The organism is Gilliamella sp. Nev6-6 (assembly GCF_001690605.1).
GTDB classification, from domain to species: Bacteria; Pseudomonadota; Gammaproteobacteria; order Enterobacterales; family Orbaceae; genus Gilliamella; species Gilliamella apicola_C.
Genome location: NZ_LZHP01000016.1, coordinates 1 through 57,671, shown reverse-complemented (window position 1 = coordinate 57,671; position 57,671 = coordinate 1). Strand labels below are relative to the sequence as shown.

52 protein-coding genes and 1 rRNA gene are annotated in these 57,671 nt (G+C 36.6%); 38 read left to right on the top strand and 15 right to left on the bottom strand.

Annotation, left to right across the window (positions count from 1 at the left end):
• Nucleotides 1-163 precede the first annotated feature (163 nt).
• The gene (locus A9G42_RS02125) at nt 164-1,522 is read left to right on the top strand and encodes an MmgE/PrpD family protein (RefSeq protein ID WP_065652543.1); all 1,359 of its coding nucleotides are present in this window, start codon (nt 164-166) and stop codon (nt 1,520-1,522) included.
• Between the two features lie 86 nt (nt 1,523-1,608).
• Here A9G42_RS02125 and A9G42_RS02120 read toward each other — a convergent pair whose 3' ends face one another.
• The 7 genes from A9G42_RS02120 to syd all read right to left on the bottom strand — a co-directional run bounded on the left by A9G42_RS02120 (nt 1,609) and on the right by syd (nt 7,885).
• Nucleotides 1,609-2,361 carry an amino acid ABC transporter ATP-binding protein gene (locus A9G42_RS02120; RefSeq protein WP_065588976.1) on the bottom strand — a complete coding sequence of 251 codons (753 nt, stop codon included), beginning with the start codon at nt 2,359-2,361 and terminating at the stop codon, nt 1,609-1,611.
• 10 nt (nt 2,362-2,371) lie between these two features.
• Nucleotides 2,372-3,043: an amino acid ABC transporter permease gene (locus tag A9G42_RS02115; RefSeq protein WP_065567406.1), complete on the bottom strand. Its 672-nt coding sequence runs from the start codon at nt 3,041-3,043 to the stop codon at nt 2,372-2,374.
• Nucleotides 3,040-3,822 carry an amino acid ABC transporter substrate-binding protein gene (locus A9G42_RS02110; protein ID WP_065652498.1) on the bottom strand — a complete coding sequence of 261 codons (783 nt, stop codon included), beginning with the start codon at nt 3,820-3,822 and terminating at the stop codon, nt 3,040-3,042. The genes A9G42_RS02115 and A9G42_RS02110 overlap by 4 nt, the downstream gene beginning before the upstream one ends.
• On the bottom strand, nt 3,819-4,343 hold the full coding sequence (locus A9G42_RS02105; RefSeq protein WP_065583061.1) for a GNAT family N-acetyltransferase: 525 nt from the start codon (nt 4,341-4,343) through the stop codon (nt 3,819-3,821). Before A9G42_RS02105 ends, A9G42_RS02110 begins: the two co-directional genes overlap by 4 nt.
• Nucleotides 4,340-5,701, bottom strand: coding sequence for an adenylosuccinate lyase (gene purB, locus A9G42_RS02100; RefSeq protein ID WP_065652542.1), 1,362 nt, complete (start codon nt 5,699-5,701; stop codon nt 4,340-4,342). The genes A9G42_RS02105 and purB overlap by 4 nt, the downstream gene beginning before the upstream one ends.
• A gap of 345 nt (nt 5,702-6,046) precedes the next feature.
• Nucleotides 6,047-7,222 (bottom strand): amino acid aminotransferase, encoded by a 1,176-nt coding sequence (locus A9G42_RS02095; protein WP_065652497.1) that lies wholly within the window; start codon nt 7,220-7,222, stop codon nt 6,047-6,049.
• A gap of 129 nt (nt 7,223-7,351) precedes the next feature.
• Nucleotides 7,352-7,885 (bottom strand): SecY-interacting protein, encoded by a 534-nt coding sequence (gene syd, locus A9G42_RS02090; RefSeq protein ID WP_065583063.1) that lies wholly within the window; start codon nt 7,883-7,885, stop codon nt 7,352-7,354.
• A gap of 714 nt (nt 7,886-8,599) precedes the next feature.
• On the opposite strand from syd, the gene rne reads away from it, so the two are divergent.
• The 6 genes from rne (at nt 8,600) to metA (ending at nt 16,151) form a co-directional block, all read left to right on the top strand.
• Nucleotides 8,600-11,320, top strand: a complete 2,721-nt coding sequence (rne, locus tag A9G42_RS02085; protein WP_065652496.1) for a ribonuclease E — start codon at nt 8,600-8,602, stop codon at nt 11,318-11,320.
• Nucleotides 11,321-11,392: 72 nt separating this feature from the next.
• Nucleotides 11,393-12,328 (top strand): ABC transporter permease subunit, encoded by a 936-nt coding sequence (locus tag A9G42_RS02080; RefSeq protein WP_065652495.1) that lies wholly within the window; start codon nt 11,393-11,395, stop codon nt 12,326-12,328.
• Nucleotides 12,321-13,181 (top strand): ABC transporter permease subunit, encoded by an 861-nt coding sequence (locus tag A9G42_RS02075; protein WP_065567413.1) that lies wholly within the window; start codon nt 12,321-12,323, stop codon nt 13,179-13,181. Before A9G42_RS02080 ends, A9G42_RS02075 begins: the two co-directional genes overlap by 8 nt.
• A gap of 2 nt (nt 13,182-13,183) precedes the next feature.
• Nucleotides 13,184-14,179, top strand: coding sequence for a peptide ABC transporter ATP-binding protein (locus A9G42_RS02070; RefSeq protein ID WP_065652494.1), 996 nt, complete (start codon nt 13,184-13,186; stop codon nt 14,177-14,179).
• Nucleotides 14,180-14,194: 15 nt separating this feature from the next.
• Complete coding sequence (locus A9G42_RS02065) at nt 14,195-15,007, top strand: peptide ABC transporter ATP-binding protein (RefSeq protein WP_065652493.1); 813 nt, start codon at nt 14,195-14,197, stop codon at nt 15,005-15,007.
• Between the two features lie 211 nt (nt 15,008-15,218).
• Nucleotides 15,219-16,151 carry a homoserine O-acetyltransferase MetA gene (metA, locus tag A9G42_RS02060; RefSeq protein ID WP_065652492.1) on the top strand — a complete coding sequence of 311 codons (933 nt, stop codon included), beginning with the start codon at nt 15,219-15,221 and terminating at the stop codon, nt 16,149-16,151.
• A gap of 150 nt (nt 16,152-16,301) precedes the next feature.
• Here metA and dtd read toward each other — a convergent pair whose 3' ends face one another.
• From dtd to rpsT, 4 genes are all read right to left on the bottom strand, one after another.
• Nucleotides 16,302-16,736, bottom strand: a complete 435-nt coding sequence (dtd, locus tag A9G42_RS02055; RefSeq protein ID WP_065652491.1) for a D-aminoacyl-tRNA deacylase — start codon at nt 16,734-16,736, stop codon at nt 16,302-16,304.
• A gap of 7 nt (nt 16,737-16,743) precedes the next feature.
• On the bottom strand, nt 16,744-17,586 hold the full coding sequence (locus A9G42_RS02050) for a virulence factor BrkB family protein (protein ID WP_065588392.1): 843 nt from the start codon (nt 17,584-17,586) through the stop codon (nt 16,744-16,746).
• 9 nt (nt 17,587-17,595) lie between these two features.
• The gene (locus A9G42_RS02045) at nt 17,596-18,219 is read right to left on the bottom strand and encodes an SPOR domain-containing protein (protein WP_065652490.1); all 624 of its coding nucleotides are present in this window, start codon (nt 18,217-18,219) and stop codon (nt 17,596-17,598) included.
• Between the two features lie 121 nt (nt 18,220-18,340).
• On the bottom strand, nt 18,341-18,604 hold the full coding sequence (gene rpsT, locus A9G42_RS02040) for a 30S ribosomal protein S20 (protein WP_025316521.1): 264 nt from the start codon (nt 18,602-18,604) through the stop codon (nt 18,341-18,343).
• A gap of 226 nt (nt 18,605-18,830) precedes the next feature.
• Between rpsT and pgk the strand changes: the two genes are divergently transcribed.
• The 29 genes from pgk (at nt 18,831) to A9G42_RS01895 (ending at nt 52,351) form a co-directional block, all read left to right on the top strand.
• A complete protein-coding gene (gene pgk / locus A9G42_RS02035) occupies nt 18,831-19,994 on the top strand; it encodes a phosphoglycerate kinase (RefSeq protein WP_065567421.1) in 1,164 nt (387 codons plus the stop codon).
• A 74-nt stretch (nt 19,995-20,068) separates the two neighbouring features.
• On the top strand, nt 20,069-21,148 hold the full coding sequence (gene fbaA / locus A9G42_RS02030; RefSeq protein ID WP_065567422.1) for a class II fructose-bisphosphate aldolase: 1,080 nt from the start codon (nt 20,069-20,071) through the stop codon (nt 21,146-21,148).
• Nucleotides 21,149-21,343: 195 nt separating this feature from the next.
• Nucleotides 21,344-21,772 (top strand): 50S ribosomal protein L11, encoded by a 429-nt coding sequence (gene rplK, locus A9G42_RS02025; protein ID WP_065567423.1) that lies wholly within the window; start codon nt 21,344-21,346, stop codon nt 21,770-21,772.
• Between the two features lie 3 nt (nt 21,773-21,775).
• Nucleotides 21,776-22,477, top strand: a complete 702-nt coding sequence (gene rplA / locus A9G42_RS02020; RefSeq protein WP_065567424.1) for a 50S ribosomal protein L1 — start codon at nt 21,776-21,778, stop codon at nt 22,475-22,477.
• 230 nt (nt 22,478-22,707) lie between these two features.
• Nucleotides 22,708-23,205, top strand: a complete 498-nt coding sequence (gene rplJ / locus A9G42_RS02015; protein WP_065567425.1) for a 50S ribosomal protein L10 — start codon at nt 22,708-22,710, stop codon at nt 23,203-23,205.
• A 47-nt stretch (nt 23,206-23,252) separates the two neighbouring features.
• Nucleotides 23,253-23,621 carry a 50S ribosomal protein L7/L12 gene (rplL, locus tag A9G42_RS02010; protein ID WP_065567426.1) on the top strand — a complete coding sequence of 123 codons (369 nt, stop codon included), beginning with the start codon at nt 23,253-23,255 and terminating at the stop codon, nt 23,619-23,621.
• 246 nt (nt 23,622-23,867) lie between these two features.
• Entirely contained in the window at nt 23,868-27,896 is a 4,029-nt protein-coding gene (rpoB, locus tag A9G42_RS02005; RefSeq protein WP_065652489.1) for a DNA-directed RNA polymerase subunit beta, read from the top strand.
• A gap of 89 nt (nt 27,897-27,985) precedes the next feature.
• On the top strand, nt 27,986-32,203 hold the full coding sequence (gene rpoC, locus A9G42_RS02000; protein ID WP_065652488.1) for a DNA-directed RNA polymerase subunit beta': 4,218 nt from the start codon (nt 27,986-27,988) through the stop codon (nt 32,201-32,203).
• Between the two features lie 86 nt (nt 32,204-32,289).
• Nucleotides 32,290-32,601 carry an antibiotic biosynthesis monooxygenase family protein gene (locus A9G42_RS01995; RefSeq protein WP_065583077.1) on the top strand — a complete coding sequence of 104 codons (312 nt, stop codon included), beginning with the start codon at nt 32,290-32,292 and terminating at the stop codon, nt 32,599-32,601.
• A gap of 549 nt (nt 32,602-33,150) precedes the next feature.
• Complete coding sequence (locus A9G42_RS01990; protein WP_065579901.1) at nt 33,151-33,480, top strand: hypothetical protein; 330 nt, start codon at nt 33,151-33,153, stop codon at nt 33,478-33,480.
• Nucleotides 33,481-33,526: 46 nt separating this feature from the next.
• On the top strand, nt 33,527-33,895 hold the full coding sequence (locus tag A9G42_RS01985) for an SFCGS family glycine-rich protein (protein ID WP_065567431.1): 369 nt from the start codon (nt 33,527-33,529) through the stop codon (nt 33,893-33,895).
• A 13-nt stretch (nt 33,896-33,908) separates the two neighbouring features.
• Nucleotides 33,909-34,205: a DUF4312 family protein gene (locus A9G42_RS01980; protein WP_065589083.1), complete on the top strand. Its 297-nt coding sequence runs from the start codon at nt 33,909-33,911 to the stop codon at nt 34,203-34,205.
• Between the two features lie 20 nt (nt 34,206-34,225).
• Nucleotides 34,226-34,978, top strand: coding sequence for a DUF4311 domain-containing protein (locus tag A9G42_RS01975; RefSeq protein WP_065652487.1), 753 nt, complete (start codon nt 34,226-34,228; stop codon nt 34,976-34,978).
• Nucleotides 34,979-34,993: 15 nt separating this feature from the next.
• The gene (locus A9G42_RS01970) at nt 34,994-35,647 is read left to right on the top strand and encodes a DUF4310 family protein (protein ID WP_065652486.1); all 654 of its coding nucleotides are present in this window, start codon (nt 34,994-34,996) and stop codon (nt 35,645-35,647) included.
• A gap of 50 nt (nt 35,648-35,697) precedes the next feature.
• Nucleotides 35,698-36,852 carry an amidohydrolase/deacetylase family metallohydrolase gene (locus tag A9G42_RS01965; protein WP_065642019.1) on the top strand — a complete coding sequence of 385 codons (1,155 nt, stop codon included), beginning with the start codon at nt 35,698-35,700 and terminating at the stop codon, nt 36,850-36,852.
• Nucleotides 36,830-37,969: a DgaE family pyridoxal phosphate-dependent ammonia lyase gene (locus A9G42_RS01960; RefSeq protein WP_065652485.1), complete on the top strand. Its 1,140-nt coding sequence runs from the start codon at nt 36,830-36,832 to the stop codon at nt 37,967-37,969. Before A9G42_RS01965 ends, A9G42_RS01960 begins: the two co-directional genes overlap by 23 nt.
• On the top strand, nt 37,969-38,709 hold the full coding sequence (gene dagF / locus A9G42_RS01955) for a 2-dehydro-3-deoxy-phosphogluconate aldolase (RefSeq protein WP_065652484.1): 741 nt from the start codon (nt 37,969-37,971) through the stop codon (nt 38,707-38,709). The genes A9G42_RS01960 and dagF overlap by 1 nt, the downstream gene beginning before the upstream one ends.
• Nucleotides 38,710-38,712: 3 nt before the next feature.
• On the top strand, nt 38,713-40,632 hold the full coding sequence (locus A9G42_RS01950) for a BglG family transcription antiterminator (RefSeq protein WP_065652483.1): 1,920 nt from the start codon (nt 38,713-38,715) through the stop codon (nt 40,630-40,632).
• 236 nt (nt 40,633-40,868) lie between these two features.
• The gene (gene yceD / locus A9G42_RS01945; RefSeq protein WP_065567438.1) at nt 40,869-41,378 is read left to right on the top strand and encodes a 23S rRNA accumulation protein YceD; all 510 of its coding nucleotides are present in this window, start codon (nt 40,869-40,871) and stop codon (nt 41,376-41,378) included.
• 4 nt (nt 41,379-41,382) lie between these two features.
• Nucleotides 41,383-41,550 (top strand): 50S ribosomal protein L32, encoded by a 168-nt coding sequence (gene rpmF, locus A9G42_RS01940; RefSeq protein ID WP_025316508.1) that lies wholly within the window; start codon nt 41,383-41,385, stop codon nt 41,548-41,550.
• Nucleotides 41,551-41,587: 37 nt separating this feature from the next.
• A complete protein-coding gene (gene plsX, locus A9G42_RS01935; RefSeq protein WP_065652482.1) occupies nt 41,588-42,634 on the top strand; it encodes a phosphate acyltransferase PlsX in 1,047 nt (348 codons plus the stop codon).
• Between the two features lie 4 nt (nt 42,635-42,638).
• Nucleotides 42,639-43,592, top strand: coding sequence for a beta-ketoacyl-ACP synthase III (locus A9G42_RS01930; RefSeq protein WP_065567440.1), 954 nt, complete (start codon nt 42,639-42,641; stop codon nt 43,590-43,592).
• Between the two features lie 27 nt (nt 43,593-43,619).
• On the top strand, nt 43,620-44,555 hold the full coding sequence (gene fabD, locus A9G42_RS01925; RefSeq protein WP_065652481.1) for an ACP S-malonyltransferase: 936 nt from the start codon (nt 43,620-43,622) through the stop codon (nt 44,553-44,555).
• A gap of 14 nt (nt 44,556-44,569) precedes the next feature.
• Nucleotides 44,570-45,304: a 3-oxoacyl-ACP reductase FabG gene (gene fabG, locus A9G42_RS01920; RefSeq protein ID WP_065652480.1), complete on the top strand. Its 735-nt coding sequence runs from the start codon at nt 44,570-44,572 to the stop codon at nt 45,302-45,304.
• Nucleotides 45,305-45,454: 150 nt separating this feature from the next.
• Nucleotides 45,455-45,688 carry an acyl carrier protein gene (gene acpP, locus A9G42_RS01915; protein ID WP_034910452.1) on the top strand — a complete coding sequence of 78 codons (234 nt, stop codon included), beginning with the start codon at nt 45,455-45,457 and terminating at the stop codon, nt 45,686-45,688.
• Between the two features lie 159 nt (nt 45,689-45,847).
• A complete protein-coding gene (fabF, locus tag A9G42_RS01910) occupies nt 45,848-47,092 on the top strand; it encodes a beta-ketoacyl-ACP synthase II (RefSeq protein WP_065652479.1) in 1,245 nt (414 codons plus the stop codon).
• A gap of 191 nt (nt 47,093-47,283) precedes the next feature.
• On the top strand, nt 47,284-50,763 hold the full coding sequence (gene dnaE / locus A9G42_RS01905) for a DNA polymerase III subunit alpha (protein WP_065652478.1): 3,480 nt from the start codon (nt 47,284-47,286) through the stop codon (nt 50,761-50,763).
• 238 nt (nt 50,764-51,001) lie between these two features.
• Nucleotides 51,002-51,961, top strand: a complete 960-nt coding sequence (gene accA / locus A9G42_RS01900) for an acetyl-CoA carboxylase carboxyl transferase subunit alpha (protein WP_065579893.1) — start codon at nt 51,002-51,004, stop codon at nt 51,959-51,961.
• A 21-nt stretch (nt 51,962-51,982) separates the two neighbouring features.
• The gene (locus A9G42_RS01895; RefSeq protein WP_065567446.1) at nt 51,983-52,351 is read left to right on the top strand and encodes a diacylglycerol kinase; all 369 of its coding nucleotides are present in this window, start codon (nt 51,983-51,985) and stop codon (nt 52,349-52,351) included.
• A gap of 55 nt (nt 52,352-52,406) precedes the next feature.
• Here A9G42_RS01895 and A9G42_RS01890 read toward each other — a convergent pair whose 3' ends face one another.
• From A9G42_RS01890 to metK, 4 genes are read right to left on the bottom strand one after another with little or no spacing between them, the layout of a single operon-like run.
• A complete protein-coding gene (locus A9G42_RS01890) occupies nt 52,407-53,249 on the bottom strand; it encodes a 23S rRNA (adenine(2030)-N(6))-methyltransferase RlmJ (protein WP_065579892.1) in 843 nt (280 codons plus the stop codon).
• Nucleotides 53,249-53,863, bottom strand: a complete 615-nt coding sequence (locus A9G42_RS01885; RefSeq protein WP_065589070.1) for a hypothetical protein — start codon at nt 53,861-53,863, stop codon at nt 53,249-53,251. The genes A9G42_RS01890 and A9G42_RS01885 overlap by 1 nt, the downstream gene beginning before the upstream one ends.
• Before the next feature lie 14 nt (nt 53,864-53,877).
• Nucleotides 53,878-54,381 carry a SprT family zinc-dependent metalloprotease gene (locus A9G42_RS01880; protein WP_065589069.1) on the bottom strand — a complete coding sequence of 168 codons (504 nt, stop codon included), beginning with the start codon at nt 54,379-54,381 and terminating at the stop codon, nt 53,878-53,880.
• Entirely contained in the window at nt 54,365-55,516 is a 1,152-nt protein-coding gene (metK, locus tag A9G42_RS01875; protein ID WP_065567450.1) for a methionine adenosyltransferase, read from the bottom strand. Before metK ends, A9G42_RS01880 begins: the two co-directional genes overlap by 17 nt.
• Nucleotides 55,517-55,734: 218 nt before the next feature.
• Here metK and murI point away from each other — a divergent pair, with 218 nt between their 5' ends.
• Both murI and A9G42_RS01865 read left to right on the top strand, forming a co-directional pair.
• Nucleotides 55,735-56,559 carry a glutamate racemase gene (murI, locus tag A9G42_RS01870; RefSeq protein WP_065652477.1) on the top strand — a complete coding sequence of 275 codons (825 nt, stop codon included), beginning with the start codon at nt 55,735-55,737 and terminating at the stop codon, nt 56,557-56,559.
• 384 nt (nt 56,560-56,943) lie between these two features.
• Nucleotides 56,944-57,671: ribosomal RNA gene (locus tag A9G42_RS01865) — 16S ribosomal RNA — on the top strand; the annotation flags it as partial.

The window sequence follows — 57,671 nt, the reverse complement described above, 5'->3', positions numbered from 1 at the left end:
AGGCAAACATGATTATATAAATAGATTAATACTTATTGTTTCTGGCTTCGAGTTATTAAAATTTAATCATATTATCTTTAGCTTATTATTTATTGTTCACTATTTTACTTGTGGTAAAGTAAACCCAATTATCAAATCGCTATTGCATTTATTGAGAATGAAAATGAATTTAGGGCAACAATTAAGTTTTTTAATAAAAAACACACCAATAATTCGTGATCCCAAAGTTATTAATTGTGCGATTAATGGGGTAACAGATTATTTTGCTTGTAGTTTGCAAGCTTGCCATGAAGATGACGTTCAGAAATTGCTAGCGTGGGTAGCAGATGAGGGGGGAAATGCTAGAGCGTGGTTAATCGGCCAAAAGAAGTTAGTTACCGCAAGGCAAGCAGCACTTTTTAATGGCTTTCAAGCGCATTGTTTAGATTATGATGATGTACATTCAGATGTTCGAGGGCATCCTTCATCGGTCATTTTGTCGGCACTTATTGCCAGCGTTCGATTAGATAATGTTAAGCAAAAGATTGATGGGCGGCGTTTTTTGACTGCTTATGTTATTGGTGTTGAGGTGATGGCTCGCTTAGGTAAAAGCGTTAATCCTGAGCATTACGAAAAAGGTTGGCATGCAACCATTACTTTGGGGGGGATCGCGGCAACGGCTGCGATTTGTTACCTTTATGATGAACCGTTTTTATCGCAAGCTTTAGCTTTGTCAGCAACTCAAGCTTCGGGGATGCGTTTGTTAATGGGCACGCCAATTAAGTTTTTGCATGCAGGCTTAGCCGCTCAACATGCCATTCAGTCCGTTGAATGGTTAAGAGTTGGTATAGATGCCGATCATAATTTTTTAGACGATAAATTAGGTTTTTTGGCTATTTATGGGCAAGGTAATACACATTTTGATTTAAGTCATTGGGGGGATGTTTGGAAGATTGTTGAACCTGGTTTATGGTTTAAAAATTATTCTTATTGTTCAGCGGCGGCTTATGTTGCCGATGCGGGGCAATTATTATATAAAGATCCTGATTTTAATCTTGATAATGTTAGTGATATTACGATTTATTTTGTGCCATCAAATAGCGATGCAGCATTGATATATAAAACACCTTCATTAGCGCAACAAGGGCGTTTTTCGGCTGAATATATTTTGGCTTTAACCTTGTTAGGATTACCGCTAAGTTTCGAGCAGTTTTCTTCAAAACCTATTCCTTATGAAATCAAAAAGTTGATGCAAAAGATGACGCGCAGTTATCAAATACAGCTTGCGCCACATCCTGATGCTTATAATGGCCGTTATGTGATTATTGATATTGGTCTCAAAAACGGTAAAAAAATAAGCCAACGTGTTGATATTCCTAAAGGCTCACCTAAAAATCCATATAGCCAGAGTGAGATGTCGTTAAAGTTACTTTCCGCAGTTAAAGATAAATCGAAAACAGCACGGTTATTAACAGATATTCAGCAACTGGCAACAGGTTTGGATCTTCGCCAATTTTTATTATCTTATTCTTTTACGCTTTAATTTTCATATGTTAATCAGCAAGGCAATTTAATCACTAGTACAATTTAATCATCAATACAATGAGTTAAAGTCGTTGTGGCTATTGTTCAAATTTCGAAGTCAATTTCATCTGTTAGCTGGCGTAAAAAACGTTGTGTAATTTCATGTTGTGGGTTGTCTATGACTGATTTTGCTGGTCCTTCTTCCACAATCACGCCATCAGCCATAAAGATAACGCGGTCTGCAACGTACTTGGCAAATTCCATTTCGTGCGTCACGATAATCATAGAGGTTCGTTCTTTTGCCAGCTGTAGCATGACTTGTAAAACTTCGTGTACTCGTTCAGGATCGAGCGCAGAAGTGGGTTCATCAAATAATAGTACTTTGGGTTTGACTGCCAGTGCTCTTGCAATCGCGATGCGCTGTTGCTGGCCACCAGATAAGGTAATGGGATATTGTTTGGCATAAGGTAACATACCAACGCGCTTTAATAATGATAAGCCGAGTTTTTCCGCTTCTTTTTTATCTATCTTTTGCCCAACAATAAGCGGGTAGGTAATATTTTCTAACGCTGTTTTATTTTTAAATAAATTGTAGTGTTGAAAGACCATTGCTGATTGTTTGCGTAAATTGGCTTCTTCTTTATGACTATAATGTTTCGCATCAAGCCTTGCTGAGCCAATTTGAATTGTGCCATTATTCGGTTTTTCTAATAAATTTAAACAACGTAATAAGGTGGATTTGCCAGATCCTGAAGGACCAATAATCGCAACTACTTCACCTTGCTTGATATTTAAGTTGATTTCTTTTAAAACTTCATTATTAGCAAAACGTTTAGATAAATGCGATACTGTAATCATAACATTCTCCTTAACGATGATATGGCGCAGAAAGTTTTTGTTCTAACTGTTTTTGTATCCATGAATAAATAACAACAGTAAGCCAGTAAATAATGCCAACAGCTAAATAGGTTTCAAAGTAGAGAAAAGAATTAGCGGTTAACATTTTTCCTGCGGCTAATAGCTCTTGAACGCCAACAAAAAAGGCGACAGAGGAATCTTTAAGTAATGATATAAACATGTTTCCTGTGTTTGGTAAGGCATTAATCATGGCTTGCGGAAGAATAATGCCTCTGTAGACTTGCATTTTACTTAACCCAACCGTTAGCCCCGCTTCTTTCTGCCCGTGATCAACTGACTCTAAGCTTGCTCTAAAAATTTCGGCTAAATAGGATGAGTACTTTAAGCTGAAACAGATAATTGCAGCGGTAGTTGCGCCCATTTGTTTTAAAATAGGAAAAATTTGCGGTAGACCATAATAAATAATAAAGAGTAAAACAACAGATGGTATGCCACGAAACAGTGAAATAAATAGTGCAAAAATAGAATCGATAATGATTATTTTGTTGTTGCGTAATAGCGCAATGGCTAGCCCTAATATAATGGCAATCGTAATCGATACAATGGTAATAAAAAGTGTAACGGGCAGATAAGGTAAGATCTGCGGAAATACACTTAAGAAATAATTTACATTAAAATTCATGATGTAATATCTTCACCAAAATATTTAATTGAAAGATTTTTCAATGCACCATTGGCACGTAGCTTTTCGATGGCTTGATTGAATTTTTCACGCAGCGCTTGACCTTTTTCGTCTTTACTAAATGGGAAAGCAACCTGCTCAATAGTAATTGGCTCTCCAACTAATTTGAACGGTAGATTTTTACGTTTAATTTCAGCAAGTAAAATTGGTTTAGAATTGACATAGCCATCAACCCGTTGGTATTCCGTATCATACATTGCGCCATCACGGGTTTCGTAGGTTTTGATAGTTACGTTGTTATTAGGGAAAGCTTTTTTTAGGTTATTAATATGATTCGATCCTAGCACACCAGCAATAGTTTTATTTTTAAAATCAGATAGCTTATTAATATCTTTGTTATCTTTATGGGTTACAATCTGGCTACCGTAAAAGCTATAGGTGTTGGAAAAGTCATATTTATCTTGACGGGCTGGTGTTATGGCAACCGCATTTGCAACGGTATCTAAGCGCCCTGAATCAAATTGCCCCATTAAACCGCCAAATTCAGCAATCACCCATTCGACTTGATAACCTAGTTCTTGAGCAATGGCTTGAGTTACTTCAACATCAAATCCCACTAATTTGTCATCTTGTTTATAACCATTTGGATAGCTTTGTCCTGTAGAGCCAACTTTAATGATATTTTGCTTTGTTGCTTGGTCGTTGGATTTATTATCACAACCAATTAAGGCTAGACTGGTTAATAAAATAGCGGATAATAACGTACTTATTTTTTTCATGCTTTATTACTCCTTTGTTTCCATTGGGTATAGCTTTTATGGTTTAAGATTTTTTCAAAATAGAAGGTCGTATGATCGGGCGTTAAATCTGCTTGCCCTATTTTTTTATAACCTTTATTTATATAAGTTTGTACAAGCCATGGATGATTTGCTGCGGTACCTAAGGTCACCGCAGGTAATTTGAGTTGATTAATCAGGATTTGCTGTTCAACAAAGTTCCATAATGTATTTCCATACCCTTTACCTTTATATTGAGGATCGGTTGCAAACCAACCTAAATGCGGTAATCCATAAGGTCCAGGATTATTTCCCCATGGAAAGCGAATACTTAACGTGGATAGTAGCTGTCCCTCTTTCTCAAATAGATACACCGCATTAGATTCAATATGCTCAGCAATTTGTGATTGATTGGCGGTTGCAGCTGCAAAATGAATGCCTAATTTAGTCGTGGCATGATAAGCACGATGTAATAGTGTTTGATAAGCTGGAATGTCATTATGAGTCATTAAGCGAAAACTCATGCTAACACTCCACAATGCTCAGCATATTTAATCACTTGTTCTACTTTTTCAGGAGCAGAGCCGAGATAGTTAATAGGATCAAGCCAAGCATCAAGTTCAGATTCGGTAAACTCGTTGTTCAAGTTGGGATCTTCTAATAGGATGTCTTTAAATGGTCGATTTTGTTCAAATGCTTTCATTGCACTTTGGTAAACTAAATGGTGCGCAGTCTGTTTGCCTAATCGTTTACCTATTTCAAACATGACTTTTTCAGAAAGCAGTAAGCCATTTTGTAGTTGTAAATTAGTTATCATGCGATCAGCGTTAACTTTTAGATCTTTTAGTACAGTTAATGCGATTTGTAATTGGGCTGAAATATAAAGGTTTATTTCAGGTAGTGCTATCCACTCTGCTCGCCAGCTCATGGCATCACGCTCATGTTCAACTTTCATTGATTCATGAATTAGCGCAACACTTTTTAAAAGTGGCGCCGTTAGGCTGGCTAATCCTTCTAATGCTGCTGGATTGCGTTTATGTGGCATGGTTGTTGATCCAATTTTTCCTTCAGAAAAAGGCTCTTCGATTTCGTTAATTTCGGTACGCATTAAGTTGTAAAATTCATTTCCAATTTTTCCTAATGTGCCACTGATTAGTGCTATTACCGATGAGTATTCAGAAAAACGGTCTCGTGCCGCTTGCCAGCCAATGTTAGGGGTATTAAGTCCGAGTAAAGTTAAAGCGCGTGATTCAACTTGTGGTCCTAATTTGCCTATTGATGCATAAGTGCAAATTGCTCCACTAATATTGCCGACTAATACCCGTTGTTTGATTTCGGTTAAACGTTGTAAGTGTCGAATAAATTCATCTAGCCACACCGCAAGTTTAAATCCAAAAGTTGTAGGTAGTGCTTGCATGCCATGAGTTCGCCCAACCATAGGTAAATATTGGTACTGTTTGGCTAAACGTTTTAGCTCAAGTGCCACCAGTTTAGTGTCTCGCTCAATGACAGTAAAAGACTGTTTTAATTGTAAAACGGTTGCTGTGTCGACAATATCTTGTGTGGTTGCACCGTAATGGATATATTGGCCTGCCTCGCCAACTTGTTTTTGTAGTGCATTAATTGTCGACATTAATGAGTGTTTCGCTTTTGCTGCTTCTTCAGCAATTTGATCAATTGATAGTTTTGAAGCATCGGCATTAGCAATGATTGAGTTGGCCGCTTCAATTGGAATAACACCTAGCTCGCCTTCAGCTTTGGCTAAAGCAACTTCGACATCCACTTGCCTTTTCAAGCGATTTGTTTCCGACCAAATGGAACGCATTTCACTAGTGCCGAAGTTATTTCCCAAAATTAAAAAATCCAAAACATGTGACGCCACGACATTACCCTTAATCATTGTTATTACGTTATTAAGCAATTATTAGTAATTATTGAGTTATCGTCTAATAATCAGTTTGTATATAGATATAACTAAATAGAATAAATGCATGAAATAGTTTATAAGAAAGCGGTTTTTTGCGCTAAATAACGCTAGTTTATTAAGCTATGTTTTGTATAAAAAACAATCAAAAAACTTCAATAAAATCAATGGGTTTTCTGAATGATTTTTAAAGGTAGGATGATGTTGAATGTAAACGGATAAATAGAAACACTCACCATTGGAGTGCTTCTAGTGTTATGGTATAAAAAGTCGTGTTAATAATCTATTTGCTTATTAGCGGTATTAAAGCACTTCTACAATGGATTCACAAAGCCTAGACATGTTATCTAATGTCATTCCTGCTACATTAATCCGTCCTGAATTAACAATGTATATGCCATAATCGTCACGCAATTTAAGTACTTGTTCTTCATTTAAACCACTGAACGAGAACATACCATTTTGTTTAGCAATAAAACTAAAATCTTGATTTGCCCCTTTGTCTTGCAGTGTTTTGACAAATAATTGACGCATGCGGTGAATGCGTTGACGCATATTAGTTAGTTCGTCAACCCATTCTTCTTTTAATTCCTTATTATTTAAAATATAAGAAACAATTTTAGCGCCATGTGCCGGTGGGTTAGAATAATTGGCTCGAATAATGGTTTTGACTTGGCTAAAGGCGCGCTCGGCAATTTCAGTATTTGCGGCAATGAGCGTGAAGGCTCCAACGCGCTCGTTATATAAGCCGAAATTTTTAGAATATGAGCTAGCAATAAGGAGTTCAGGGTGATGATTAGCAAATAATCGTAGTCCATAGACGTCTTCTTCTATACCTTGCCCCAAGCCTTGATAAGCTAAGTCAAATAGGGGTAACCAACCATTTTTTATGGCTAAATCTGAGATAGCTTGCCACTGTTCTGGTGTTGGATCGATGCCTGTTGGGTTATGACAGCAACCGTGGAATAATACTGCTTCGCCAGCGGCAACTTGGTTTAAGCTATTTATCAGGGCATCAAAGTCAAGTGTGTGTGTTTGTGCATTGTAATAATGGTATTCGCGCACTTCAAGGCCAGCAGTTTGAAATACACTACGATGATTGGGCCAAGTCGGATTGCTGACCCAAACACGTTTTACTTTGGTTCGGCGAGCTAAAAAATCTGCCATTATACGTAAAGCGCCAGTACCGCCAGGTGCTTGTGCTGTTCTTGCTCGTTCGTTTTCAGATCCAAAAAGCAAAATTTGCGTTACAGTATTGAATGCTTTAATACCATCAATAGGTGAGTAGCTTTTGGTGGTTTCGTCATTTAATAAAAAATGTTCCGCTTTTTTTACACTTTCTAAAATAGGTGTTTGGGTTGTTTCGTCTTTATAAACACCGACACTTAAATTAATTTTATTGGTGCGTTCATCTCTATTATAAAGATCGGCCAGTCCTAAAATAGGATCTGCCGGCGCTGCTGTTAAATATTCAAACATAATTCACCTATCTGATCTAATGACATTTAACGCATTATATACACATTATTTTATAAGATACAATTTTGATAGCATTTACGATTGCTATTGATATAGACATATATTGCGCTATTGTTGAGCGGTATTAGCTTAACAAGTAACAATTAGTTTACTTAAAAAAGTGGTTAAATCATGAGCTAGAATGGTGAATTGACCTGTAATTAGATCTTCTTTTACCACTTCGCCAGTTAAATTATTTATTGCAATAATTTCGGTATTTTCATCTGTTGATGCGATAAAAGTCGTTGGTGTTCGTTTTAATTTTTTTTGTTGGGATAAATGGGCTATTAAATTTTGCTCTAAATTGGAAAAATCATCATCATTCCATGCTTGGATTAAGGTTAAGTGGATGTTATGCAATTTAGCCGTCATATTGGCTGCATATTGTGTACCATAGAATATATGTGCGTTAGGATGTAAAGTAATGCCAACAATTTGCTCAGCAATAGCAAGATCTCTTGGTGGCTTTAATAAAAAGGGTTGCCAAAATACGGTGAGATTTTCAGTTTTTAAAATACAAGGCGAAGGTATAGCATGCAGTTCTTCACTTTGCGGTGCGTAACTGAATTGGTTAACCCAGCGAGCGGTAAAATTAAGCAAGGCGATTTTATCGGTAGTGTTCATAAACAACCCTATTTGGTATTTAAATTATTATCTAATTATACTAATTAAGTTTTGTTATGCATAATTGCTTCAATGTTTTATTTTTTGTTAAATGTTTAATTAATTAATAAAACAAAAAAGTATAAAGAAGTTTTGGTGAACAATACGTTTCAGTATAAAAAGTTAAGGAAATCAAATTAATTATTTATAATGAGGTAACATAGTTAAAAATAAGCAAAAAATAAATCTTTAACTGTTTATAAAATAGCGAATTTAATTTTCTTGCTATCCTTGGCTGAAACGTTAATAATAGTGGCGGGTAGTTTTATCCTTGTAATGCAGCAATGGCGTTAGACATTACAGTTTGTCAAAATAAAATAGCGTAAGTAGAATCATTATAATGAGATAATATGTTTATTTTAAACAATTGCAGAAAGATTAAGTTTGTTTGCTAAAACCAGTGAAATATTCAGGTTTGCAAATTAACCATATTGATAGCGTCAATAAATTATATACTTAGCATTTTACAAAGCGTTGTGTCTGGTGCGCTATGTTGATGCTGTGTAAGCGGTATCGGGTTCACATAAAATAATAACAAAAATAACATAAATAAAATAATGAATGCCGTATACAAATATTTAGTTAAGTACCATTATTCATCATTGTTAAAATAATCACTTATCAATAATAAGATTCTACCTACAGTTAATTAAGATTAATGAAGAGTGTAGAATAATGAAAAGAATGCTAATCAACGCAACCCAGCAAGAAGAGTTGCGTGTTGCGCTTGTTGATGGCCAACGCTTGTATGATTTAGATATCGAAAGCCTTGGACATGAACAAAAAAAAGCGAATATTTATAAAGGTAAAATCACTAAAATTAACCCAAGTTTAGAAGCTGCGTTCGTTTCTTATGGTGGTGAGCGCGATGGGTTTTTACCTTTAAAAGAGATTGCTGAAAGTTATTTCCCATCTAATATTTCAGGTCGTCGTAGTATAAAACATCTGCAAGAAGGACAAGAAGTCCTTATCCAAATTGAAAAAGAGATTCGCGGTAAAAAAGGCGCCGCTTTAACAACTTATATTAGCTTAGCAGGTAGCTATTTAGTCTTGATGCCTAATGATCCTCGTGCTGGTGGTGTGTCGCGCCGTATTGAGGGTGAGGAACGAGCTGATTTAAAACGTATTATTGATGCCATCGAAAAACCTAGAGGTATGGGGGTAATAGCTCGAACTGCGGGTGTTGGAAAAAGCCAAGAAGAGCTACAACAAGATTTAGATGCATTAGTTAACTATTGGACGGCAATCCAGAATGAAGCTAAAAAGCATCAAGCACCCAGTTTAATTCACAAAGAAAGCGATATTATCACGCGAGCATTTCGTGATTATTTACGCGATGATGTGGGCGATATTTTAATTGATAATCCTAAAGTACTTGAAATTGCTAAAAAACGGTTAGTCGATTTAGGGCGAGTTGAGTACGTGAGCCGCTTAAAGCTTTATGAGGGAGATGTGCCACTATTTAATCATTTCCAAATTGAAGGTCAGATTGAGTCGGCATTCCAACGTGAAGTTCGCTTGCCTTCTGGTGGTTCAATTGTGATTGATGCGACAGAAGCGCTTACAGCTATCGATATTAACTCAGCTAAATCAATCCGTGGTAGTGATATTGAAGAAACTGCATTTAATACTAATCTTGAGGCGGCTGAAGAAATCGCTCGTCAGTTACGTTTACGTGACTTAGGTGGTTTGATTGTTATCGACTTTATTGATATGACACCTGTTCGTAATCAGCGTGAGGTGGAAAATCGCCTGAAAGAAGCAATGAAGACTGATCGTGCTCGTATCCAAACAACCCGCATTTCACGCTTTGGTTTGCTAGAAATGTCTCGTCAACGATTAAGTCCTTCATTACGCGAAGCAACTCATCATATTTGCCCACGTTGTCAAGGAACAGGCACAGTTCGTGATAGTAACTCATTGTCTTTATCTATCCTTCGGTTAATTCAAGAAGAGGCGATGAAAGATAATACTGTACAAATTGATGTTATTGTTCCAGTACCAATAGCCAGTTATTTACTCAACGAAAAACGTCGTGCTATTACTAATATTGAAAGAATGCACCCTGATGTCAAAATTGTGATTGCTGGTGATGAAGAGATGGAAACGCCTCTTTATAAAGTGATTCGCAAACGCGTGGGTGAAGAGACTGATGTGCTAAGCTATAATCTTCCAAAATTGATTCGTGAGCTTGAAGAAGAGGAAGATGAGCAACAAGCTGTTGAAGTTATTGTTGAGCAAGCTGTATTATCAGGTCCGAAAGTTGAGGCATGTGTCGCACCAAAAGAAAAGACTGAGTCAAAAGCTAAAAAATCAGGTAGCCTATTTAGTGGGTTATTTGGTAAATTGCGTAAACTGTTTGTCACAGAAAAAGTGGAAATTCAGCCAGAGGTTAAACCGAAAGCGGCTAAAAGACGAGATCAACGTTCAAACAATCGACGTCAACGTAATAACCGAAATAACAGCTTGGCTGGTAACACGAATACCGTTGCAGCAAGTTCTACTGAAGATGGCAAACCGTCGAGTAGAAATAATAATCGCAGAGCTAAACAAAATAGTAATGCAAATGCTAATCTTTCAAACTCAGCAAATCATTTTAAAGCTGATAAAACCTTGGATGAGGCGGTACCCCCCAAACAGCGTGAGGCTAGACCAAGGCGCCAACAACGCGCATTAACGAAAAGTGTTCGCGTAAAAAATGTTGATATAACCAGACCAATTGAACAAGAAAGAGTCGTTATTCCTTCTTTATTGTTGCCAATTATTGTTTCTGAATCAGCGCAATACAATAATATTGCATCGGAAGCTCAACCGAAGCGCCAGCGTCGTACTTCACGGCATTTACGCATGAATGGACAACGGAATAAGCGCCGAGCCCGTAATGTGGAGCTAAAGCAGTCACCAATGCCGCTTCCATTTGCAGCAGCATCATTAGAATTAGCATTAGGTCGAGTGGCAGTTGATTACAGCCAAGTTGATTACAGCCAAATAGTCAGTGATGCACCAAATACTGTGGTACCTGTTATCCCTTCGCTCTTACTTCCTGTTATTGTAAAAAATGAAGAGGAAGTAAATCGTGTTGCTAGTGTTGATAGCGTTATTGTCGATACGCAACCAAAAAGTTCTTTATTTGCAAAAACGCAAGATCACTTGAAAGATAGTCAGAAAAATAGTAATCATAATGATTTGGCAATTAATGATTCACCATCAACAGGCTATTCTTCTTCTGTGATGACTAAAGCACCTGCGCCACAATATGTGGCTTGTGATGTTGGAATAAAATCGCGTGAAGAATCAAATTATCATTTTGAGGGTAAAGGCCATGCTGGTGGTTTAAGCGCACAAAATCATGCTTATGCTGCAGCAAGTAAACCGGTGATACCGGATAATCAATAAGTAAATTAAAGCACGGTGAGCTATTTTTATGCCACCGTGTTTTATTTACTCAAATAGCAATAAAGATAAATAATGATTATCTATATTTTCAAAAAAATAGTAACCTGTTTATTTATTATCTGCGTATTGGCTCAGATTAGTTTTTGTTTAGTTTATTTTGCCCCCCATTCAATGTTTAATTTTAACAATCTAAGTTTTGTCGATAGTTATTGCGCTTTTTTTAAACAGTTAGTGCAAGGGCAATTTAGATTGTTAACGGGTGAAACTGTGCCGTTTTTTCACACCTTATTGGCTACATTTGAACTTTGTATTCTCGCTTTATTCGTGGCTTTATTTATTGGGTTACCTTTGGGGATCTTTCTTGGTCTTAGTCATATTAATTGGCTAAATAATATGATTCGTTTGGGATCTTTATTATTGTATTCTTGCCCTATCGTTATGTTGGTTGTTGTCATCATGTATTGGTTATCACCAACTTGGTCAGTATCGATGAATTTTGATGTGTCACCAGTAGCTGCTGGCACTTCGTTATTGGATATTTTTGGCGCGTCAAAAACTTTTAAATGGCACGTATTATTTGAGCAACTGCACTATTTGTTTTTGCCTATCATTATTTTAGCCATTCAACCGTGCATTATGACGATTCAATTAATCAGTCAAAATGTGAAAAGTATATCGCGCCAGAATTTTATAAAAATGGCGATCATTCGTGAGCGATCGCCATTTAAAGTTTTGCGTCGACACTTGTTGCCTAATTCAATCCCAGCGACTATTCCTCAGTTGACATATAATACAACTACATTGTTATTTTCAACTATGGTAATTGAAATTTTGTTTAATCGAATAGGATTAGGGCAATGGGTGATGATCGCGTATCGTCATCACAATTATTTTATTATATCTATTGCAATTCTGGCTTGTGGTTCTGTCATTAGTTTATTAACGTTATTAGGTGAAATTTTGGCAGTTGCTATTTATCCTTTGCGTCATAAGGAACATTATGTTTAGGCTAGCTAGATTACTTAAAAATATAAAATTAAGCTTTAATCGCTTACATAGTAATCTTTACTTAATTGTTGGTTTTTATGGCATATTAGCGATCGCATTTATAGCATTATCAACTAAATGGTTTTTTCATGCCCATTTAAATCCTATCTATCCCTCTTGGTTACCGCCTGCTTGGTGGCCCAATGGTGATATCAATCATATATTAGGTACGAATGCTAAAGGGCAAGATATTTTTGATTATTTGTTAATCGGTTATCGTTCGACTATGTCAATGACATTAAAAGTAGTATTTTATGTGGTTGCTGTTGGCGGATTAATTAATTATTTAATGTTTTTTATATCATTTATACGACCTTTCGTATTATTTATTTTTAAATTTTGTATGGTTGTACCGCCGCTACTTGGTGTGATTGTAATTAGTCTATTATTAAAAGATGATATTACTAATATGTTATTGGTGATTGGATTTTCTTATAGCCCTCGCTTTATTTACAATATTCATCAACGCGCTATCAACGAATGGAATAAAACGTATATTACGGCTTACAGGCTTGATGGATTATCTTCATTTGCAATCTTAAATCATTATATTATACCTAACATTTTACCAGTTTATTTGACTGAAATTGTTTCATTATTTTCTTCAATTATTTTAGCTATCACCACTATAACTTTTTTAGGCTTTGCTAATGATGTTTCTCGTCCAGATTTGGGAATGATGATGTTTCAAATGAAAGATATCATTGCAACCAATTATTTGGCCTTTTTATCTCCAGGCATTGCGGTTTCAGCAACAATTATTTTGGTTTATTTATTCAACTTTGGATTGTATGGTCGCCGAGCAGGACATTAACGATGGCTTTGTTAGATATTCGAAATTTAACCATTGAATTTATTACCCCTGATGGTCTTTTACGTGCAATTGACCGGATTAATCTAAAATTATCTGAAGGTGAGATTCGTGGCCTTGTTGGAGAGTCTGGTTCAGGGAAAAGCCTTATTGCTAAAGCTATTTTAGGGGTTACTAATCATAACTGGAAAATTTCAGCAGATCGCTTTTATTTTAATGATATTGATCTTCTTAAGCTAACGCCTAGGCAGCGACGAAAAGTCATTAGTGCAAATATATCCATGATATTTCAAGAGCCTCAATCTTGTTTAGATCCTTCTATGAAAGTAGGGCAACAGTTAATAGACGCTATACCGAGAAGAACATTTAAGGGGCATTGGTGGCAAAGGTTATTTTGGCGTAAACATCGAGCCATTGAGCTATTACATCGAGTAGGAATTAAAAATCATCAGGAAATATTAAAATCTTATCCATTTGAATTGACTGAAGGTGAATGCCAGAAAGTTATGATAGCTATCGCATTAGCTAATCAGCCAAAACTACTTATCGCCGATGAGCCAACAAATGCAATGGAAGCAACAACCGAAGCGCAAATATTTAGGCTATTGGCTAGCATGAATCAGAATTTGGGCACAACTATCTTGCTTATTAATCATGACCTGCAAATGGTAACTAGATGGACTGATCGTATTAATGTGCTTTATTGTGGTCAAACGGTTGAAATTGCGAATAGTGAAGATTTAATTAAATCACCTTATCATCCATATACTCAGGCTTTGATTTATGCGATTCCTGATTTTGGTAAAGCAATGCCACATAAAAGTCCGTTAAATACCTTACCCGGTGTGATTCCATCATTGGAGCATTTACCCATAGGCTGTCGATTAGGACCACGATGTCCTTATGCACAAAAAAAATGTATTCAAGCACCCGAATTACTACCGATAAAAGATCGTTTTGTTGCTTGCCATTTTCCGTTAAATATTGATGAGTTACCATAAACAATAGGAATAAAAATGAATCCAATATTAAAAGTACGTAACTTATCAAAGCAGTTTAAAATAGCTAAAGGGCTTTTTGGTCACTTACAAATTAATGCGGTTAATCCAGTATCATTTTCATTAAATGAAGGTAAGACTTTGGCAATTATTGGGCAGAATGGATCCGGAAAATCGACCTTGGCTAAAATGTTAGTTGGTATGATAAAACCCGATAGTGGTGATATTTGGATTGCTGGTAATAAAGTTGAATACGGCGATTATAGTCATCGTTGTCAACTGATTCGAATGATTTTTCAGCATGTTGAAAGTTCATTTGATCCAAGGCTGCGTATTGGACAATTGTTAGAAATTCCACTTAAATATAATACCAATTATGATGCTCATGAGCGTGAAAAGCTAATTAGTAGTGTATTAAAGCAAGTTGGATTATTGCCCGAACATGCCTCTTATTATCCTTCCTTGATGGCAGCAGGTCAAAAGCAACGTGTCGCATTAGCTAGAGCATTAATTTTAAAGCCTAAAGTTATTATTTTAGATGAGGCTTTGGCTGCGTTAGATATTTCTATGCGCTCGCAGATTGTTAATTTAATGCTGTCGTTACAAGCTCAACAAAATATTTCTTATGTTTATGTAACACAAGATATTGGTATGATGAAACATATTAGTGATGATATTTTAGTTATGCACAATGGTGATCTTGTTGAGTCTGGCAATACTGCTGAAGTATTGGCTTCACCATTAAGTGATATTACCCAAAAATTGATAAATAGCTACTTTGGTGAGGCGTTGACTGCTGATACATGGCGGACTGATACGCGCACTTTTTAGCTAATAAACTTAGCTATTATTTGTATTTTAGCGTGTGAGGTAATGATCACTTTCTTTGGATTATGCAGCTATTTTTAATCTGATTATTATAATGATTTTGTTAAATAAAAAATCTCGACAAATAAACTAAAAGGCACTATATTTAGCTATATGGATTTCTAGACGTCTATTTTTTGTTAAAACTAATTTATCGTTTTTAGGAGCTTTTGTTATGCCTATTTGTATTCCTGACTCATTACCCGCTGTTGATGTGTTACGTAATGAAAATGTGTTTGTTATGACCTCATCACGAGCTAATAATCAAGAAATTCGTCCACTAAAGCTTCTTTTTCTAAACCTCATGCCTAAAAAAATAGAGACTGAAAATCAATTTTTACGCTTACTATCTAATTCATCTTTACAGATAAATATTCAATTACTACGTATCGATCAACGTGAGTCAAAAAATACACCAGTTGAGCATTTAAACAGCTTTTATTGTGATTTTGATGATATTCGCGAACAAAATTTTGATGGATTAATTATTACTGGTGCGCCTTTGGGTAAAGTCGCTTTTTCTGATGTTGTTTATTGGCCTAAATTAACTGAAATTATAACGTGGGCAAAAGATCATGTGACATCGACTATGTTTGTTTGTTGGGCCGTTCAAGCTGCATTGAATATATTATATGATTTACCTAAATTTACTCGTGCACATAAGCTGTCAGGCGTTTATCAGCACCAAATTGCTCAGGCTAATGCAATTTTAACTCGTGGATTTGATGATACTTTTTTAGCTCCACACTCCCGTTATGCGGATTTTCCAATTGATAAAATTAGCAATTATACAGATTTAACCATCCTGGCAAAGTCCGATATCACAGGGCCTTATTTAATGGCAACCCCTGATAAACGTATGGCATTTGTAACAGGGCATCCAGAATATGACTCATTTACATTAGCTAATGAATATGTTCGTGATGTAAAGGCAGGTATGAATCCAGATATTCCTTATAATTATTTTCCTGATAATAACCCTGATATTGCACCAAAAGCAACGTGGCGTAGCCATGCATATTTGTTATTTAGTAACTGGCTTAACTATTATGTTTATCAGTTAACGCCATATGATTTGACTACTCGTAATTTAACGATTGATGATTAATTTAGTTAATGCTCATCTTCTACTTTGCTAGTATCCGATATGTTAAAATTAACAGGAAATTAAAAGAACTCATTTCAATTATTGTTAATGAAATATAAAAAACAGCGATAATTTATCAAATATAATCAAAATGTATTTTTGATTATATGGTTAAACTTGTAACCAAAATGTTACTGGGCCATCGTTGATCAAAGATACTTGCATGTCGGCGGCAAATTGTCCTGTTTTAGTTGATATTTTTTGTTGGCATTGTTCGACAAAAACTTGGTAAAGTTTATTTGCTTCATCAGGTTTTGCGCCTTTAGTAAAACTAGGACGCATTCCTTTTTTAGTATCTGCTGCCAGTGTGAATTGAGAAACAACCAATACTTCGCCGTTAGCTTGGCTAACATTTAAGTTCATCTTTCCTTCGCTATCACTGAAAATACGGTAACCTAATACCTTTTCACATAAACGAATTGCTTTTTGTTCGTCATCACCTTGCTCAACACCGAGTAAAATTAGTAAACCCTGATTAATCTGCCCAAGAATATTATTGTCTACTGTAACACTAGCTTGTTTAACTCGTTGGATTAAGGCGATCATAAATTAATTACTCCGATAATGGCTGGTTATCAACTCCATGCTTTTTTTGTTGGTTATAGTCAGTTAAAGTTGCAGCAAATTCAGCACCGAACAACACAATACACCAAGAAAAATAAACCCAAACTAACATAATGGGGATGGATGATACAACACCGTAAATAAGTTGATATGTTGGAAATGAAGTAACATATAGCGAAAAAGCACGTTTGCCTAATTCAAATAATATTGCAGCGACAAGTGCACCAATGAGTGATTCTTTTAATGGCACAGGTTCGGTCGGAATAATACTATAAAGTAACCAAAATCCGATCACCGAAATTATAAATGGCAGCATGCTAAGTAAAATAGTATTTGTTGCTGCTGTTGAAAACCATTTTAGCGAAAATATGTAAGAGCTGACAGCTATGCTAGAGCCGACTAAGATGGGACCCAACGTTAATATTGTCCAGTATATAGCTAGATTGTACATAAAAGAACGTTTTCGTTTAGTTTTCCAAATACGATTAAGTGTTGTATTAATGGAATTGATGAGCAGTAGAGATGTAACAATCAATCCAATTATGCCAACAAAGGTCATTTTTTTCGTATTGGTGATGAACTGTTCTAGGTAGCTTTGGATGGTATCACTAGCGGTAGGAACAAGATTATTATAAATTAATTGTTTTAATGATTGGCTAGCATCATCAAACATCGGGAAAGCGGACAGTAATGAAAATATAACGGTAATAAGGGGAACTAGTGCAAGTATCGTAGTATAAGCAAGCCCAGCAGAATAGGTTGTTAGGCGATCGTTATTGATCCTAACCCATAACATTTTGGTAAATAGCTGTATTTTATTAAGTAGTTTCATCGTTTTTTTCTAGTTAGAAATAACACAATTATTAATCCCATTATCATTTAATGAGTTTAATACGCTATTCGCTTCTTTTTTACTCGTATATGGCCCTACGGTGACGCGATATAACTGACCTGAAGAAATGTTGCTACTAATGCCTGTCATAGCAAGCTTGGCTTTGAGTGTGTCGGCATTAGATTTATCCTTGAATGCTCCACATTGTAATAGCCATTTATTGTTAATAGTTTGTGCTGTTTGTGATGCTATGTTCGAAGTCTGATTTTGTATTGTATTTCCTGGTGAGGAAGGTGTAGCGATACGTGCATTATTAATAAAACTATCTAATATTTTTTGTCTTTCATTAGCAATTGAGCTTGATGATAAGCCAGAACTAGCATTAGGCGCTTCCAATTCTTTTAGATATGTCCAGCGCTCTTGTGGTTGCTCTGGTAAAGTTATCACAGGCGGTTGCGTTTTTGCTTTTGGTCGTTCAATAGCTTTTTTAGGGGAATTGTTTGCAATAAGATAAAGGATAGCGGAAAATAGAATAATGATAATAATAGCCAAGAACATCATCAAATTAGGCTTATTTTTTTGCTTGTTTTTTTGGGGTTGGCTCTTTTTTCTTACATAATCGCGCTGAACCACAATAAACTCTCTTCTATTATTTTATTAATATTGCATGAATGATTAGTATATAAATAAAAAAAGTGGCTTACACCACTTTTTGTTATTTTTCTTTAACTATGATAGTTAACAGATAAATATATTATGCTAATGCTTTAATTTGTTTAATTAAATTTGCTTTATGACGTGCAGCTTTGTTCTTGTGAATTAAGCCACGAGCCGCTTGACGGTCAACAACTGCTTGCATGTCTTTGAATGCTACTTCAGCTGTTTGTTTATCACCAGCTGCAACAGCTGCGTAAACTTTTTTAATATAAGTACGCATCATTGAACGGTTACTAGCATTATGTTTACGGCGTTTTTCGGATTGAACCGCACGTTTCTTAGCTGATTTGATATTAGCCAAAGTCAACTCCCAAGTTTGTATAAAAATTACATATTAATTAAGGTGGCAAAATATGCCTGATTTTATCCATTTTGTCAATGCCGTTGCACAAAAAAAATATAATTGGTAATTTTATATTTATAATAAATGTTTATTATTTGTTCATTAAAGTCTATAACCTAAAAAGAAATTTTATGTTAGAATAAAAAGAGTTTTATTTTTATTATATTTTATAAGAGGAAATCTCATGTCTATTATTAGAATGCAAGATCTTGATCTAAAAGGAAAACGCTTATTTATTCGCTCAGATCTTAATGTGCCGGTTAAAAATGGTAAGGTAACTTCAGATGCGCGTATTAAAGCATCACTACCTACTATTGAAGATGCCATTAAAAAAGGTGCTAAAGTAATGGTTACCTCTCATATTGGCCGTCCAACAGAAGGCGAATATAACCCAGAATTCTCTTTACAACCTGTTGTTGATTATTTAAAAGAACATGTGTCATTCCCTGTCCGTTTAGTCAAAGACTATCTTGATGGCGTTGATGTAAAAGAAGGCGAATTAGTTGTTCTAGAAAATGTTCGTTTCAATGTAGGTGAAGGTAAAGATGACGAAACTTTATCTAAAAAATATGCAGCGCTTTGTGATATCTATGTAATGGATGCATTTGGCACTGCTCACCGTGCCCAAGCCTCAACTCATGGTGCAGGTAAATTTGCGCCAGTTGCTTGTGCTGGTCCATTATTAGCCGCTGAACTTGATGCTTTAGGTAAAGCACTTGATAATCCAGCAAGACCAATGGTTGCAATTGTTGCTGGATCAAAAGTATCAACTAAGTTAACTGTACTTGATTCATTATCAAAAATTGCCGATCAAATTATTGTTGGTGGCGGTATCGCAAATACATTTATTGCAGCTGAAGGTTATGATGTTGGTAAATCACTTTATGAAGCCGATTTAATTCCTGAAGCGAAAAAATTAATGGCAAATTGTGAAATTCCAGTACCTACTGATGTCCGAGTTGCAACAGAGTTTAGTGAGACTGCAACTGCCACTGAAAAATCAGTAAAAGACGTTAAAGAAAACGAACAAATTCTTGATTTAGGCGATAAATCAGCTGAAGTATTAGCAGATATTATCAAGAACGCTAAAACCATTTTATGGAATGGTCCAGTGGGTGTTTTTGAATTCCCAAATTTCCGCCGTGGCACTGAAATTGTTGCGAAAGCAATTGCAGATAGCGAAGGTTTCTCAATTGCTGGTGGTGGTGATACTTTAGCCGCAATTGATTTATTTGGCATTGAAGATAAAATTTCTTATATTTCAACCGGTGGTGGTGCTTTCCTTGAGTTTGTTGAAGGTAAAAAACTTCCTGCTGTTGCAATGCTAGAAGCTAGAGCAAAAGCATAATATAGGTTCAGTGAAAAGGATGAGATAGTTACTCATCCTTTACTTTTTATATAAATAAATTTATAGGTAATAAAATGGCTACAAAGATTTCTGATGTTGTTAAACCTGGTGTTGTAACTGGTGACGATGTTCAAAAAGTTTTTCAAGTTGCACGTGAAAATAATTTTGCATTACCCGCTGTAAACTGTGTTGATACTAATACCATCAATGCAGTAATTGAAACAGCCGCTAAAGTTGGCTCACCTGTTATTGTACAGTTTTCTAATGGTGGTGCTCAGTTTATCGCCGGTAAAGGGTTAAAACTGGAAGGGCAAGAGTGCGCTGTTTTAGGAGCGATCTCTGGTGCCAAACATGTTCATCTTATGGCTGAAAAATATGGTGTGCCGGTTATTGTCCACACTGATCATTGTGCTAAAAAATTACTTCCATGGGTTGATGGATTACTTGATGCAGGTGAAACACATTTTGCTAAAACAGGTAAACCATTATTTTCATCTCATATGATAGATCTTTCAGAAGAGTCATTAAAAGATAACATTGATATTTGTTGTCAATACCTTGCTCGTATGTCAGCAATGAAAATGACTTTAGAGTTAGAATTAGGTTGTACTGGTGGTGAAGAAGATGGCGTTGATAATAGCCATATGGATAGCTCAGCACTCTATACTCAACCAGAAGATGTGGCTTATGCTTACGAACGTTTAAGTGCAATTAGTCCTCGTTTTACTATTGCCGCGTCATTTGGTAATGTACATGGTGTTTATAAGCCAGGTAATGTGAAATTAACGCCAAAAATTTTAGATAATTCACAAAAATATGTATCAGAGAAGTTTAACTTACCTGAAAAATCATTAAACTTTGTGTTCCATGGCGGATCTGGTTCTACACCAGAAGAAATTGCTGAAGCAGTGAGTTATGGTGTCATTAAAATGAATATTGATACAGATACTCAATGGGCTAACTGGGCAGGTGTGTTGAATTACTACAAAGCCAATGAAGCTTACTTACAAGGGCAATTAGGTAATCCTGAAGGTGCTGATGCGCCAAATAAAAAATACTACGACCCTCGCGTATGGTTACGTAAAGGTCAAGACTCTTTAGTTGCTCGTTTAGAGCTTGCGTTTAAAGAGCTTAATGCAGTTAACGTACTTTAAATTTATTGTTATTTCATTTAGTTGTAACTTAAAAGCAAGGTGTTTACCTTGCTTTGGTTATTTCTTTTTAAATAAATCTTGTAATTTTATCCGAGTTGTAGGATAATTTTGCCCTCATTTAACTTAGGGGAGCTGTCTATTTATTAATAGTTATTATTAATAGAGGCGTTTGCACCCGAGCACAGGAAACTAAAAATGGCAAAAAAAGTACAAGCTTACATCAAGTTGCAAGTTGCAGCTGGTGCAGCAAATCCTAGTCCGCCAGTTGGTCCAGCACTTGGTCAACATGGTGTTAATATCATGGAATTCTGTAAAGCATTTAATGCAAAAACAGAAAGCATGGAAAAAGGTTTACCAATTCCAGTTGTAATTACGGTATATTCTGACCGCTCATTTACTTTTGTAACCAAAACACCTCCAGCAGCTGTTTTATTGAAGAAAGCGGCTAAAATCAAGTCAGGTTCTGGCGAACCTAACAAGAAGAAAGTAGGTAAAGTAACGAGCGCGCAAATTCGCGAAATCGCAGAATTAAAAGCAGCTGATATGAATGGTGCTACTATTGAATCGATGATGAGTTCTATTGAAGGAACTGCACGTTCAATGGGCTTGGAAGTGGAGGGTTAATCAATGGCTAAATTATCTAAGAAAGCTAAACTTATCCGCGAAAAAGTGAACGCAACTAAACAATATGACATTAACGAAGCTATTGCCTTATTAAAAGAACTAGCTACTGCTAAATTTACAGAAAGTGTTGACGTGGCTGTAAATTTAGGTATCGATTCACGTAAATCAGACCAAAATGTTCGTGGTGCAATTGTGCTTCCACATGGCACAGGACGTAGTGTACGCGTTGCTGTATTTACTCAAGGAGCAAATGCAGAAGCAGCGAAAGAAGCTGGTGCTGAATTAGTCGGTATGGATGATCTAGCTGATCAAATCAAAAAAGGTGAAATGGACTTTGATGTTGTTATTGCATCGCCTGACGCTATGCGTGTAGTTGGTCAATTAGGTCAAATTTTAGGACCTCGTGGTTTAATGCCAAACCCTAAAGTTGGCACTGTAACTCCTAACGTTGCTGAAGCTGTAAAAAATGCTAAGGCTGGTCAGATTCGTTACCGTAATGATAAAAATGGTATTATCCATACAACTATCGGTAAAGCTGATTTTGATGCAGATAAGCTTAAAGAAAATTTAGAAGCATTACTTGTTGCTTTAAAACGTGCAAAACCAGCATCTTCGAAAGGTGTATTTATTAAAAAAGTTAGCCTTTCTACTACAATGGGTGCAGGTGTTGCAATTGATCAAGCAACATTAAATGCAAGTGTTTAATTAATTTAATAATTAAACAAAAAGATCGGTTGGTGTCTGGCCTTAACCAGACCCCGTCCAAGACCGTAGGTGTAGTTGAGTTTTGACTACTTAATTTTCCTACGTAGACGGTGACAGAGCCTGATAAGATATAATAGAGGGATTCTGCTCATCGTGGTTGTGCTAGCTACATATTGTAGTTAGTTAAAATAAGTCTAGGCTTTGCCTAGTATAATCCAGGAGCAATACCAATGGCACTAAATCTTCAAAATAAACAAGAAATTGTTGCTGAAGTTAATGAAATCGCCAAAGGTGCGCTATCTGCAGTTGTTGCTGATTCTCGTGGCGTAACTGTAGAAAAAATGACTGCATTACGTAAATCTGCTCGCGAAGCGGGTGTTTATATGCGTGTTGTTCGTAATACGCTATTACGCCGTGTTGTTGAGGGCACTCAATACGAGTGTTTGAAAGATACGTTTGTTGGTCCAACTCTAATTGCGTTTTCAAGTGAGCACCCAGGTGCTGCAGCGCGTATTTTTAAGGCGTTTGCAAAGGAAAATGATAAATTTGAGATAAAAGCCGCAGCCTTTGAAGGTGAGTTAATTACTGCAGCGAATATTGATCGCTTAGCAACATTACCTACTTATGAAGAAGCATTAGCTCGCTTGATGTCAACCATGAAAGAAGCCGCAGCTGGCAAATTGGTTCGCACTCTTGCAGCGGTTCGCGATCAAAAAGAAGCAGCTTGATTGTGAATTTTATTAATTAAAAAAATGTAAATTTAGGAAACTATATTATGTCTATCACTAAAGAACAAATTTTAGATGCAGTTGCTGAAATGTCTGTTATGGACGTTGTTGAACTTGTATCGATGATGGAAGAAAAATTTGGTGTTTCTGCAGCAGCAGCTGTAGCTGTAGCCGCAGCGGGTCCTGCTGAAGCAGCAGAAGAAAAAACTGAATTTGATGTAATCTTAAAAGATGTTGGCGCTAACAAAGTTGCTGTTATCAAAGCAGTTCGTGGTGCAACTGGTTTAGGCTTAAAAGAAGCTAAAGATCTTGTTGAATCAGCTCCAGCAACTGTTAAAGAAGCTGTTAGTAAAGCTGATGCCGATGAGCTTAAAAAGGCACTTGAAGAATCTGGTGCGGTTGTCGAACTTAAATAAGTTTATCGATAACACAGCAAATGGCTGGGGGTTTTATACCTCCAGCCTTTTTGCGCTATAATAAGTTAAAGAATTTTATTTGAAGATTATCAATAAAAGTAATAAAGAAATAGTATATTTATTAAGCCTAATCAATTGATATTTATAGATATTTTCGATGAGGTGTCAGGTGCCATCAGTTAGCGATAGTAATCCTGATGAATATTTAATCATGCTAGAATAGCAGATAAGCAAGTTGAGGAACTAATGGTTTACTCTTATACCGAGAAAAAGCGAATTCGTAAGAATTTTGGTAAGCGTCCACAAGTCTTGGATATACCGTATCTTCTTTCTATTCAACTTGATTCGTTCCAGAAATTTATTGAGCAAGATCCAGAAGGCCAATATGGCTTAGAAGCCGCATTTCGTTCAATATTTCCGATAAAAAGTTATAGCGGTAACGCTGAGTTGCAATACGTGAGCTTTAAGATGGGCGAACCTGTGTTTGATGTTAAAGAATGTCAAATTAGAGGGATCACTTACTCAGCACCGTTGCGTGTAAAATTACGTTTAGTGATTTATGATAAAGATGCGCCAGAAGGAACAGTTAAAGATATTAAAGAGCAAGACGTCTATATGGGCGAAATTCCTTTGATGACGGACAATGGTACATTTGTGATCAACGGCACCGAGCGTGTAATCGTATCGCAATTGCATCGTAGTCCTGGTGTGTTCTTTGATAGTGATAAAGGTAAAACACACTCTTCTGGTAAAGTTCTATACAATGCTCGGATTATTCCTTATCGTGGCTCTTGGCTTGATTTTGAATTTGATCCAAAAGATAATCTTTTCGCTCGTATTGACCGTCGCCGTAAGCTTCCAGCAACAATTATTTTACGTGCGTTAGGTTTTGAAACGGAAGAAATTTTAGACATTTTCTTTGAGAAAACCATTTTTGAAGTTGGTAAATCTAAGTTAAAAATGGATCTTGTTCCAGAGCGTTTACGGGGCGACACAGCACTATTTGATATTGAATCAAAAGGTAAAATTTATGTTGAAAAAGGTCGTCGTATTACTGCTCGTCACATTCGTGAGTTAGAAAAAGATAATGTTAGTAAAATTGATGTACCTGTTGAATATATCGTTAATAAAGTTCTTGCTAAAAATTATGTTGATGAAGCAACGGGCGAGGTAATTGCTTTTGCTAATACTCCAATCTCGCTAGAGTTATTACTTCAATTAACCAATGCGGGATATAAAAGAATAGAAACCTTGTTCACTAATGATTTAGATCATGGTGCATTTATTTCTGAAACATTAAATGTTGATTCAACGCGTGACCGATTAGGTGCGTTAGTTGAAATTTATCGCATGATGCGCCCAGGTGAGCCGCCAACAAAAGAAGCAGCTGAAGCATTATTTGATAATTTATTCTTCTCTGACGAGCGCTATGATTTATCTGCTGTTGGTCGTATGAAGTTTAATCGTTCTTTAGGTCGTGATGACATTGAAGGCGAAAGCGTTTTAACGAAAGATGATATCGTTGACGTGATGAAAAAATTGATTGCTATTCGAAATGGTCACGGTGAAGTTGATGATATTGACCATTTAGGCAATCGTCGTATTCGTAGCGTTGGTGAAATGGCAGAAAACCAATTCCGTATTGGTTTAGTTCGTGTTGAGCGAGCAGTGAAAGAGCGCTTATCTCTAGGTGATCTCGATTCGCTCATGCCACAAGATATGATTAATGCGAAACCAATTTCAGCTGCGATTCGTGAATTTTTTGGCTCTAGTCAGCTATCGCAGTTTATGGATCAAAATAACCCATTATCTGAAATTACGCACAAACGCCGAATATCTGCATTAGGTCCAGGCGGTTTAACTCGTGAACGAGCAGGGTTTGAAGTGCGTGACGTGCATCCAACGCATTATGGTCGTGTTTGCCCGATTGAAACACCGGAAGGTCCAAATATCGGTTTGATTAATTCATTAGCGGTTTATGCGCGGACTAATGAGTATGGTTTCTTAGAAACGCCGTATCGTCGAGTTATTGATGGCATCGTAACTGATGAAATTAATTATCTATCAGCGATTGATGAAAGTGAATTTGTGATTGCTCAGGCAAACTCAAACCTTGATGAAGATGGTCGCTTTAAAGAAGATTTAGTGACATGTCGTTTAAATGGTGAATCAGGTTTATATAGTCCTGAACAAGTTCATTATATGGACGTATCAACTCAACAAATCGTATCAGTTGGTGCTTCATTAATTCCATTTCTTGAGCATGACGATGCGAACCGTGCCTTAATGGGTGCGAACATGCAACGTCAAGCAGTACCTACGTTAAAAGCGGAAAAACCGTTTGTTGGAACTGGTATGGAACGTGCTGTAGCAGTTGACTCTGGTGTAACAGCAGTAGCACGCCGTGGTGGTACAGTGCAATATGTAGACGCATCACGTATTGTTGTTAATGTTAACGCTGATGAGATATACGCTGGTGAAACAGGTATTGATATTTATAACTTAACTAAATATACCCGTTCTAACCAAAATACTTGTATTAATCAAATTCCATGTGTGGAATTAGGTGAGAAAGTTGAACGTGGCGATGTACTTGCCGATGGTCCATCTACTGACTTAGGTGAATTAGCATTAGGTCAAAACATGCGTGTGGCATTTATGCCATGGAATGGTTATAACTTTGAGGATTCTATTTTAGTCTCTGAAAAAGTAGTGCAAGATGATCGTTTCACCTCTATTCATATTCAAGAATTATCTTGTGTCTCTCGAGATACAAAGTTAGGTGCAGAAGAAATTACTGCTGATATTCCAAATGTGGGTGAAGCTGCATTATCTAAACTTGATGAGTCAGGTATTGTTTATATTGGTGCTGAAGTCCAAGGTGGCGATATTCTGGTTGGTAAAGTAACGCCTAAAGGTGAAACACAATTAACCCCAGAAGAAAAATTACTGCGTGCCATATTCGGCGAAAAAGCATCTGATGTTAAAGATACTTCGTTGCGTGTGCCAAATGGTGTTTCAGGTACAGTTATTGATGTTCAAGTGTTTACTCGTGATGGTGTACAAAAAGATAAACGTGCACTTGAAATTGAAGAAATGCAACTTAAACAAGCAAGAAAAGACTTAACTGAAGAGCTTAAAATCTTAGAAGCTGCGCTATTTGCTCGTATTCGTGATGTGCTTATTTCTGGTGGCATCAAAGCAGATAAATTGGATGCTTTACCTCGTGAAAAATGGCTGACAATCGGTATAGCTAACGAAGATAAGCAAGCTCAATTAGAACAACTTGCTGAGCAACATGAAGAAATCAAAGCTGAATTTAATAAAAAGCTAGAAGCTAAACGCATGAAGATCACTCAAGGCGATGATTTACAGCCAGGAGTGCTTAAAATTGTTAAAGTTTACTTGGCGGTTAAACGTCAAATTCAGCCTGGTGATAAGATGGCAGGTCGTCATGGTAACAAAGGGGTTATCTCTAAAATTAATCCAATTGAAGACATGCCATATGATGACAAGGGTCGCCCAGTTGATATTGTATTAAATCCATTAGGTGTTCCATCTCGTATGAATATCGGACAAATACTAGAAACTCACTTGGGTATGGCCGCTAAAGGCATTGGTCAGAAGATCGACACTATGCTAAAAGAGCAGCAAGAATTAGCTAAATTACGTGAATTTATCCAAAAAGCGTACGATCTTGGTTTAGGCGCAGCACAAAAAGTGAATGTGGACGAATTTACGGATCAAGAAGTTATGACGCTTGCGCAAAACTTACGTAATGGTATGCCACTTGCAACACCTGTGTTTGATGGTGCTAAAGAGCAAGAAATTAAAGCACTACTTGATTTAGGCGATTTACCAACATCTGGTCAAATTACCTTATACGATGGGCGTACAGGTGAGCAGTTTGAACGTCCGGTAACTGTAGGTTACATGTATATGCTGAAATTGAATCACTTAGTTGATGACAAAATGCATGCTCGTTCTACTGGTTCATATAGTTTAGTTACTCAGCAACCATTAGGTGGTAAAGCTCAATTTGGTGGTCAACGTTTTGGTGAGATGGAAGTATGGGCACTTGAAGCATATGGTGCAGCTTATACCCTACAAGAAATGTTAACTGTCAAATCAGATGACGTAAACGGTCGTACGAAGATGTATAAAAATATTGTAGATGGCGATCATCGTATGGAGCCTGCGATCCCTGAATCATTTAATGTACTATTAAAAGAGATTCGTTCGCTAGGTATCAATATCGAGTTAGATGAAGAGTAATTTTGCTAACTTAAATGATTTCTATTTATAGGGATAACTTATTAGCAATAATAAGTTATCTAATTGGTTTAACTCCATAGGAGTCAATTGTGAAAGACTTACTAAAGTTTCTAAAAGCACAAACAAAAACAGAAGATTTTGATGCTATTAAGATAGGCCTAGCCTCTCCTGATATGATTCGCTCATGGTCTTTTGGTGAAGTTAAAAAGCCTGAAACAATCAACTACCGTACGTTCAAACCAGAACGTGATGGATTGTTTTGCGCACGTATTTTTGGACCAGTAAAAGATTATGAATGTTTATGTGGAAAATATAAACGTTTAAAACACCGTGGTGTAATTTGTGAAAAATGTGGTGTGGAAGTGACTCAAGCTAAAGTGCGCCGTGAGCGCATGGGGCATATTGAGCTTGCATCACCAACTGCGCATATTTGGTTTTTAAAATCATTACCATCTCGTATCGGTTTATTACTTGATATGCCACTACGTGATATTGAGCGTGTACTTTATTTTGAATCATTTATGGTTCTTGATGGTGGCATGACAAATCTTGACCGTGGGCAAATTTTAACGGAAGAACAATATTTAGATGCGTTAGAAGAGTTCGGTGATGAATTTGATGCGCGCATGGGTGCAGAAGCGATTCAAGAATTATTACGTAATATTGATGTGCAAGCAGAATGTGAAGCGTTACGTGATGAACTTGCTACCACTAATTCTGAAACTAAACGTAAAAAACTGACGAAACGTATTAAAATTATTGAAGCATTTATTCAATCAGAAAATAAACCTGAATGGATGATTCTAAACGTATTACCAGTGTTACCACCAGATTTGCGCCCATTGGTACCACTTGACGGTGGACGTTTTGCAACGTCAGATTTAAATGATCTTTACCGTCGAGTTATTAACCGTAATAATCGTTTAAAACGCTTATTAGATTTAGCCGCACCAGATATCATTGTCCGTAACGAAAAACGGATGTTACAAGAATCAGTCGACGCATTATTAGATAATGGTCGTCGTGGTCGTGCTATTACCGGTTCAAATAAACGTCCACTGAAGTCTCTTGCTGATATGATTAAAGGTAAGCAAGGTCGTTTCCGTCAAAACTTGTTAGGTAAGCGTGTTGACTATTCTGGTCGTTCGGTTATTACTGTAGGTCCTTACTTACATTTGCATCAATGTGGCTTACCGAAAAAAATGGCACTTGAATTATTCAAACCATTTATTTACGGAAAATTAGAGCGTCGCGGTTATGCAACAACCATTAAAGCAGCGAAAAAAATGGTTGAACGTGAAGATGCGGTTGTTTGGGATATTTTAGATGAAGTTATCCGAGAACATCCAGTATTACTAAACCGTGCACCTACATTACATAGATTAGGTATTCAAGCATTTGAACCGATTCTAATTGAAGGTAAAGCGATTCAATTACATCCATTAGTCTGCGCAGCATTTAATGCGGACTTCGATGGTGACCAAATGGCGGTTCACGTTCCATTAACGTTAGAAGCACAATTAGAAGCTCGTGCGTTAATGATGTCAACTAACAATATTCTTTCGCCAGCAAGTGGTGAGCCTATTATTGTTCCTTCTCAGGATGTGGTTTTAGGTCTTTACTATATGACTCGTGATAAAGTCAATGCTAAAGGCGAAGGGATGATTTTAACAGGGCCTAAAGAAGCTGAAAAACTATATCGTTTAGGTTTAGTTGAATTGCACGCTAAAGTTAAAGTTCGTATTACTGAAAGCCAACATAATAGTGTGGGTGAGTGGGAAGATACCACTTCGGTTGTTGATACAACTGTTGGTCGTGCGATCTTATGGTTAATTATGCCAAAAGGAATGAGCTTCTCTGTTATTAATCAACCACTTGGTAAAAAAGCAATCTCTAAAATTTTAAATATCTGTTATCGCCAATTAGGCATGAAAGATACAGTTATTTTAGCTGACCAAATTATGTACACAGGGTTTGCCTACGCTGCGCGTTCTGGTGTATCGGTTGGTATTGATGATATGGAAATTCCAGCGAAGAAATCGCAAATCATCAATGAGGCTGAAATTGAAGTTGCTGAGATTCAAGAACAGTTCCAATCAGGTTTAGTAACGGCAGGTGAACGTTATAACAAAGTTATTGATATTTGGGCAGCAGCCAATGAACGCGTTGCTAAAGCCATGATGGATAACTTATCAACTGAAAAAGTGATTAACCGTAAAGGTGAAGAAGAAGTTCAGTCTTCTTTCAATAGTATTTATATGATGGCCGACTCTGGTGCGCGTGGTTCTGCTGCACAGATTCGTCAGCTTGCTGGTATGCGTGGTTTGATGGCAAAACCAGATGGCTCAATTATTGAAACACCAATTACAGCAAATTTCCGTGAAGGATTAAACGTACTTCAGTACTTTATTTCGACCCATGGTGCGCGTAAAGGTCTTGCCGATACCGCATTAAAAACAGCGAACTCAGGTTATTTAACGCGCCGTTTAGTTGATGTTGCACAAGATTTAGTGGTTATCGAAGATGACTGTGGCACTTTAGAAGGTGTGGTGATGACGCCAGTTATCGAAGGTGGCGATGTTAAAGAGCCACTTCGTGAACGTGTTTTAGGTCGTGTTACTGCTGAAGATGTGTTAAAACCAGGCAGTGCAGATATCTTAATTCCGCGCAACACGTTACTTGATGAAAGTAAATGTGACTTACTTGAAGCTGAATCTGTAGATAGTGTTAAAGTCCGTTCTGTTGTTTCGTGTGATACTGACTTTGGTGTTTGTGCAAAATGCTATGGTCGTGATTTAGCCCGTGGTCACTTGGTCAATAAAGGTGAAGCAATCGGTGTTATTGCTGCACAATCAATCGGTGAACCAGGTACACAGTTAACCATGCGTACGTTCCATATCGGTGGTGCGGCATCGCGAGCAGCAGCGGAATCAAGTGTCCAAGTTAAAAACAAAGGTAGTATTAAATTAACTAATGCTAAATTTGTAACTAACCCAGACAAGAAATTGGTTATTACTTCGCGTAATGCCGAGCTAACCATTATTGATGATTTAGGTCGAATGAAAGAAACTTATAAAGTTCCTTATGGTTCGATTTTAAGCAAAGGTAATGGCGAGGCAGTTGACGCAGGTGAAACTGTTGCTAATTGGGATCCACATACAATGCCTGTTATCTCTGAGACTAAAGGGTATATTCGTTTTGTGGATATGATTGATGGGCAAACTATTACTCGTCAAACTGACGAATTAACAGGTTTATCATCTATTGCGATATTAGATGTAGCTGAACGTACTGGTGTAGGTAAAGATCTGCGCCCAGCAATTAAAATTGTTGATGCTAAAGGTGATGATATCTATTTGGCTGGTACAGAAATGCTTGCTCAATATTTCTTACCAGGTAAAGCATTAGTCCAGTTGGAAGATGGTGCTGAAATTAATATTGGTGACACACTTGCTCGTATTCCTCAAGCATCTGTTGGCACCAAAGATATTACCGGTGGTTTACCACGCGTTGCTGATTTATTTGAAGCACGTAAACCAAAAGAGTCTGCTATCTTGGCTGAAATTGATGGTATTATTTCATTTGGTAAAGAAACAAAAGGTAAACGTCGCTTAATTATCACGCCATTGGATGGTAGTGAACCATACGAAGAGATGATTCCAAAATGGCGTCAACTTAACGTGTTTGAAGGTGAACAAGTTGGGCGTGGTGATGTGATTTCGGATGGTCCTGAATCAGCGCATGATATTCTGCGTTTACGTGGTGTTAATGCGGTGACACGTTATATTGTTAACGAAGTTCAAGAAGTTTATCGTCTGCAAGGTGTAAAAATCAATGATAAACATATTGAAGTTATCGTACGACAAATGTTACGTAAGGCAACAGTTATTCATCCAGGTGGTTCTCGTCTGCTTGAAGGTGAACAGCTTGAAGTTTCTCGCTTGAAGATTATTAATCGTGAACTTGAAGCACAAGGCAAAGAGCCGATTGTTTACTTGCATGACTTGCTTGGTATTACTAAAGCATCATTGACGACTGAATCGTTTATTTCTGCTGCTTCGTTCCAAGAAACGACTCGTGTATTAACTGAAGCTGCGGTGGCAGGTAAGAATGATGAACTGCGTGGCTTAAAAGAAAACGTTATTGTTGGTCGATTAATTCCAGCAGGTACTGGTTATGCTTACCATAAAGAACGTTTACGTAAACGCGCAATGCCATCAGTCGATGAGGTTCCAGCAACCATTTCAGCAGAAGAAGCAACAGCTAACTTAGCTGAATTGTTAAATTCTGCCGAAGAGAATCAATAATTTTTTTAACTCAATTTACAAATAGCACGCATGGCGTGCTATTTTTTTATATGATGTTTAATTTAGAAATGTAAAAGGAGATAAGGATGTATATTGTAATGAACCGTTTTAAAATTAAACGAGGTAGTGAAGATGCTTTTATTGAAATATGGCGCAACCGCGATAGCCATTTGAAAGAAATGAAAGGGTTTAATCGTTTTTACTTTTTACAAGGAAAAACAGAAGAAGATTACACGTTATTTTCTTCATTTGTTGAGTGGGATTCAAAAGATGATTTTGATGCTTGGGTAAACTCACCACATTTCAAGCATACACACCGTAACATAGATAATAGACCAAATAATAAAGATATTTATTTCGACTCAGCACAACTAGAATGTTTTGAAGTTATTTTATAAACCAAAAAACAGTTATGGTCGCCAGTAATAATAACGATAGAGTCTTATGATAAGCAGAAAGCTTTATGAGCAATGACAAATAAGAGTGGAATCTGTTTTTTTATAGTTGTCATTATTTTCATTCTACAGGCGTTGCAAGCCAACATTCTAGCTACAGATGATGCTATTTTACACAGAACGTTACACATTAAAACAGTGTAATAATAGACTAAAAGTTATTCAGGAAAGCGATTGATTTTATTGAATTTTTTATTTTTAAGCAAGTAAGGTTTCAACTTGCTTGCGTTATGAAATTTCAGATTTACCTTTCTTCAGTGTCTAAAAAACAAATCTTATTATATTTTTTATGATCTAGTTCACAAAATTGAATATCAAGATTCGCAAATGATCCACCATATAAAATAGCAATCCCTTTTGATTATTGTGTTTAACTAACTTGGTAACAAATTTCCTCTTTCTGAAGGAAAAACTCTCTATCCACATTCAAACACGTTTGTTTTACGCTTAAACCGTCCAATCTAAAATAACAATAAGAGAAATGTATTAGCTATGACCCAAATCAAATTTAGAATGTTTGAAGACAATCTTGAACCAGAGCTAGTTACCCAACAAACCATTAACATTATCAACAGTTGGTTAGTACAGCATCAAATTATACAAAATGATGTTCAAAAAGCGATGTTATTTTCACATGTAAAAGCGATGGTTGAAAGGGCTAAAACATTAGAAAAACTACCTGAAATCGATCCTGCATTGTTTGATGAACTTTCAGAAGAATCGTTAGAGCTGGCACGAAAGACGGTAGCGTTATTTGATAATTTACCAATAGAAGAGGCATATTTATTGGCAGTTCATTATGAAGTTGCTAAAGCAAATTAAACGATTACTAGACAACTAAAAAACAATAATTAATAGGAGAAATGTTATGGCAGAGGTGGTCATTGTTATCGGCGATAGAATGGGAAAAGGGCAAAAAATTGCCACGGGAATTGATTCAGTAGCAGGTTGCCGTGCAATTGTTATTCCTGGTATGGCTGCAGATATGAAATTAGGTGATGTAATGAATAAGGAAAATGCCGATTTAGGGCTTTCTTTCTGTGGTAGTGGTGGGGCAGGTGCTATTACGGCACAAAATAAATATGGTTACCCACAGCGTCATGGTATGCGTTCAATTGAAGAAGGTGAAACGGCTATCAATGAAGGGTGTAAAGTCCTTGGTTTTGGGTTTATGGATACGGAAGAATTAGGACTGCGTATTGCAAAAGCATTTCTGAAAAAATACCCACGTTCATAATCGAAAAATGAATATGAAAAAACAAGAACAGATACTTGTGAGAGTAAAAGGTCATGGTGATTCTAAGCAACGAACATTTTCTAATGCTTTAAGTCAGGTTCAGAAAGAAGTATTGAAAAATACTAATAACATTCTGTTGCGTATAGAGCCGATTGATATTCAAGTGGTATCAGCAATAGAAAAGATAGTAATGGAACGTTTTTTATTTATTTTTTTACCAAGAAAAAAGACATTTTATGAAATCACCCTTGATGTATCTGTTAATGTAACTTTTATTGATTTAAATGATATTGAATTTACTTCTAGATAACATAACGTAAAAGGAAAGTTATGGAAATTTTAATTATTGCATTTAAGTCTATTATTATCGGTGGACTTTGTGGTTTTGGGGTTGGCGTTGGGGCTGCTAGAATGTTTCATGCGCCAACGTATCAAGGAATGGGGGCATTTCGTACATTGGGGGAGCTTAACTCATGCGAAGGCGATCCTACTGCGCACTTTTCATTTGGTTTAGGATTCTTTTTTAATGCATGGGCATCATCAGTTGCAGCAGGCTCTTTTACTCAAGATGTCGATCATAGAATCATTCCCAATTGGGGCGCTTCTTTATTGATGATAAAAAATCGTAATCTTGACGAAACCTTACACGACCCTAAAAAAATGGCTTTTGCATGCGCATTTGTTGGTATGGTTGTTGTGTTGTTTTTAAATACGACAACTTCAGTGGTTCCAGATTCGCTAAAAATTACCGCAACTAAAGTTCTGGTTCCTGCAGCAAACTTGCTAGTTGCAACTGTTATGCCAGTTATTTTCTGGTTAGCCGCATTAGATGCTGGGCGCCGTAGTGGTTTTTGGGGCACATTGTTTGGAGGGCTTGCGCAGTTAATTATGGGGAATGCTGTACCTGGGCTGGTATTAGGGATATTGATTGGGAAAGGTGTTGATGATAGTGGCTGGAATCGTGTGATGAAAATCATGCTGGTGTCTGTCATTATTCTATTTGTTATGAGTGGGTATTTTCGTGGTTTTGATATGAAGATGATAAATTCATTTAGAGACGGTTTATCTTATTGGTTTAAATAATACAGGGAACATGTTATGAACACACAAACAACGATCAATAAAAGTTTTTGGTATGCTGATTGGTCATTCTCTATTATCTGTGGATTATTGTCTGCTGGTATTTTTGCTGGAACGCATACTTTCTATGTATATGGTATTGGTGCCTTTAACGAAATTGCTTTCGTTGCCATGCTTAAATCAGGAATGACTACGGGGGATTATGGTGCAGTTGCGGCTTTTGGGGCTAGCTTTTTATTTGCTCGAGTTATTGAAGGCTCATTAGTGGGTATATTGGATATCGGTGGCGCATTGCAAACCGGTATTGGGCTTGGTATACCTGCATTATTGCTAGCGGGAGGTTATACATTACCTGTTGAAAATTTCTTTGTTGCATTAATAACGGGGTTGGTTTTGGGGATCCTAACGGGTTTAATCATTATTCTGATCCGTAAATTTACGGTTAATGGTGGTTCTGGTTCAACATTTGGTGCCGATGTTATGATGGGGGCGGGCAATGCTTCTGGGCGTTTTCTTGGCCCAATGATTATTTTATCTGCTATGGTCGCTTCCATCCCTATTGGTATTGGTTCTTTATTGGGAGCACTGCTTTTTTATGTATGGAAAAAACCGATCACCGGTGGGGCTATTTTAGGCGCAATGATTTTTGGCGGTGTATTCCCAATCCTATAATATTAATTACTCTCTATAATTTATTCAATTGTAGAGAAGAGTGAAAAATTATGTATGATTTAATTATCAAAAATGCCAAACAGATTGATGAGTCAGTAACCGATATTGCTATTGCTAATGGTAAGATAGTTGCGATGGCTAGTTCTATTATAGGGCAATCTAAACGTGTACTGGATCTAAAAAATAAACATTATATTAGTGCTGGGTGGATTGATTCACACACGCATTGTTTTGCGCGATCCCCCCTCTATCATGATGAGCCAGATTTGATTGGTGTAAAGGCGGGTGTCACCGCTGTTGTTGATGCTGGTAGTGTTGGCGCTATTGATGTTGATGAGTTTTATCAATTAGCTCAGCAAGCAAGTACACATGTTTACTCTTTTTTAAATATTTCTAAAATTGGTTTATTAAGACAAAGTGAGCTCGCTGATATGCAGGATATTGACGCGCCGTTATTTGATGAAGCATTAGCTAAATATCCTAATTTTATTATTGGCATCAAAGTACGAATGAGTGGTAGCGTCGTGGGTAGAAATGGCATTTTACCATTAGTTAAAGCCAAAGAAATGCAAAAAAAGAGCGGTTTGCCTCTAATGATTCATGTTGGTAATAATCCTCCTGAGCTCGATGAAATTGCCGATTTATTAACTAAAGGTGACATTATTACACATTGTTTTAATGGTAAACCCAATCAAATCTTTGATAAACAAAATCAATTGCGTGGTTCAATCAAAAGAGCAATCGAACGTGGAGTGATATTAGATATCGGCCATGGTGGTGAAAGTTTTAGTTTTTCAGTAGCAGAACGTGCTAAATGCTTGGGTATTTACCCCAATACGATTAGCTCTGATATTTACTCTAAAAACCGTCTACATGGTCCAGTTTTTAGCTTGGCTAATGTGATGACGAAGTTTATTTGTCTTGGTTATAGCCGAAAAAGAATTATTGATAGTGTGACACAAAATGCGGCTCAAATTTTGCATATTAAAAATAAAGGTGTTTTATCGGTTGGTTATGATGCAGATTTGACCATTTTTGATATTAAACGGCAAACTATTTCATTATTAGATTCTGAAGGCGAAGTTAGGCAAAGTGATGAACAGTTTGTTCCTTTAGCATCTATTGTCGCTGATACGGGAAAGCATTTGATACGCATTGAACTAACAGAGGAAGGTAGTAAAAATGAGCTCAGAATCTCCAACTAAAAAAGATATTTATAATAAATATCACTTAAAAAAGGTAATTAATGCGTCAGGAAGAATGACCATTTTAGGTGTATCAACTCCAAGATCTGAAGTGATTGATACGGTATCATGTGGGCTAAATGAATATTTTGAAATTAAGGATTTAGTAGATAAAACAGGCCAATATATTGCGCAATTGCTCAATGTTGAAAATGCCGTGGTAGTATCGTGCGCTTCCGCTGGTATTGTTCAAGCGGTTGCGGGCTTGATTACCAAAGATGATCGTGACTTATTATTTAATTTGCATTCATCTGATAAATATGTTCCTCGTGAAATTATTGTCCCTAAAGGCCATAATGTTAATTTTGGTGCACCAATTGGGACAATGGTTTCTTTAGGTGGTGGGATTATGGTTGAAGCAGGCTATGCAAATGAGTGTAAACCTGAACATATCGAATCACTAATTAATCCAGATACTGTTGCGATTTTATATGTTAAATCACATCATTGTGTACAAAAAAGCATGTTGTCGGTCGCGCAAACAGCTGCTATTGCTAGAAAATATGATATCCCATTGATTGTTGATGCAGCGGCGGAAGACGATTTACAAACTTATTATCAACAAGGGGCTGATTTAGTGATTTACAGTGGCGCTAAAGCAATTGAAGGGCCGACCAGTGGTTTAGTCATTGGGCGTCATCAAGCGGTGGAATGGTTAAAATTACAGTCACAAGGTATTGGGCGGCCAATGAAGATAGGCAAAGAAGGTATTTTAGGATTAACAAAAGCTATTGAGCTTTATGTTACCGATCCACAATCAGAAACAGGACAACAGATGGTCGCTAAGATGACCCCATTTATTGAAAGTCTAAATACACTTAAAGGTATATCGGCTAAAGTGGTTTGGGATGGAGCTGGGCGTGATATTGCACGAGCCGAAATAGCATTTGATGCAAGTGTAATAGGTAAAACCGCAGTCGAGATAATTGAACTGATGAAACAAGGTGAGATTGCAGTGTATTTTAGAGAATATAAAGCCAATGAAGGCAAAGTTGATGCTGATGTGCGTAGTGTGACATCAACACAACTCGACATTATTTACCACAAAATTAAAAATATTACTCAAGGAGCACAATAATGCAACTGACTCCAAATTATTATAATGATCGTGTTTGTTTAAATGTATTAGCGAATTCAATTGATAATGCGAAGGCGATTTATGAGGCAGCACAAACTTATGTTGTTGTTGGCATTTTATCTAAAAATTACGCCAATAATGAAGCTGCAATTGCTGATATGAAAAAGTATGCAGTAGCCATTGATAATGCTATTTCAATAGGACTTGGTGCTGGTGATCCTAATCAGTCAATCATGGTTTCTGAAATATCAGCTATACTCCAACCACAACATATTAACCAAGTGTTTACAGGGGTTGCAACCAGTCGAGCTTTGCTAGGGCAAAAAGAATCTATCATTAATGGATTAGTTTCGCCAACGGGAAAAGTTGGCTTAGTCAATATTGCAACAGGTCCGCTAAGCTCAAAATCTCCAGCTGCAATTGTTCCTGTTGAAACGGCTATTGCTTTATTAAAAGACATGGGTGGTAGCTCAATAAAATACTTTCCTATGGGTGGGCTAAAACATAAAGATGAATTTGCGTATGTAGCTAAATGTTGCGCTGAACATGATTTCTTTCTTGAACCAACTGGTAGCATTGATCTAGATAATTATGAAACAGTTTTAAAAATTGCCTTAGATGCAGGTGTGAAGAAAATTATCCCACACATCTATAGTTCTATTATTGATAAAGCAACAGGCGCAACGCGCACTAATGATGTCAAACAACTTTTAGCTATCACACAAAAGCTTGTAGGATAAATAATGTCATCTAAAGTGCTATTCTCTTCTCAGCGATTAGCGTATTTATTTGATACCATAAAAAATGAAACGCTGCCACAACAAGAGTTAGCGAATCGTTTTTCGGTTTCTACTCGCACTATTCGCACTGATATTTCAGCACTTAATGGTATTTTAAGCGATTATGGAGCACAAGTTGATTATACCAAAAATATTGGATATCAACTTGTGGTAACCGATCCCATTCTTTATGCAACATTGCCTATCACTCAGGCAATTGAGCGCATCCCCCGAACAAGTAGAGAAAGAGTTTCGGCTTTATTGATTGCTTTTTTAACGCAATCTAATTCAGTAAAATTGGATGATATTGCTGGGAAATGGTTTTTAAGCCGTAGCACGTTGCAAAATGATGTTATTGAGGTTAAACAATATTTAGATAAATACAATTTATTAATCGAAAATCGTCCTTATTATGGTATGCGGTTAGTTGGTGATGAGTTATCAATTCGTACCTGTTTAACCGATATTTTATGGCAACGGCATATGGCTGAAGATTTCATTACGGTTAATAGACTACGTAAAACAGTTTTAAATGATATCGATTTAGAGTATCTTGAAAAAATTCTTCAAAATCAACTTGAACGTTTTGAGTTAAAATTAAATGCTGAAGGGCAAGGATATCTACTTTATAGCTGTGCGGTTTCAATTACTCGAATTACTCAAGGGCATGAGTTACTTGAATATGATGTAGATCAAATTAATACTACTGTTATCAGCGCAGTGACTCAAATCTCTGAAGATGTTTCCTATTTCCTAGGCAGTGTGCTTTCCGATACGGAATTTAATTATTTATGTGCTCAGGTTATTTCTAGAACGGTTATGGAATCGCCAAATCAGGCACAAAGCTTAGCAATGGTTAAACATATATTATCTTATATTAATGATACGTATCATTATAATTTATTAGAAGATAAGAAGCTAAACCAAGATATATTAATACATATTTCATCAATGTTATCGAGGATTAAATATCAAATTCGTACAACTAACCCTTTATTACATGAAATAAAAAAGTATTATCCTTTTGCTTATGATATTACGCTGTCTGCTCTTGCTAATACCGAAAAGTACACTGGAGCAAAAATGACAGAAGATGAAATTAGCTACTTAGCGGTACATATCGGTGTAGCATTAGAGCGTAATTATAGCGCTGGGCATGAAAGATGTGCGCAAATTTTACTTGTTAGCGAGCTTGGTAATGCAGCATTGCGTATGATTGAGGCAAAAATTAAAAGGGATTTTCCTCATATTAAAATAAATCGCACACTTTCTTATCGAGAGTATGAACAGCTTTCCAATATTGAAGAAGATTTTGTTGTTTCAACTGTTCGTTTAACAAAAAAAAATAAACAAATAGTTAAAATTGCACCATTTCCTACATCTTATCAGCTTGAACAATTGGGACGATTGGCAATGATAGATAGAAAGATGCCTTATATTATTGAGCGTTTTTTTAGTGAAAAATTTTTTCTAATTATTAACCAACCCATGACCCAAGAGGAACTTTTTAACAAAGTTTGCAAAAAACTTGAACAAATGGGGTATGTTGATGTTGATTTTTATCCTTCTGTTATTGAGCGAGAGGCAATTGTTTCTACGCTATTGGGTGAAAATATTGCTATTCCTCACTCTGTTGGGTTGCTGGCTAAAAAGACGATAGTAACTACCATATTGGCTCCACAGGGGATCGTGTGGGATAAAAATCAAGTTGCCTATGTTATTTTTTTATTGGCAATTAGTAAAAATGAATATGAAGATGCAATGCGTATTTATAATTTATTTGTTAACTTTGTCAAAGAAAAATCTACTAAGCGTTTATTAGATAGCAAAACATTTAATGATTTTCGTGCAATTGTCAAAGATAGCTTTGGTCGATTGTCATAATATAATGTCTGATTAGTTTATTTATTGTTTTTGTCTTAAATCGTGTTTTTAGCAAAAATTTTCTAAAAATAAAAAAATATTCAGAATAAATATTAAGGTAATAATCAATAGCTAAAACAAATTATCTTGCTTATGCCCATTGACGAAACCATGATTTAAAGGTAATATGCGCGCCTTATGGCATTGTGTAGTTTTTAGCTACGCTAAATAAATTTTTAAGGTAGTATGCATATCTTATGCAAAATAGATTACCATTAACTATTGACCCGATTAAAGCAGCACAAAAACGACTTGATTATACTGGATATTATCCACTTCAAGCGATAAAGAGGGTTGAAAATCCAAAAAGTGATATCGCCTGTAGTTTATCTTTCCATTATGATGAACAAAAGCTTTGTGTTATCGCTATTGATGCAAAAATGACGTTAGAACAAACTTGTCAACGTTGTTTTGAACCTTTTGTCACTGAAGTTCATGTGATGAATAAATTTAGTCCTGTTAAGAGCGATGCTCAAGCAGAGGCACTACCGGAACATTATGAGCCCGTTCTGATGAACGAGTTTGGCGAAGTAGATATATTAACGTTACTTGAGGACGAAATTATTCTCTCGCTACCGATTGCGCCGGTACATGATAGTAAACACTGCGAAGTGTCAGAGGCAGATATGGTATTTGGTGAAATTCCAACTGAGAATGAAAAAACAAATCCATTTGCAATTTTAGTTAGTTTAAAGAATAAGGGGTAAATCCATGGCTGTTCAACAGAATCGTAAAACTCGTGCAAAACGTGGTATGCGTCGTTCTCATGATGCATTAACTGTTGCTAATATCTCAGTTGATGAATCAGGTAAAACACATTTACGTCATCACGTAACCGCTGATGGTTATTATCGTGGTCGTAAAGTGATTTCTAAATAATTACTAAGTAATTATTTAGAAATTCTCAGGTGACATTTTGGATAATCTAACCATTGCGTTAGATGCTATGAGCGGGGACTTCGGTCCTCGTGTTGTTGTTCCTGCTGCAATACACGCACTGAATTGTTATCCAAATCTATCTATCTTTCTGGTGGGATGCTCAACAGAAATCAATCTTTTTTTACCTAAAGAAAAAGCAAAATTAATTACTCAATATCAACAAGAAGGTCGGTTAATATTAACGGAGTCGACCACAGTTATTGCCAATGATATGAGGCCTTCTTATGCAATTCGTCATAGTCAAGGCTCCTCTATGAGAATGGCGCTTGAACTAGTTAAAGATAATAAAGCTCAAGCATGTGTAAGTGCGGGTAATACTGGCGCGTTAATGGGATTGTCAAAACTATTATTACGTTCATTAACTGGTATAGATCGCCCAGCACTTGTTGCCACAGTTCCTGCATTAAATAATCAAAATACCGTAGTATTGGATTTAGGCGCTAATGCAGAGTGCGATAGCAATATGTTAGTGCAGTTTGCGATAATGGGCGAAATTTTAGCTAAAACAGTACTTAAGATTGACCATCCCCGTGTCGCGTTACTTAATATTGGTGAAGAAGATAGTAAAGGTTTGGATAAGATTCGTTTAGCGTCTTCTATTTTAAAATCAAATAACCAAATGAATTATATTGGCTATTTAGAAGGTAACGAACTTTTAACAGGTAAAACAGATGTACTTGTTTGTGATGGTTTTGTGGGTAATGTAACGTTAAAAACAGTCGAAGGTTTAATAAAAATTTTTATGTCTTCGTTTAAATTATCCCTATCTCATCATTCATTATTAATGAAATTATTAAGTAAATGGCTACAAAGAAAGATCGCGAAAAATTTTGGTTATTTAGATCCTGGAAGATATAATGGAGCTTGCTTGCTTGGACTTCGAAGTATTGTGATTAAAAGTCACGGTAGTGCCAATCAAAAATCATTTTATGCAGCAATAGAACAAGCTATTTTGGCTATACAAACAAATATACCAGAGAAGATTGCAATGAGTCTTTCTTCCGCACTACCCAAGAGCGAATAATTAGATGTATACAAAGATATTAGGAACTGGGAGTTATCTTCCAAAACAGATAAGAACTAATGCAGATCTTGAAAAAATGGTCGATACTAGTGATGAATGGATCACAACGCGTACTGGTATTAAAGAAAGACGTATTGCAGAACCAAATGAAACGGTAACGAGCATGGCTTATGAAGCCGCAATGAATGCAATTGAAATGGCCAATATTGATAAAGAAGAAATTGGTATGATTATTGTTGCAACGGCAACCTCGGTCAATGCATTTCCAAGTTCTGCAACAGAATTACAGGCCAAATTAGACATTGGTGATGTTGTTGCGTTTGATGTATCTGCAGCTTGTTCTGGATTTATTTATGCACTTGATATTGCAGATAAATATATTAAAAGCGGCGCTATTAAATACGCTTTAGTCGTTGGTTCAGATATGTTAACACGTGGCGTGGATCCAAATGACCGAGGAACCATTATTATTTTTGGTGATGGTGCAGGGGCAGTTGTTGTGGGCGCATCAGAAGAGCCTGGTATTATCGCTTCACACCTCCATGCTGATGGTCGTTATGGCAATTTATTAAAGTACCCATATGTTGATCGTCGTAATATGGACGATCCAGTCTATATGACTATGCATGGTAATGAAGTATTTAAAGTTGCAGTTAAAGAGCTTTCAAATTTGGTTGATGAACTTTTGGTTGAGAATGCGTTTAACAAAGCCGATTTGGATTGGCTTGTGCCACATCAAGCAAATTTGAGAATTATTTCTGCGACTGCTAAACGACTAGATCTGGACATGAGTAAAGTTATTGTTACATTAGATAAGCAGGGTAACACCTCAGCTGCCTCTGTGCCTTGCGCTTTAGATGCTGGTGTGCGAGATGGACGAATTCAACGAGGCCACTTAGTTTTGCTAGAAGCGTTTGGTGGTGGATTTGTTTGGGGATCAGCACTAGTTAGATTTTAGTTTGTTTTTATAATCAAGGATTTAATAATGACCAAATTTGCAATGGTATTTCCAGGACAAGGTTCACAAGCTGTCGGCATGTTAAAAGAACTTGCTGATAATTATTCAATTGTGAAATCAACTTTTGATGAAGCTTCTGAAGTACTCGGTTATGATTTATGGAAGCTGGTACAAGAAGGCCCTGTAGAAGAATTAAATAAAACATGGCAAACACAACCAGCGCTACTTGCTGCTTCTGTTGCAATATTTAGAGTATGGCAAAGTGTCAGTGGTGCTCAACCTGCTTTTATGGCTGGTCATAGTTTAGGAGAATATTCAGCATTAGTCTGTGCTGGTGTTATTGACTTCAAAGATGCCATAAAATTAGTTGAATTACGAGGTAAATTAATGCAAGACGCTGTGCCAAGTGGCACAGGTGCAATGTATGCCATTATTGGATTAGATAATGATTCAATTAATAAAGCATGTGAACAAGCAGCTCAAGGTCAAGTTGTTGCTCCAGTAAATTTTAACTCCCCAGGTCAAGTTGTTATCGCTGGGCATAAAGAAGCCGTTGAACGGGCTGCTGCATTGTGTAAAGAAGCTGGTGCAAAGCGAGCTCTACCACTTGCTGTTAGCGTGCCATCTCATTGTGCGTTAATGAAACCAGCAGCAGATAAATTAGCCAATACATTAAACGATATAGAATTTAGTACGCCAAATTTTGCAGTTATCAATAATACTAATGTTAAAATTGAAACATCAGCTGAAAAAATCAAAGCTGCACTAATTGCTCAGCTTTACAGCCCTGTTCGTTGGACTGAAACTGTTGAAGAAATGGCGAAACAAGGTGTAACGCTTTTAGTTGAAGTTGGCTCTGGTAAAGTGTTAACAGGGCTAACTAAACGTATTGTTGATACCTTGTCTGGTTGTGCTGTTAATGATAAAGCTTCATTAGATGCTGCATTAGAAAATACTAGATAAAAAAAGGGGTTGTTATGAACTTATCAGGAAAAATTGCGTTAGTAACTGGTGCAAGCCGTGGGATTGGTAAAGCGATTGCGGAAAAACTAGTTGCTTGTGGCGCAACCGTTATTGGTACAGCGACAACAGAAAAAGGTGCTGATGCCATTAGCCAATATTTAGGTTCACATGGGAAAGGCTTTATTTTAAATGTGATCGATGAGATATCAATTGAATCTGTTATTGCCGCAATTAAAACTGAATTTGGTGATATTGATATTCTAGTTAATAACGCTGGTATTACTCGTGATAATTTATTAATGCGAATGAAAGAAGATGAATGGCAAGATATTTTAAATACAAATTTAACGTCTGTTTTTCGGTTATCTAAAGCATTATTGCGCACAATGATGAAAAAGCGTTATGGCAGAATTGTCACTATTGGCTCAGTAGTGGGTACAATGGGTAATGCTGGTCAAGCTAACTATGCTGCAGCAAAAGCTGGTTTAATTGGTTTTAGTAAATCATTAGCGCGTGAAGTTGCATCGCGCGGTATAACTGTTAATGTAGTTGCACCTGGCTTTATTGCAACAGACATGACAAAAGCATTAACTGATGAGCAAAAAGCTTTAACATTGGCACAAGTACCTGCAGGGCGTTTAGGTGAGCCAACTGAAATTGCAAATGCTGTAGCATTTTTGGTCTCAGATGAAGCATCTTACATTACTGGCGAAACTTTACATGTCAATGGTGGTATGTATATGGTGTAATTGCCTAGAATAGTGTAAAATGAGTCAATACATTGAAGTTTTGTATAAAAAATAAGCAATTGGGTTGAAAAATGATTGGCATCTTTTTCAACATTTTATAAACTTACATTCACCGCCACTTTCGGCGATTTTTATAGGAAAAAAAAGAGTATGAGCACTATTGAAGAGCGAGTTAAGAAAATTATTGTTGAGCAACTTGGTGTAAAAGAGGAAGAAGTTAAAAATGAATCTTCTTTCATCGAAGATCTTGGCGCTGACTCTCTTGATACAGTTGAATTAGTTATGGCTTTAGAAGAAGAATTTGATACTGAAATTCCTGATGAAGAAGCTGAAAAAATCACAACTGTTCAATCAGCAATTGATTATATTACTGCGAATCAATAAGGTTTAGCAGAGTTTTCATAATAGGCGGTCATATGATCGCCTAGTTTGCATCTACCTATTTAATTCTAAATGAAATAAAAGCGGTATAGATTGGCAGAAAACTCAAAATAAAATTTTCAATGATTCAAATTTCATTTCAATCCTTTTCTGGAGGACAATGTGTCTAAACGCAGAGTTGTTGTTACTGGAATGGGCATGATATCTCCTGTAGGTAATACAGTTGAATCCACTTGGCAAGCTTTACTCGCTGGGCAAAGTGGCGTTGAACTCATAGAACACTTCGATACAGCCCCTTTCGCAACACGCTTCGCAGCGATGGTTAAAAACTTTAATGGCGAAGATTATAATATTTCACGCAAAGATGCTCGTAAAATGGATTTTTTTATTCAATACGGTATTGCTGCGGGCATGCAAGCAATGCAAGATGCGGGCATTGAGATCACGGAAGAAAACGCTGAACGAATTGGTTGCGCGATAGGCTCAGGTATTGGTGGACTTGGGTTAATTGAAGAAAACCACAGCGCATTAGTCAATGGTGGGCCACGTAAGATTAGCCCGTTTTTTGTTCCATCAACAATTGTTAATATGATTGCTGGTCATTTATCCATTATTTATGGATTAAAAGGACCTAGTATTACTATTGCCACAGCATGTTCTTCTGGTGTGCATAATATTGGTCATGCAGTACGTATGATTGCCTATGGTGATGCAGATGCTATGTTAGCAGGTGGTGGAGAGAAAGCTAGTACGCCACTTGGTATTGGTGGTTTTGGGGCTGCTCGTGCCTTATCAACTAACAATGATAATCCTAAAGCAGCAAGTCGCCCTTGGGATAAAGATCGTGATGGCTTTGTGCTAGGAGATGGTGCAGGGATTATGTTCTTAGAAGAATATGAGCATGCCAAAAAACGTGGTGCTAAAATTTATGCTGAAGTTGTTGGTTTTGGTATGAGTGGTGATGCTTATCATATGACTTCTCCTCCTGCGGATGGCAGTGGTGCAGCTTTAGCAATGAAATGTGCACTTCGTGATGCGGGCATTAACCCTGAGCAAGTTGGTTATATCAATGCTCATGGCACTTCGACGCCCGCTGGTGATAAAGCTGAAACTCAAGCAGTAAAAAACATATTTAAAGCAAATGCCAACAAAGTTATGGTTAGTTCAACCAAATCAATGATAGGGCATTTATTGGGTGCTGCTGGCGCAGTTGAGTCAATTTTTACTGTACTTGCATTGAGTGATCAAGCCGTGCCACCAACAATTAATCTAGATAATCCTGATGATGGTTGCGATCTTGATTATGTTCCACATACTGCTCGTCAAGTTAAAAACTTAGAATACGCACTTTGTAATTCTTTTGGTTTCGGTGGAACTAATGGTTCAGTGCTGTTTAAGAAAATCTAATATCTTATTATCCGCCAATAGTTTATTATTGGTGGAATATTTTTAATGTATATTTTCACTGATAAAATTTATAATAAAAATGGCGCTCCTCTTTTATTTTCAATTAGAACTCATAATTTAAAGAGAATAAGAATATTTTTACTGCTTATGTTATAATTGCAAACTAATTTTATAGCTTAATTTTGGTAATTATGGCGCAACCTAAATTTATTCACCTTCATTTACATAGTGATTTCTCAATGATTGATGGGATTGCCAAAGTTGGCACATTAGTAAATGAAGTGAGCAAGTTACAGATGCCAGCTTTTGCGATCACTGATTTCACTAATCTTTGTGGACTAGTTAAGTTTTATGGCTCAGCAATGTCCAAAGGCATTAAACCGATCATTGGTGCCGATCTTGCTGTTAGAAGCTCCCTAATGCCTGATGATATTTATCGTTTAACTCTATTAGCGGCTAATAATCAAGGGTATCAAAATCTTACTTTATTAATTTCTAAAGCTTATCAACGAGGGTATATTGGTGATTTTCCCGTTGTTGATAATGAGTGGTTAATTGAGCATCGAGCTGGGTTAATTGTATTAGCCGGTCGTGAAAGCGATATTGGTATTGGTATTGTTCGCAATAATCAAATTATCATTGATAATGCGATTAATTTTTATCTTGCAAATTTTCATGACCATTTTTATTTTGAATTAGTACGGACTAAACGCAACAATGAAGAACTATTTATTCATCGTGCTGTAAGTTTGGCCGAACAATATCTGTTACCAGTCGTTGCAACTAATGATGTTCGATTTTTAAAAGCTTCTGATTTTGAAGCGCATGAGATTCGTGTTGCTATTCATGATGGCAATACATTAGATGATCCTTCTAGGCCTAAAAATTACTCGGCAGAACAATATCTACGCTCAGAACAGGAAATGTGTGAGCTATTTTCTGATATTCCTGAAGCCCTTGAAAATAGTGTTGAAATTGCAAAGCGTTGTAATGTTTCTATCCGGTTGGGAGAGTATTTTTTGCCTAAATTTCCAACTGGCGATATGTCAACTGAAGACTTTTTAGTGCATAAATCGCGTGAAGGATTAGAAGAAAGATTAACGTTTTTATTTCCTGATCCTGAAATCAGAAAACAAAGAAGATCTGAATATGATGAACGTTTAGAAACGGAATTAACTGTTATTAATCAAATGGGTTTTCCTGGCTACTTTCTAATTGTTATGGAATTCATTCAATGGTCAAAAGATAATGATATTCCTGTAGGACCAGGGCGAGGCTCTGGTGCTGGTTCACTCGTTGCGTATGCTTTAAAAATTACCGATTTAGATCCACTTGCATTTGATTTACTTTTTGAACGTTTTCTAAATCCAGAACGTGTTTCAATGCCTGATTTTGATGTTGATTTTTGTATGGAAAAACGCGATCTGGTTATTGATCATGTTGCTGATATGTATGGGCGAGATGCTGTTTCCCAAATTATAACCTTTGGTACTATGGCAGCTAAAGCGGTAATACGGGATGTTGGTCGAGTGCTTGGACATCCTTATGGGTTTGTCGATCGTATTTCAAAATTAATACCTTTAGATCCAGGCATGACTCTTGCTAAAGCTTTTGAAATTGAGTCTCAGCTTCAAGATTTATATGATAATAATGAAGAAGTTAAATCATTAATCGATATTGCACGCCAATTAGAAGGTGTAACTCGAAATGCAGGTAAGCATGCAGGGGGAGTAGTTATTTCCCCAACTAAGATTACTGATTTTTCACCAATTTATTGTGATCCAGAAGGCCATCATCCAGTTACTCAGTTTGATAAAAACGATGTTGAATATGCAGGGCTTGTCAAGTTTGACTTTTTAGGGCTAAGAACATTAACCATTATTGATTGGGCTATCAAAATGATTAATGATCGTCAGCTTCGAACTGGAAAAGAAAGAGTCGATATCACTAGAATTCCTTTAGATGATGAAAAATCGTTTGAATTATTGTTAAAAGCTGAAACCACAGCCGTATTCCAGTTAGAATCTAGAGGGATGAAAGACTTAATCAGACGGTTAAAACCGGACTGTTTTGAGGATATGATTGCTTTAGTTGCACTATTTCGCCCTGGTCCATTACAATCAGGTATGGTAGATAACTTCATTGACCGCAAACATGGTCGAGAAGAGGTTTCTTATCCCGATATTAAATATCAACATGAATCATTAAAACCTATTTTAGAGCCAACATACGGTATTATTTTATATCAAGAACAAGTTATGCAAATCGCACAGACCTTATCAGGTTATACACTAGGCGGTGCTGATTTACTACGTCGAGCTATGGGTAAGAAAAAGCCCGAGGAGATGGCAAAGCAACGTTCTGTTTTTAAAGAAGGGGCAGAAAAACAGGGCATTGATGGCGAATTGTCAATGAGAATATTTGATCTGGTTGAGAAGTTTGCTGGGTATGGTTTTAATAAATCTCATTCGGCGGCATATGCACTTGTTTCTTATCAAACGTTATGGCTAAAAACTCACTATCCTGCCGAATTTATGGCTGCGGTTATGACTGCTGATATGGATAATACTGATAAAATTGTCGGTTTGGTTGACGAGTGCTTACGAATGGGATTAAAAGTCAACCCTCCTGATATTAACAGTGGGCTTTATCATTTTCATGTAAATGATAAAGGAGAAATTGTTTATGGAATAGGTGCGATAAAAGGCGTTGGAGAAGGGCCTATAGAGGCAATTGTTGAAGCACGTAATAGTGGTGGATACTTCAAAAATATTTTTGAGCTTTGTGCCAGAACAGATATGAAGAAGGTTAACCGCCGTGTGCTTGAAAAACTCACTATGGCAGGGGCATTTGATAAATTAGGTCCCCATCGAGCAGCTATTTTACATAGTATCAATGATGCAATGCAGGCAGCTGATCAATATGCTAAAGCGCAACATATTGGCCAAGAAGATATGTTTGGTGTGTTAGCAGAAGAGCCCGAACAAGTTGAGCATGCTTATGCTGCGGTTCCAGAATTGCCTGATCAAGTTTTGCTTGATGGAGAGCGTGAAGCTTTAGGGCTTTATTTAACAGGGCATCCTGTAACGCAATATTTAAAAGAATTAAATCGTTATACAGGTGGGCTACGAATTAGTGAAGCATCGCCGACAGGATGGGGAAAAGTGGTCACTTTTGCAGGCATTGTAGTAGATGCTAGGGTTAGAATTACCAAAAGAGGGAACAAGATTGGTTTATTTACTTTAGATGATCGTTCTGGTCGAATTGATGGTATGCTTTTTGCGGAGTCTTTAGAAAATTTTGGGCATTTACTTGTAAAAGATAAAATTTTAATTGTGACGGGGCAAGTTAGCCATGACGATTTTAATGGTGGCTTTAAAATGTCGGTGCGCGATATTGTCGATTTAAAAGATGCTCGAACTAAATATGTAAAAGGATTGTCCATTACGTTAACTGAAAACGAAACAAATCAAGCAATATTACAACGTTTGCAACAGTTGTTAGAGCCTTATCGGCATGGTAGCGTACCTGTTAACTTATATTATCATCGAGACGATTCAGTTGTGAGGATCCAATTTGGCACGAAATGGAGAATTATTCCGGAAGATGCTTTGATTGTTGAACTAAAGACACTACTTGGTGTTGAGCGTATAGAATTTGAGTTCGAATAAATCAGATAAACCTAATTAATAATAGTAAGCATTATAAATTTATTGAATAAATGAAGTTATATTTCAGTCAATGTGATAGGCATAATAATTGAAGCCTAATAATACAAATGTAGGTGGCTTCAATGAGTGTTACATAGTAGAATTGATTTAATTTTATCTTAAGAGTTAGTCAGTATATTGTATTAAGTAGTGTATTTTTTTAAAATACCGAATAAATTAAGAGGCAATTACAAGCGTTATGAATAATTTTTTGGAATTTGAAAAGCCGATAGCGGAATTAGAAGCAAAAATTAATTCCTTGAAGAATATAGATTCGCAACAAGTAGAATTAGATATTAATTTAGATAAAGAAATTAAGCAATTACATAAAAAAAGTCGTGAGTTAACAAAAAAAATATTTGCTAATTTAACGCCTTGGGAAATTGCGCAACTAGCTAGACATCCAAATCGTCCTTATACATTAGATTATATAAAAGAAGTTTTTACCGATTTTGATGAATTGGCAGGTGACAGAGCCTATGCTGATGATAAAGCCATTGTTGGTGGGATCGCACGTATTGATGGGCGCTCGGTGGTAGTTATTGGGCATCAAAAAGGCCGTGAAACAAAACAGAAGATTTATCGAAATTTTGGTATGCCGGCCCCAGAAGGCTATCGTAAAGCTTTACGGTTAATGCAACTAGCTGAACGTTTTAAATTGCCCATTATTACTTTTATTGACACTCCTGGGGCTTATCCTGGGATTGGTGCCGAAGAGCGAGGTCAAGCAGAAGCTATTGCGCGTAATTTAAGAGAAATGTCACGCCTTAAAGTTCCTACCATTTGCACCGTCATTGGGGAAGGTGGCTCTGGTGGAGCGCTAGCGATTGGTGTGGCAGATAAGGTTAATATGCTTCAATATAGTACTTATTCTGTTATCTCACCAGAAGGTTGTGCTTCTATTTTATGGAAAAGTGCAGATAAAGCACCAATTGCTGCTGAAGCCATGAATATGACGGCAGATAATTTATTAAAATTAAATTTAATTGATTCAATCGTGCCAGAGCCTTTAGGTGGCGCTCACCGAGATTATGCTACTGTATCTGTTTCACTTAAAACACAGCTACTTAGTGATCTTGATGAGCTTGAAAATATGGATTTATCTACATTACTAGAAAGACGATTCCAACGTTTGATGAACTATGGTTATGTAAGGTAATTTTAGATTTGGAATACTATAATGAAAAAAACGGCAGGACTACTGCGCATTTTTAATGCAACAAAATACTCTTTAAAAGGCTTAAAATCGGCGATCAAATATGAAACAGCGTTTCGCCAAGAGTTCATTTTATTGGTTGTGGCTTATATTATCGTAATGCTGGTCGATTTTTCTATTTATGAACGAATTTTGTTATTGGGGTCAATTGGTGTTGTGATGATTACAGAGTTAATTAATAGTGCGATTGAGTGTGTTGTTGATCGCATTAGCACTGAAAGACATGATTTATCTGGTCGAGCAAAAGACTATGGCTCAGCCGCAGTCTTTTTATCGTTATTATTGGCGGTTATTTTGTGGGTTTATCTATTTTCTTGCCATTTTTTTTCATGATTTTTTACTTAAGCATAGGTTTTTCTGAAAGTGTTTGATAACCAATAACAAAAAGTTATTCCGTAACTAACTCTTTAATGATGAAACTTCCCGTTTTGTGAATGTCTAAGGTGGTTTTCAACCACGGCATGATTGTAAGCATTTGTTCATGTAATTTCCATGGTGGGTTAATCACTATCATTCCTGATGCAGTCATGCCTTTTTGATTATTATCAGGTTTGATGGCAAGCTCAAACTGAGAAATACGTTTAATACCTAAATTAACAATATTATCAATCATTTTTTGCGTTTGGGTACGAGATACCACCGGATACCAAATTAGATAGACACCTGTAGCAAAACGTTTATAAGCTTCAAATAGTGCAGCAGGAATTTTTTGATAGTCATCTTTTATTTCATAGGAAGGATCGATTAGGATAATCCCTCGCCGTGAACTTGGTGGTAACTTTGATTTTAATTGTGCAAAACCATCTTCACGTAATACTTTTGTTCGTTTATCTTTATTAAATTCTTGTCTCAATAAGGGGTAGTCTGTTGGATGTAATTCGGTAAGATTAAGTTTGTCTTGCTCGCGTAGTAATTGTTTAGCAATTAAAGGCGAGCCAGGATAATATTTTAATTCATCAAAAGGATTATAGCGCTTTAATACTGATATATAGCTATTAAGCAATTCCGGAATATTAGCTTGTTGCCATATCAAATTAATTCCTGATAAATATTCGCCTGTTTTTTCGGCATGTTCGCCTCGTAATAAGTACCTTCCTGCGCCAGAGTGTGTATCTAGATATAAAAAAGATTTTTCTTTTTCTTTTAATGACTCAATACATAGTGTTAAAACTACATGCTTTAGCACATCAGCGTGATTGCCTGCGTGATAACTATGGCGATAGCTTAACATTATAAATTCTCCTTCTTTTTTTGTTCATTTTTTTGCATATAAAATGTCGTTAAAGCTAAACAAAGAAGGCAGGGGCACTCCATTAACTCTTCGATTAAATCTTTTCGTTCTTTTGCTATAACTAAGAATTCATGCCCCATACGATGATGCTCAGCAATATCAGCTATTCCTAAGAATAGAAAAGCTAAAAATATATGCCAAACTGGAATTTGTTCAAATTTGTAGCGACGTGCAATTTCTTGGCGAATAGTTGGTAAAAACATACTTAGCATTGGGATAGAGATTAAAGTGCTAGCAATAATTTTATAATAAAAACGTGGCACATCGGGAAAGAAATCTCTTCCCCAGCTAATTCCTCGCCCAAAAAGCATAAACCACCAAAATATTGTCCAAATCCAAAATTTATATAGTTGTGAATGTTCAGCTACTCGCTGAGCATAATAATAAGTGTAGCCACACATGAATAATAAAAAAAGTGATTGAACATGTTCAATAAGAGTGACGGTAAGCCCATTGTATAAAGGTATAAAGAAATTGCCTGTAATGTAAAGAATAATACCAAGAGTAAGAATCAACAAAGAGCTTTTATAAAAATGGAAATCTAATTTACACATACAATATCTTAATATTAAGTGACGTTTTTGAATTTGAGTATAGTACCGCATTTGCGGCATAAATAACTAGTGTTATTCTTTTGGATTTTATTGTGTCTTATTGATGTTAAGTGATGTTGTTGGCACTGGCAGTAGTATAAATGAGTGTTGCGCTTTACCTGAAAATGATGAGTTGTTGAAGGTGTCTTGTCGAAAATTTTTGACATAACATATTGCCATTCTTTACCATGTGGTTTGACTTTGCCAAATTCTTTAAAAACAATGAGATGAGCAAGCTCATGGGGCACGACTTCTTCAATAAATTGGGTGCCATTTTCTAGTAACATAACTGAATTAAGTTGAATTTCCCAACGCATTAAAAGCGCACTACCTGCAATGCTACCTTTGGGTTTGTAGATGATGTTAGGTTCTTTATATTCGGTATGTAAAAATTGATTGGCTTGCATTAAGTGAGTTCTTAAACAAGCCATTATTTGATTATGTAAATAAATTGGTATGCGCTTATAATCCTGCTGCATCGCGAAGTAGTGCTGCCTTGTCAGTTTTTTCCCAAGGAAAAATATCTCGGCCAAAATGACCATAACTTGCCGTTTGTTGATAAATTGGTTGAATAAGATCAAGCATTTGAATTAATCCATAAGGTCTTAAGTCAAAAAATTCTTTAATCAATGAAACAATTTTATCGTGATTGATTTTTTCGGTACCAAAAGTATTGACATAAATTGATGTAGGATTTGCAATACCAATTGCGTAAGATATTTGTAATTCACATCGGTCAGCAAGCCCAGCAGCAACAATATTTTTGGCAACATAGCGGGCAGCATAAGCCGCTGAGCGGTCAACTTTTGACGGATCCTTTCCTGAAAATGCGCCACCGCCATGGTGCGCAGCACCTCCATATGTGTCCACTATGATTTTGCGGCCAGTTAGTCCACAGTCTCCCATTGGTCCTCCAATAACAAAGCGTCCCGTTGGATTAATAAAGTATTTTGTTCTTGCTGTTAACCATTGAGCTGGTAATGTTGGTTTAATGATTTCTTCCATAACAGCTTCATGTAATGCTTTTTGCTCAATATCTGTGGAGTGTTGTGTCGATAAAACAATTGTATCAACACCTTTGATTTTTCCATCTTCATAAATTAACGTGACTTGGCTTTTGGCATCCGGTCTCAACCAAGGAAGCGTGCCATTTTTTCTAACTTCTGATTGTCTGCGCATAAGCTCATGTGCATAAGTAATTGCCGCAGGCATTAAGTTTGGCATTTCGTTTGTTGCATAACCAAACATAATACCTTGGTCACCAGCGCCTTGCTCAAGTGGATTTTGCTTATCTACTCCTTGATTAATATCTGGAGATTGTTTGCCAATTGCATTAAGAACAGCACATGAATTAGCATCAAATCCCATCTCTGAGCTAGTGTAACCAATATCATTAATGGTTTTCCGAGTTAACTCTTCTATATCAACCCAAGCTGAAGTAGTAATTTCTCCACCGACTAAAGCCATGCCTGTTTTTACATAGGTTTCACATGCGACTCGTGCTTTTGGATCTTGTTTTAATATAGCATCAAGCACTGCATCAGATATTTGATCGGCAATTTTATCTGGGTGACCTTCTGAAACGGATTCTGAAGTAAATAAAAATTCTGACATGGAATACCCCCCCCTTAGCATTATTTTTGTATATTGCTTAAAATATAATATTCGGCTTTAATCTAAATAACTATTTTAGCAGTTTTACCATCTAGACGTCTAGCCAAATAATTGTCATAGATAAAATGTAATGCTTGTTTAAATAAAATGGCTTGCATTAATTTTTAATCAATTTACGATATTGCGGTTTTTGAATTATCTAATGACCTAGAGCTAAAATGAATATTGTAAGTCGGGCACCTTCAGTGCTAGTGTTTGATTCAGGTATTGGCGGATTATCTATTTATAATGAGATCTGTAATAAATTGCCGAATGCGCGTTATATTTATGCATTTGATAATGAAGAATTTCCTTATGGAGATAAATCACCGACATTTTTAATTAATAGAGTCAATTCGGTTATAGAAGCTATTACTAAATTTTACTCAATTGATTTAGCGATTATTGCATGCAATACGGCTAGTACTATTTGTTTGCCGAGTTTGCGTTCTAAATTTTCTTTTCCTATTGTTGGTGTTGTACCAGCAATTAAGCCAGCTAGTCAAATAACTAAAAATAAATGCATAGGACTATTAGCGACAAAAGCGACAATCAAAAGATCCTATACTGCCAATTTAATTCAACAATTTGCGCCTAATTGCAACGTTGAGCTACTTGGTTTATCTGAATTAGCTCTTATTGCTGAAAATAAGCTGCAAGGTATTGCCGTAAATATGCAACAACTTAAAGATTTATTACAGCCATGGATCTATTTACCAATCATCCCAGATACAATCGTATTGGGTTGTACTCATTACCCATTTATTAAAGATGAATTAAAGATCATTTTCCCTAATGCGACCTTTATTGATTCAGGTAGTGCAATTGCGAATCGAGCTTATAATCTGCTAAATGAAAAATTTCACCTTAATAAAATTCAAGCGCCATTAAAAGAAAATATTATTATCAGCACAGCACATAATCAATATGTTGAAAAATTAGCTTTGAAATTAGCTAAATATAATCTCAATAATTATCAATGCATTAATGTTCATGGTGTTTAAAGAGTATTCATTCAAATACGTAATTGGATATTTTTGCTTGCCAAAAAAAATGAAGTCCCTATAATGCGCATCCACTGACACGGCGTCAGCGAAAAGCTGAGGCAAGTTAGTGAAAAAAGTAAGATCAAAAATTTTGAAAAAAAGATCTTGACGAATAAAAAAGGTTAGCGTAGTATACGCAACCCTTGAGACAGCGAAGTAAATTAACGGAAAGTTGATTGATTTAAAAAGGCTGTTAGCTCTTTAAAAATAAGAAACAGACAATCTGTGTGGGCACTTGCGAGACAAAAGATTAAAGTCTACGGACTAAAAAATTAAGTCTTGATAAGTGACACTGAAGATTCATTTGAATATGTCAGAGACAGTTATTGAGCATCAAACTTTAAATTGAAGAGTTTGATCATGGCTCAGATTGAACGCTGGCGGCAGGCTTAACACATGCAAGTCGAACGGTAACATAAGTGCTTGCACTTGATGACGAGTGGCGGACGGGTGAGTAAAGTATGGGGATCTGCCGAATGGTGGGGGACAACAGTTGGAAACGACTGCTAATACCGTATAAAGTTGAGAGACCAAAGCATGGGACCTTTGGGCCATGCGCCATTTGATGAACCCATATGGGATTAGCTAGTAGGTGGGGTAAAGGCTCACCTAGGCGACGATCTCTAGCTGGTCTGAGAGGATGGCCAGCCACACTGGAACTGAGACACGGTCCAGACTCCTACGGGAGGCAGCAGTGGGGAATATTGCACAATGGGGGGAACCCTGATGCAGCCATGCCGCGTGTATGAAGAAGGCCTTCGGGTTGTAAAGTACTTTCGGTGATGAGGAAGGTGTTGTATCTAATAGGTGCAACAATTGACGTTAATTACAGAAGAAGCACCGGCTAACTCCGTGCCAGCAGCCGCGGTAATACGGAGGGTGCGAGCGTTAATCGGAATGACTGGGCGTAAAGGGCATGTAGGCGGATAATTAAGTTAGGTGTGAAAGCCCTGGGCTCAACCTAGGAATTGCACTTAAAACTGGTTAACTAGAGTATTGTAGAGGAAGGTAGAATTCCACGTGTAGCGGTGAAATGCGTAGAGATGTGGAGGAATACCGGTGGCGAAGGC

Excerpts from the sequence above, each read along its gene's own strand:
- A9G42_RS02125 (WP_065652543.1), top strand. The coding sequence starts at position 164 with ATGAATTTAGGGCAACAATTAAGTTTTTTAATAAAAAACACACCAATA.
- A9G42_RS02120 (WP_065588976.1), bottom strand. The coding sequence starts at position 2,361 with ATGATTACAGTATCGCATTTATCTAAACGTTTTGCTAATAATGAAGTT.
- A9G42_RS02115 (WP_065567406.1), bottom strand. The coding sequence starts at position 3,043 with ATGAATTTTAATGTAAATTATTTCTTAAGTGTATTTCCGCAGATCTTA.
- A9G42_RS02110 (WP_065652498.1), bottom strand. The coding sequence starts at position 3,822 with ATGAAAAAAATAAGTACGTTATTATCCGCTATTTTATTAACCAGTCTA.
- A9G42_RS02105 (WP_065583061.1), bottom strand. The coding sequence starts at position 4,343 with ATGAGTTTTCGCTTAATGACTCATAATGACATTCCAGCTTATCAAACA.
- A9G42_RS02095 (WP_065652497.1), bottom strand. The coding sequence starts at position 7,222 with ATGTTTGAATATTTAACAGCAGCGCCGGCAGATCCTATTTTAGGACTG.
- syd (WP_065583063.1), bottom strand. The coding sequence starts at position 7,885 with ATGAACACTACCGATAAAATCGCCTTGCTTAATTTTACCGCTCGCTGG.
- rne (WP_065652496.1), top strand. The coding sequence starts at position 8,600 with ATGAAAAGAATGCTAATCAACGCAACCCAGCAAGAAGAGTTGCGTGTT.
- A9G42_RS02080 (WP_065652495.1), top strand. The coding sequence starts at position 11,393 with ATGATTATCTATATTTTCAAAAAAATAGTAACCTGTTTATTTATTATC.
- A9G42_RS02075 (WP_065567413.1), top strand. The coding sequence starts at position 12,321 with ATGTTTAGGCTAGCTAGATTACTTAAAAATATAAAATTAAGCTTTAAT.
- A9G42_RS02070 (WP_065652494.1), top strand. The coding sequence starts at position 13,184 with ATGGCTTTGTTAGATATTCGAAATTTAACCATTGAATTTATTACCCCT.
- A9G42_RS02065 (WP_065652493.1), top strand. The coding sequence starts at position 14,195 with ATGAATCCAATATTAAAAGTACGTAACTTATCAAAGCAGTTTAAAATA.
- metA (WP_065652492.1), top strand. The coding sequence starts at position 15,219 with ATGCCTATTTGTATTCCTGACTCATTACCCGCTGTTGATGTGTTACGT.
- dtd (WP_065652491.1), bottom strand. The coding sequence starts at position 16,736 with ATGATCGCCTTAATCCAACGAGTTAAACAAGCTAGTGTTACAGTAGAC.
- A9G42_RS02050 (WP_065588392.1), bottom strand. The coding sequence starts at position 17,586 with ATGAAACTACTTAATAAAATACAGCTATTTACCAAAATGTTATGGGTT.
- pgk (WP_065567421.1), top strand. The coding sequence starts at position 18,831 with ATGTCTATTATTAGAATGCAAGATCTTGATCTAAAAGGAAAACGCTTA.
- fbaA (WP_065567422.1), top strand. The coding sequence starts at position 20,069 with ATGGCTACAAAGATTTCTGATGTTGTTAAACCTGGTGTTGTAACTGGT.
- rplK (WP_065567423.1), top strand. The coding sequence starts at position 21,344 with ATGGCAAAAAAAGTACAAGCTTACATCAAGTTGCAAGTTGCAGCTGGT.
- rplA (WP_065567424.1), top strand. The coding sequence starts at position 21,776 with ATGGCTAAATTATCTAAGAAAGCTAAACTTATCCGCGAAAAAGTGAAC.
- rplJ (WP_065567425.1), top strand. The coding sequence starts at position 22,708 with ATGGCACTAAATCTTCAAAATAAACAAGAAATTGTTGCTGAAGTTAAT.
- rplL (WP_065567426.1), top strand. The coding sequence starts at position 23,253 with ATGTCTATCACTAAAGAACAAATTTTAGATGCAGTTGCTGAAATGTCT.
- rpoB (WP_065652489.1), top strand. The coding sequence starts at position 23,868 with ATGGTTTACTCTTATACCGAGAAAAAGCGAATTCGTAAGAATTTTGGT.
- A9G42_RS01995 (WP_065583077.1), top strand. The coding sequence starts at position 32,290 with ATGTATATTGTAATGAACCGTTTTAAAATTAAACGAGGTAGTGAAGAT.
- A9G42_RS01990 (WP_065579901.1), top strand. The coding sequence starts at position 33,151 with ATGACCCAAATCAAATTTAGAATGTTTGAAGACAATCTTGAACCAGAG.
- A9G42_RS01985 (WP_065567431.1), top strand. The coding sequence starts at position 33,527 with ATGGCAGAGGTGGTCATTGTTATCGGCGATAGAATGGGAAAAGGGCAA.
- A9G42_RS01980 (WP_065589083.1), top strand. The coding sequence starts at position 33,909 with ATGAAAAAACAAGAACAGATACTTGTGAGAGTAAAAGGTCATGGTGAT.
- A9G42_RS01975 (WP_065652487.1), top strand. The coding sequence starts at position 34,226 with ATGGAAATTTTAATTATTGCATTTAAGTCTATTATTATCGGTGGACTT.
- A9G42_RS01970 (WP_065652486.1), top strand. The coding sequence starts at position 34,994 with ATGAACACACAAACAACGATCAATAAAAGTTTTTGGTATGCTGATTGG.
- A9G42_RS01965 (WP_065642019.1), top strand. The coding sequence starts at position 35,698 with ATGTATGATTTAATTATCAAAAATGCCAAACAGATTGATGAGTCAGTA.
- A9G42_RS01960 (WP_065652485.1), top strand. The coding sequence starts at position 36,830 with ATGAGCTCAGAATCTCCAACTAAAAAAGATATTTATAATAAATATCAC.
- dagF (WP_065652484.1), top strand. The coding sequence starts at position 37,969 with ATGCAACTGACTCCAAATTATTATAATGATCGTGTTTGTTTAAATGTA.
- A9G42_RS01950 (WP_065652483.1), top strand. The coding sequence starts at position 38,713 with ATGTCATCTAAAGTGCTATTCTCTTCTCAGCGATTAGCGTATTTATTT.
- yceD (WP_065567438.1), top strand. The coding sequence starts at position 40,869 with ATGCAAAATAGATTACCATTAACTATTGACCCGATTAAAGCAGCACAA.
- rpmF (WP_025316508.1), top strand. The coding sequence starts at position 41,383 with ATGGCTGTTCAACAGAATCGTAAAACTCGTGCAAAACGTGGTATGCGT.
- A9G42_RS01930 (WP_065567440.1), top strand. The coding sequence starts at position 42,639 with ATGTATACAAAGATATTAGGAACTGGGAGTTATCTTCCAAAACAGATA.
- fabD (WP_065652481.1), top strand. The coding sequence starts at position 43,620 with ATGACCAAATTTGCAATGGTATTTCCAGGACAAGGTTCACAAGCTGTC.
- fabG (WP_065652480.1), top strand. The coding sequence starts at position 44,570 with ATGAACTTATCAGGAAAAATTGCGTTAGTAACTGGTGCAAGCCGTGGG.
- acpP (WP_034910452.1), top strand. The coding sequence starts at position 45,455 with ATGAGCACTATTGAAGAGCGAGTTAAGAAAATTATTGTTGAGCAACTT.
- dnaE (WP_065652478.1), top strand. The coding sequence starts at position 47,284 with ATGGCGCAACCTAAATTTATTCACCTTCATTTACATAGTGATTTCTCA.
- accA (WP_065579893.1), top strand. The coding sequence starts at position 51,002 with ATGAATAATTTTTTGGAATTTGAAAAGCCGATAGCGGAATTAGAAGCA.
- A9G42_RS01895 (WP_065567446.1), top strand. The coding sequence starts at position 51,983 with ATGAAAAAAACGGCAGGACTACTGCGCATTTTTAATGCAACAAAATAC.
- A9G42_RS01890 (WP_065579892.1), bottom strand. The coding sequence starts at position 53,249 with ATGTTAAGCTATCGCCATAGTTATCACGCAGGCAATCACGCTGATGTG.
- A9G42_RS01885 (WP_065589070.1), bottom strand. The coding sequence starts at position 53,863 with ATGTGTAAATTAGATTTCCATTTTTATAAAAGCTCTTTGTTGATTCTT.
- A9G42_RS01880 (WP_065589069.1), bottom strand. The coding sequence starts at position 54,381 with ATGCAGCAGGATTATAAGCGCATACCAATTTATTTACATAATCAAATA.
- metK (WP_065567450.1), bottom strand. The coding sequence starts at position 55,516 with ATGTCAGAATTTTTATTTACTTCAGAATCCGTTTCAGAAGGTCACCCA.
- murI (WP_065652477.1), top strand. The coding sequence starts at position 55,735 with ATGAATATTGTAAGTCGGGCACCTTCAGTGCTAGTGTTTGATTCAGGT.